The organism is Pseudomonas sp. NPDC089534 (assembly GCF_044749305.1).
GTDB classification, from domain to species: Bacteria; Pseudomonadota; Gammaproteobacteria; order Pseudomonadales; family Pseudomonadaceae; genus Aquipseudomonas; species Aquipseudomonas ekonensis.
On sequence record NZ_JBIVHR010000043.1, the window covers coordinates 1 to 49,162 of the forward strand.

Below are 49,162 nucleotides of genomic sequence, written 5' to 3' on the forward strand. Positions count from 1 at the left end.
GCCCACCCCTTCAAGTCTAAACATACAAGCTTGCCTGCAAGCGATGAGGCCGGCATTGCCGACATCGCTGGTGCCTGAACCACCGCCATCGCAAGCAGGCTGGTTCCCCACCGTTTCTTTGGCGCGAATCAAATGCTCCTACACTGAACCGATCTGTGAGATCTTCTGCCGATTGGCCTCTGTCGGAGTTGTTTGATGCTGTCACTGCTCACCGATCATCCCTTGATTTGCGCGCTGATCCTGATCCTGGTCGATCTGGGGCTGTGGCGCCTGATCAGCTCCCATGGCAGCGGGTGGAAGCTGCTGGTGCGGGTGGTGATCTTCACGTTGTTCAGCATCCTGCTGTTCAACGAAGGCCTCAACCCGATGGAGACGGCGCCGTGGGCCGACAACGTACCGCTGCACCTGGCGGCGACCGGCCTGCAGATCGGCTGGTGGCTGTTCGGCGCGCGCACCCTGACGGTGCTGATCGGCGCGGCGATGATGCAGCGGGTCGGACACACCGGGCGGCTGCTGCAGGATCTGCTCGGGGCCGTGATCTTCCTGATCGCGGTCATCGCGGCGCTGGCCTACGTGCTCGACCTGCCGGTCAAGGGCGTGCTGGCGACCTCCGGCGCACTGGCGATCATCGTCGGCCTGGCGTTGCAGAGCACCCTCAGCGACGTGTTCTCCGGCATCGTGCTCAACACCACCAAACCCTACCAACTGGATGACTGGATCTCCATCGACGGCACCGAAGGCCGGGTCACCGACATCGATTGGCGCGCCACCCGCCTGCAGACGTCCCAGGGCAGCATGGCGGTGATCCCCAACTCGCTGGCGGCCAAGGCCAAGATCATCAACTTCAGTCGGCCGAGCAACATGTTCGGGGTGTCCGTCAGCGTGCAGGTGAGCCCGCATTCGCGGCCCAACACGGTGCTCGAAGCGCTGGAGCGGGCCGTGCAGGGTTGCCGCTTCCTGCTGGACGACCCGGCGCCGAGCGTGGCGATGAAGAGCGCCACCAGCACCGGCGTGGAATACGAGATCGGCGGTTTCGTCGCCTCGATGAGCGAAAAGCGCTCGGTGCGCAATCAGCTGTTCGACCTGGCGTACCGGCACCTGCAGGCGTCCGGGGTCAACCTGCTGTCGAGCGTCGAACCCCTGGTGCCCGCCGACCTGTCGCGGCCCCGGGCCCTGCTGGAGAGTTCGCCGATCTTCTCCACCCTGCGCGAGGAAGAAAAGGACACGTTCAGCCAGAACATGACCCTGCAGACCTTCCGCGCCGGCGAGGTGATCCTGGAGGCGGGGCAGGTCAGCGACCATCTGCTGATCATCGAGTCCGGCGTGCTCTCGGTGACGCTGCTGCGCCACGGCACGCCGTTCGAGTCCGGGCGCATGGGGCCGGGCGAGGTGATCGGCGAGGCCGGCATCCTGAGCGACTCGGCCTTGCCGGCGACGTTCTCGGCCAAGACCTATTGCACGCTGTACCGCATCGAAAAGGCTTACCTCAAGCCCTGCCTGGACGCCCGCCACGACATCAGCGACGCCATGAAGGCGTTGCTGGATTTCCGCCTGCTCAAGGCCAAGAGCCTGACCCAGGAAGTGCCGGCGGTGGTGACGAAGAAGGGTTTCCTGCACTGGCTGCGGCATCACGTCTGATGCCGCTTCATCCTGTCCCGGCGCCTCAGAAGTCCACGGTCGCGGACACCTTCAGCGTGCGCGGCGTGCCCTGGGTCAGGTAGCCGCCGTAGGCCGACGCCCAGTAGGCCTCGTTGGCGACGTTCTCCAGATTGGCGCGCAGGGTGACCTGCCGTTCATCGAGCCGCAAGGCATAGCGCGCGCCGAGGTCGAAGCGGTTCCAGGCCGGGATGCTTTGGGTGTTGGCCGCGTTCAGGTACTGGCCTCCGGTGCGCAGCATGCGGGCGTTGAGCGCCGCGCCCTCGATGCCCGGAATGTCCCAGTCGGCGCCGAGGTTGAACTGGAAGCGCGGCACGCCGACCGCACGGTTGCCGTCGTTGACGCCGTTGGTGCTGCCTTCGAGTTCGGTCTTCATCACGGTGGCGCCGCTGAGCAGGCGCAGGCCGTCCAGCGGTTCGCCGTAGACGTTGAGCTCCACGCCTTTGTTGGTCTGCTGGCCGTCCACCCGGAAGACGCCGTCCTGGGTGTAGCTCGACGGCTGTTCGATGCGGTACACGCCGAGGTTGCCGCCGTAGCGGCCCATGTCCAGGCGCACGCCGGCCTCGATCTGCTTGCTGCGCACCGGGGCGAAGGTTTCGTCGCGGTTGATCGCGGTGGTCGGCGGCGTCGGGCCCTTGGCCAGGCCCTCGATGCGGTTGGCGTAGAACGCGACATGTTCCCAGGGCTTGATCACCAGGCCGTACACCGGGGTGGTGACCGACTCTTCGTAGCTGGAGGTGCGGGCGCCGGTGGTGGTGCTCCAGCCGTCGACCTTCAGGGTCTGGCGGCGCACGCCGAGGGTCAGCAGGACGCGGTCGTCGAGGAAGCCGAGGGTGTCGGAGAGCGCTTCGCTGCGCAGGGTGTTCTTGCCGACGATGCGCGGGTCGTGGATGTCGCTGCCGAACGAGGTGGCGGCCGGACGTGGCTTGTCGGTGACGTCGTAGAGGTTGGTGCTGTAGCGCGACGCCGCGCCGATGGTCTCGAAGGCCGAACGCTGCTCACCCCAGATCCCGGCCCAGCCGAGGTTCATCCGGTGGCTGACCGCACCGGTGTCGAAGCGCCCGTTGAGGCCGGCCATGGCGCTCTGGTTGTCTTCGTCGTGGGGCGGATACAGCATGCCGCCGCGGGCGCTGCCGTTGAGGTCGGTGACGGTCAGCGAGGAGTACACGCCGTTTTCCCGGGTGTGCTTGGCGCCGCCGGACACATAGGCGGTCCAGTCGTCGTTCAGGTCGTACTCGGCGCGAGCCATGCCGAAGGTGTCTTCCAGTTGCGAGTAGCTCCAGGGTTGCGCATAGCCGGCGTTGGCGTCCGGCACCTTGGGCGTCTTCTTCAGGGCCGAATCGACGTACACCACCGAACGGCCCTGGTTGATCACCTGCTTCTGGTAGCCGAAGTCGGTGGAGACCCGCAGGCGTTCGCCACGATAGTCCAGGCCGAGGCTGAACAACGAAGTGCGTTGATCCTCGTCGTCCACGGCGGTGTCGCCTTCGCGCTGCAACAGGTTGAGCCGTGCGCCGAAGCGGTTGTCCTCGCCGAAGCGCTGGCCCAGGTCCAGGTGGGTGCCGACCCGGCCGTCGGCGCTCCAGTCGAGGGTGACGCTGCGGGTCGGCGTGTCCAGCGCACGCTTGGGCTGCAGGTTGACCCCGCCGCCGATCCCGCTGCCGCTGGGGGTGACCCCGTTGACGAAGGCGTTCGGGCCCTTGAACAGCTCGACCCGCTCCAGCGCCTCGGTGGCGATGATCTGCCGCGGCAGCACGCCGTACAGGCCGTTATAGGAAATGTCATCGGAGGCCAGGGGCAGGCCGCGGATCATGAACACCTGGGAGAAATTGCCGAAGCCGGACGACTGGCGCACCGACGCGTCGTTGAGCAATACGTCGCCGACGGTCTGCGCCTGTTGGTCGGCGATGGCGGCGGCGGTGTAGCTGGTGACGCTGAAGGGCAGGTCGTTGACGGCCTGGTTGCCGAGCACGCCGATCTGCGCGCTGCGGGCGACCTGGCCGCCGCCGTAGGTGTCGTCGCGCAGGGCGCTGACGTTGGTGGCGCCCAGTTCCAGGGCGCCGTCCGCCGCGACTGTCGGTGCCACGGTATAGCCGCTGGCGCCGCTGCGGATCAGTTCGAAGCCGCTGCCTTCCAGCAGCCGGGCGAACCCGGCCTGCGCGGTGTAGGTGCCTTGCAGTCCGGGGCTCTGGCGGTCGCCCAGTTGCGCCGGGTCGAACGACAGCGGCACGCCGGCGCTCACCGCGAACTGCGCCAGCACGTGGCTGAGCGGGCCGGGGCCGATGTTCACGCTGAGGCTGGCGCTTTCGTTGAGGCTGTCGGCGGCTTGGCCATGCGCCGGCAGGAGGGCGCCGAAGGCCAGGACAAGGCTCAGATTCAGGGCCTTGAGCGGAAATAGGGCAGGGCGGGACGGTGGCGTTGCGGTCATTCGGGGTTCCTGTCGGGCGCGTGGAATCGGAAGGGTCTATCCACACACCGGACGAGCGACGAAAAGGTATCAGTGAACGGCGGTTTTTTTTCCTTCGGGCTCAGGCGCGGGGCTCCACCGTCAGCCAATAGCGGGTGCGGCTGTGGATGCTCAGCGGTAGGGTGTCGCTGAGCAGGCGCAGGCTGGCGTCGGTGTCGCGCAGGGAAAACGCCCCCGAGACGCGCAGCGCCGCGACATCCGGATGGCAGCGCAGCACCCCGTGGCGGTAGCGGCCGAGTTCGCCGAGCAGCTCGTCCAGACGCATGCCGCTGGCCAGCAGCATGCCCTTGTCCCAGGCCAGGGTGGCGGTGTCGAAGGTTTCGGCGGCGTCGAAACCGCTCAGCTTGAAGCGCTGACGCTCGCCGGCCTTGAGCGTGAGGCTTTGCTTGAGCAGTTGCGGGGTGATCTGCACCTGGCCTTCGAGCACCTGGACCTGGCTGCGCGAGCCGTCGGTGCGCACGCAGAACCTTGTGCCGAGCGAGCGGGCGATGCCTTGCGGGGTTTCCACGATGAACGGGCGGGCGCTGAAGTCGCTGGTGGTGCTGACCATGACCTCGCCGTTGAGCAGCGACACCCGGCGCTCGACCGGGCTGTACGCGATGTCGACGGCGGTGTCGGTGTTGAGCAGCAGTTGCGAGCCGTCCGGCAGCTGCAGGTTTTTCTGTTCGCCGACGGCGGTGCGCTGGTCGGCGGTCCACTGTTGCCAAGGCACGTGCTGCGAAGCGATGCCCAACGGCCCGGCCATCAGCAGCAGGCCGAGGCGGGTGAGGGTCTGCCGGCGGCTGAGGCCATCCTTGCGCGAAGCCCGTTGCAGGGTCTGGAGGGCTACGTTGGCCGGCACGCTGCGGAAGTCTCCGAGCAGCGCTTCGGCCCGTTGCCAGGCCATGGCGTGTTCGGCGCTGCGGCTGCGCCATTGGGCGACGGCCTGGTGATCGGACGGGGTGGCGGTGCCGGAATGCAGTTGCACCAGCCAGTCGGCCGCTTCACCGAGAATCTGCGGATTGATCATCGGTGCATTCATCAGGCGACACTCAGGCAGGCAATGAACGCGGCGCGCATGTGGCGCTTGACGGTGATCAGCGAAACGCCCAGGCGGGCGGCGATCTGCGCGTAGGTCAGGCCTTCGATCTGCGACATCAGGAACGTGTCGCGGGTCTGCGCCGGCAATTCGCGCAGCAGCGCTTCGATGCGCCACAGGGTTTCGAGGATCAGGTAGCGGGTCTCCGGCGACGGCACCTCGGCGGCCGGCAACTGCGCGATGGTGTCCAGGTAGGCGCGTTCGAGGTCCTGGCGCCGCCAGCGGTCGATCATCAGCCCCTTGGCGATGTGGGTCAGCAGTGCCCGGGGCTCGTTGCCCAAGGGCCTGGCCACCTGGCGGGTGAGCAGGCGCAGGAAGGTGTCGTGGGCCACGTCGGCGGCATCGCAGCGGTTGCCGAGCCTGCGCTGCAGCCAGCCTTGCAGCCAGCCGTGGTGGTCGCTGTAGAGACTGTGGACTTGCTGATTCAAGGGCGGGTCGATGGACGACATGACGGGCAGATACTCGCTGCGGGCATCCGTGGCCTGAGTGCAATTAAGAATTGATCGCATTCTAGTGGCGCGCCGCGAAGGTTTGCAATTGCCGTCCCGGTTTTCTTTTTCGTGCACCGGCGCAGTGGTCACCCGGACTTCTGCCGGATTGGCTATTTGTGCGCCGGGGCCGCGGGCTTAACGTAGCCCCACATTCACTTGACCCGGAAGACCCCCATGAAACCCCGCATTGATTTCTACACCGCTTCCCCTGACGCGCTCAAAGCGATGATGGCCCTGGAAACCGCCGTTTCGAAGCTGCCGCTGGAAAAGACCCTGATCGAACTGGTCAAGCTGCGCGCTTCGCAGATCAACGGCTGCGCATTCTGCATCGACATGCACACCAGCGACGCGATCAAGGGCGGCGAGACCCCGCGCCGGCTGTTCGCCGTGACCGCGTGGCGCGAAGCCCCGTTCTTCACCGACCGCGAACGCGCAGCCCTGCTGTGGACCGAATCGCTGACCCAGCTGAGCCTGACCCACGCACCGGACGAAGACTACGAAACCGTCAGCGCCCAGTTCACGCCCAAGGAAATGGTCGACCTGACCGTGGCCATCAGCACCATCAACAGCTGGAACCGGCTGGCCGTCGGTTTCCGCAAGACCCCGCAGGCCTGATTCAACGGCATCGGTCCTGCCTGGCGGTGGCTGCACGGACGCCATCGCCAGCAGGCTGGCTCCCACAGGGATCCCGGTTGAACGCCGCATCCGGGATCACTGCAAGCCCCTAGGCATCCCTTCAATGTGCGTCGGCACTCGGCGCGGGCGGCGGCAGCACCTTGCGCATCAAGGGCACCATCGCCGTGGCGAGGCCGAAGCACACCATGATCACCAGAAACGTATCGCCGTAGGTCTGCGTCTGCGCCTCGCGGTAGGTCAGCAGCCACAGCTGACGCAGGCTGGCGACCGTGCCCGCATCCCCGTGTTGCCCCAGCGCGGCGAATTGGCCGCCGACCTGGCCCAGCCACTGGTTCAGCGATTCGTTGCTGCTGTTCAGGTGCTCCGCCAGACGGGTGAAGTGCAGGTTGGTGCGGTCGTTGAGGATGGTCGCGCAGGCCGCGATGCCGATGGCGCCGCCCAGGTTGCGCATCAGGTTGAACAGGCCAGAGGCGTGCTTGAGACGCGCCGGGGCGAGCCCGCCCAGGGTCAGCGTCACCGCCGGCGGCACCGCCAGTTGCTGGGCGATGCCGCGCAGGGCCTGCGGCAGCAGCAGTTCACTGGCGCCCCAGTCGTGGGTGATCGGGCTGAATTCCCACATCGACAGCGCAAAGAGGGCCAGGCCGAGCATCATGATCCAACGCAGGTCGACGCGGTTGGCCAAAAAGGCGTACAGCGGAATCGCCATGATCTGGAACACGCCGGTGGAGAACACCGCCAGGCCGATGTCCAGCGCGCTGTAGCCGCGCACCCGGCCGAGGAACAGCGGCGTCAGGTAAATGGTGGCGAACAGGCCGATGCCGGTGACGAAGGAAAAGAAACAGCCGAGGGCGAAGTTGCGATCCTTGAGGGCCCGCAGGTCGACGATCGGGTTGGCCACGTGCAGGGTGCGGCCGATGAAGGCCAGGCCGGCCAGGCCGCTGATCCACGCGGTGGTCAGGATGGTGCGGTCGCTGAACCAGTTCCAGCGCGGGCCTTCTTCGAGGGTGTATTCAAGGCAGCCGAGAAACAGCGCCAGCAGGATCATGCTCGGGTAGTCCGCGCCCTTGAGCAGCGACAGTTCCGGCTGGTCGATCTTCACCAGCATCGGCACCGCCACGGCGACGAAAACGCCCGGCAGCAGGTTGATGTAGAACAGCCAGTGCCAGGACGACAGGTCCGTGATCCAGCCGCCGATCACCGGGCCCAGCGTCGGGGCCAGCGAGGCCACGGCACCGATGGTCGCGGCGGCGATCACCCGTTGCTTGCCGGTGAAGAAAAAGAACGCCGTGGTGAACACCAGCGGGATCATCGAACCGCCCAGAAAGCCCTGCAACGCCCGGAACGCGATCATGCTCTGGATGTTCCAGGCGATGCCGCACAGCAGGCTGGCGAGGGTGAAGCCGACCGCCGAGGCGCAGAACAGCCAGCGGGTGGAAAACACCCGTGACAGCCAGCCCGACAGTGGTATCACGATGATCTCGGCGATCAGGTAGCTGGTCTGCACCCACGCCGTCTCATCGGTGCCGGCGGACAGCCCGCCGCCGATGTCGCGCAGCGAGGCCGAGACGATCTGGATGTCCAGCAGCGCGATGAACATGCCGATGCACATCGTGGCGAAGGCGAACACCTTGGTCGCCGTCGCCATGTCGGCGGCATTGAACGGCTGCGCGGGGACGGCCTGGGCGCGGCTCATGGCGCGCTGGCCACGGCGGCGGTGTCAGGCCGGGCGCGGGTGTCGACCTCGGCGGTCACCGACAGCCCCGGCCGCAGGTGGCCGAGCACGCCGTCGGCGGGGTCGAGCAGGATCCGCACCGGCACCCGCTGGACGATCTTGGTGAAGTTGCCGGTGGCGTTCTCCGGCGGCAGCACGCTGAACTGCGAACCTGTGGCCGGCGCAAGGCTGTCGAGGCGGCCGTGGAATTCCTGCCCGGACAGCACATCGGCGCGGATGCTCACGCGCTGGCCGGGTTTCATCCGGGCCAATTGGTCTTCCTTGAAGTTGGCGTCCACCCACAGGCCGCTGGCCGGCACCACCGACAACTGCTGCGAGCCGGCCTGGGCATAGGCGCCGACGCGGGCGCGGCGGTTGCCGATCACGCCGTCCACCGGCGCGCGCAGTTCGGTGTAGCTGAGGTTCAGTCGCGCCAGGTCGCGTTCTGCCTGCGCTTGCATCAGTGCGGCGCGGGCCTGTTGCTTGCGGGTTTCGATGACCGAGAGCTGGCGCTGCGCGGCGAGCAGTTCGGCCTGGGCGCGGGCGCTCTGGGCCTGGGCGGTCTTGAACGTGGCGTCGGCCCGTTGCGCGCTTTCCACCGAGACGGCGTTGGTGCTCACCAGGCGTTTGTAGCGTGCGTTGTCGTCCCGCGAACGGGCGGTCTCGGCACCGGCGGCGTCGATGCCGGCGCGGGCCTGGCCGATCACGGCCTGCTGCAACTGTTCGGTGGCGTCGAGGTTGGCCAGCAGCGCCTCTTCGGCGGCGACCGCACCTTCGGCCTTGGCCAGGTTGGCGCGGTAGTCCCGCGAATCGAGGCGGATCAGCACATCGCCGGCCTTGACCGGCTGGTTGTCGCTGACCAGCACGTCTTCGATGTAACCGGCGACTTTCGGCCCGATCACCGTGACGTCGCCGCCGATGTAGGCATCGTCGGTCTCTTCGAGGAACCGTCCGGCGCTCCACCAGTGGGCGGCGTACAGCCCGGCGAACGCCAGGGCGGCGATGCCGGCGGCGGGCAGCAGCAGGCGCTTGAGCAGGGGAGGCCTGGCGGCGCTGACCGGGACAGCGAGGTCGGGCTCGACGGTGGGCATGCTGGTCATGGAAACGTACCTGTGGAAACGAAGTGTTATTACGGTCGTAATATGACGTAGGTAATATTTCGACGCAAATCATTTCTGGCGCCGGTCGTCAGGTCCTTCCGCGCTCCGTTCGATCCATCGGTCCGATCCGCCGCAGGCCTCAGGTTTTGGAGCATGCGTAGCTTGCAGGGCCACATTCACCCCTGGCCCATACCCGTTTAGCGCCGCTGGCACGTGCGCATCGGGCCATCAGGGAAACCCTGAGCACGTGCCGATTGCCCCCGTGATTGCGGACGATGACAGCAAATGACTGAATTGTTTAAGAAATGTAACCGCTGTAGGAAGCGTCTTGCATTTGTGTAGGAGGGCTCCGACTATCACGAACATTGATGAAGTGGCATTACGCCATTTGATGATTGCAAGGATGTTGAGTGCCGTATTCGTTCCGCGCTGTTTCCCGTTGCCGTTCCCTGCGTCGCCCGCTGTTGTCGGCTTTTGTGTTGGGCGTGTGCGCTTCCCCGGTGGGGGCCGCCGAGCCGTCAGCCGCCGGTCAGGAAGCGCTGCGCCAGCAGCAACAGCAGCAGCGCGACCTGCAGCAACTGCAACTCGAACAGCGGCGCCGGCAACTGGAGCGCGGCGCGTTCGGCCCGGCACCGGCCACGTCGGCCACGGCCCGGCCCGTCACTCCCGACGAACGCTGCTGGCCCTTGAGCGGCACGCGCATCGGCGGCGTCACCCTGATCGACAGCGACAAGCTCAACGCACGGATCAAACCGCTGCTGGCGCCGTGCATGGGCGCCAACCAGATCAATCACCTGCTGGCGAACATCACCGCGATCTACGTCGAGCAGGGCTACATCGCCAGCCGGCCGTACCTGAGCAGCGCTCCGGCGGCGGGGCAGTCGCTGGATATCCTGGTCGATGAGGGCTACGTCGAATCCATCGAACTGGCCGACCAGAGCCTGCCGGTCTCACTGGGCGGGGCGTTTCCCGGCATGCTCGGCAAACCGCTGAACCTGCGGGATCTGGAGCAGGGGCTGGACCAACTGAACCGCCTGCGCTCGGTGGACCTCACCGCCGACATCGCGCCCGGCGGCCAGCCCGGCGCTTCGCGGATCATTCTGCGCTCGCGCACTTCAGGCCAATCGCGCTGGGCCCTGGGGCTGGGCGCCGACAACCTCGGCAGCGCCAGCACCGGGCGCGACCGCGACACCGTCAGCCTGAGCCTCGACAGCCCGCTGGAGCTCAATGACCTGCTGAGCCTCAGCGCCAGCGACACCCTCAACCGGGGCGACCGCTACAGCCGCAACGCCAGCCTCTATTACGCGATTCCCTACGGTTACTGGACCTACAGCGCATTCGCCAGCCACGCCGAATACCGGGCGCCGTTCAAGCTCAGCGCGGCGACCCTGTACAGCACCGGCATCACCGACCAGCTCAGCCTGCGCGCCGACCGCGTGCTCTGGCGCGACCAGAGCCGCCAGCTCAGCGCCAACCTGCAACTGGCCCACAAAGACGTCGACAGCTACCTGGAAAACATCCGCCTGGGCATCCAGAGCCCGACCCTGACCGTGGCCGAGGCCGGGCTCAACCTGTTCTGGCTCGACCGGGCGGTGTGGAACCTCGACGTCAACTATGCCCAGGGCCTGCACTGGTTCGGCGCCGACGATGACGCCCAGCGCCAGGTCAACAACCTGCCCAAGGCGCAGTTTCGCAAGTACCGCGCCGGCCTCAGCCAGTGGCGCAATGGCCGGTTCGGCGATCAGGCGTGGCAATGGCAGAGCCAGCTCAACCTGCAATACAGCCCCGACCCGTTGCCGGCCATCGAGCAGATGCTGGGCACCGACGACTCCGCCGTGCGCGGCTACCGGGTCGCCAGCGCGTCCGGCGCCAGCGGCGCGGTCTGGCGCAACACCCTGCGCCTGCCGCTGCAGACCGGCGGCCCCGTCCAGGTCACCCCGCGCCTGGGGCTCGACCACGGCTGGATCAAGGCCGATCACGGTGCGCCGGGCCAACGCCTGAGCGGCGCCAGCATCGGCCTCAATCTGGGCTGGAAGAACCTGCAGGTGGACGTCGATTACCAGCGCAGCCTCAACACCCCCGGCGGCTTGCCCCATGAGCCCGACACCTGGCTGATGCGGGTGGGGGTGCAGATATGAACAACGCAGTGAACCCACAGCCGACGGATCTGAGCGCGACAGCCCCGGCCAAGACCAAAACGCGCGACGTGATGCCGTACTTACATGGAGACGTTTTTATGCCAGCACACACCTTTGCATTCAATCTTTCGCCCCGGGGGCAATTGCGCTGGGCCATCGCCAGCCTGTTCCTGGCCGCCCACCTGCCCAGCGCCCTGGCCGGCGGCGTGGTGGTCGCCCCCGGCCCCGGCGGCACCGCGCAACTGCAGACCCAGGGCGGTGTGCCCATCGTCAACATCGTCGCGCCCAACGGCTCGGGCCTGTCGCACAACCAGTTCCTCGACTACAACGTCGACCGTCAGGGCCTGGTGCTGAACAACGCCTTGCAGGCCGGGCAATCGCAGCTCGCCGGGCAACTGGCGGCCAACCCGCAATTGCAGGGCCAGGCGGCGAGCGTGATCCTCAACGAAGTGATCAGCCGCAACCCGTCGGCCATCAACGGCGCCCAGGAAATCTTCGGCCGCGCCGCCGATTACGTGCTGGCCAACCCCAACGGCATCTCGGTCAACGGCGGCAGTTTCATCAACACGCCGAACGCCAGCCTGGTGGTCGGCCGTCCGGAACTGAACGACGGCAAGCTGCAATCGCTGAACACCCGCGACGCCAGCGGCCAGTTGCAGATCCAGGCCGGCGGCCTGCGCAACGGCGAAGGTTCGGTCAACCTGATCGCCCCGCGCATCGACAGCCAGGGCAACCTCAGCGCCCGTGACCAATTGAATGTCACTGTCGGACGCAACCAGGTGGATTACGCCAGCGGCCAGGTGAAGTCCGTGGATCCGAGCGGCCACACCGCCGACCAGCGGATCGACGCCAGCCTGTTCGGCGCGATGCAGGCCGGGCGCATCAACATCGTCAGCACCGCCGAAGGCGCCGGCGTGAAAGTGGGAGCGGTGCAGGTGGCCGGGCGCGACGGCGTGCAGATCCGTTCGGCCGGCGACCTGAGCGTCAGCGGCCAAGCCGTCGCCGACAGCCTCGACGTGACCCGTGCCGGTATCCGCAGCAGCCAGGGCGATGTCGGCCTGCACAGCGGCAAGGACCTGACCCTGGCCGCCACGGACGTCTCCGGCCGCGACGTGAAGGTCGACGCCAAGCGCAACCTGACCCTCACCACCGTGGAAAGCCGCAAGCTCCAGGAACAGCGCGAGAACTGGAGCAACAACACCATCGGCATCACCTGGGAAACCTACGAGCGCACCCGCACCGACAGCGATTCGCGCCAGCACGGCAGCCAGATCGTCGCAAGCCGCGATGCGCAACTGTCGTCCGGCAAGGACACCGAACTGAACGCCGCCAAGGTCGAAGCGGCCGGCGACCTGAGCGTGCAGAGCGGCGGCGACCTGCGCCTGACCGCCGCCACCGAGCGCCACGTGCAGACCGACCAGGGCAAGCACCGCAAACACCTGTGGAAGGCCGACTGGGACAGCAGCAGCGAGACCCAGCGCAGCGTCACCAGCCAATTGAAGGGCGGCAACATCGCCCTGCAGACCGCCGCGCTGCTGCGCTCCGAAGGCGCCGAACTGACCAGCCGGGGCGACCTGCAACTGGCCGGCAAACAAGTGGACATCACCACCGCCAGCCGCACCGACCGCAGCAGCGATAACCGCTACGCGGGCGATCTGGTGGGCGGCGGCTTCTTCGGCAAGACCGGCGACGCCGATAAGGGCCAGACCCGCCATCAGGGCAGCAAGATCAACGCGGCCGGCAAACTGACCGTCAAGGCCGACGACGTGCGCATCAGCGGCAGCCAGGTGCGCGGCGGCACCGACGCCAGCGTGATCAGCGACACCGGTTCGCTGATTGTCGATGGCGTGCAGGACACGTCCCACAGCAACAGCCACGACAAGGACAGCAAGTTCTTCGGCATCACCAAGGACGAGTCCCGGCAGAACGCCAAGGACAGCACCACGGTGCGCAGCGAACTGGTGTCCGACAGCAACCTCAAGCTCAAGAGCGCCAAGGACATCGAAGTCGCCGGCGCCTCGGTCAAGGCCGGCGCCGCGCTGACCGCCGACGCGGCGGGCGATGTGAACGTGAAGGCCACGCAGAACACCCGCGAGCGCAGCGACAGCACCCAGACCCGTGGCTTCGACGCCTACGCCAAAGAGAACGCGCCGGACGCCGGGCAGTATCGCGCCGGCATCCACTACGAAGACAAGCAGAAGACCGTCACCGCCAACGATGTCAGCCAGCAGGGCGCGAGCCTCAGCGGCGGCACCGTGCAGGTGAAGGCCGGCGGCGACCTGACGGTCAAGGGCGGCGAGGTGAAATCCACCGCCGGCGACACGACCCTGAGCGGCAAGAACGTGTCGCTGCTGGCGGAGCAGGACAGCCACCAGACCTCCACCGACACCGCCAACACCGGCGGCGGCTTCTACTACACCGGCGGGCTTGACCGCGCCGGCAGCGGCATCGATTTCGCCCGTGACACGGCGCACGACGCCTCCAGCAAAACCACCGCGCAGACCACCGGCGTGCAGAGCAGCGGCGGCCTGACCATCAATGCCGGCACGCTCGTCACCGAAGGCGCGCAGCTCAAGTCCGGCAACGGTCTGAACGTGGTCGCCAACGAGGTGGACAACCGCGCGGCCGGCAACACGTCCAGCAGCACCCACGACGAAAGCCACTGGTCGGCGGACATCGGCGCCAACGTCGAGTACAAGGACATCGCCCGGCCGGTCGTCGCAGCGGTCAAGGACGTGCTCGCCGGCAAGGTGCCGGACAAGGACGCCCTGAGCAACCTCGGGCAGCCGAATGTCGGCATCGATGTCGCGGTGGGCCACGCCAGCGCCGGCAAGACCGAGCAGGGCAGCACCGCCGTGGTCAGCCGTTTCGACGGCGCCACCGTGGACGTGAACGTCGCCGGCACGCTGAAGGACCAAGGCACCCAGTACAACGCCAGCGCCGGCCAGGTGAACATCGGCGCCGACAAGTTGGTGGCCGACGCGGCGGCCGATACCCGCAGCAGCGGCGACAAGGCCGTGGACGCCAAGGTCGATGTGCGCGTCTACACCAAGACCGGCGAAGACGTGAACGTCGCCGGCAGCGGCGCCGGCGGCAGCAGCCAGACCCGCAAGGACAGCGCCACGGCGGTGGTCGGCGGCTATGCCGGCAGCCAGGGCGTGAACATCAACGTGCGCGGCGACGCGCAGTTCGAGGGCAGCCGGTTCGACGGCGGCCAGGGCGGCGTCAGCGTCAAGACCGGCGGCGACCTGGCCCTGAACCAGGCCAACGACCGCCAGGTCAGCGACAGTTCCAGCCTGCGCGGCAACGGCTCGCTGACCGTCGGCACCTTGCCGGGCACCGACGGCACCAACGTCGATCTCGGCGCCGGGTTCCAGCTCGACCACACCGGCAAGCAGGTCAACGACAGCCAGGCCCGTGTGGCGAGCGTCCAGGGCAACGGCCCGGTGCAGTTCACCAGCGGCGGCAACCAGGTCCAGCAAGGCGCGAAGATCGACAGCGCAGGCGCCATCGACCTGAAGGCCGGCGGCAAGCTCGACCTGCAAGCGGCCACCGACACCCACGTCGCCACCGGCGGCAACCTCGGCGGCGGCCTGAAGGCCGGCGGCAGCAAGACCAGCAACGAGAAGAGCCGCGATCAGGGCGGCAACCTCAGCGGCAACTTCAACATCGGCCGGGTGAACGAGAACACCCAGACCCTCAAGGGCGGCCAAATCGACAGCCGGACCGGCGTCGCCCTGAGCGGCGATTCGATCCGCCAGCAGGGCACCCAGGTCGGCGCGCCGAGCGTGAGCCTCGATGCCGGCAAGGGCGGCGTCGTGCTGGAGTCCGCGCAGTCCAGCGAAAGCCGCAACAACTGGAACGTCGCCCTGAATGCCGGCGGCAACCTCAGCCAAAGCACGCCGACCGCCGCTGACGAGAAGGCCAGCAGCGACCACGGCTTCAACGCCGGGGCCAAGGTGGGCGTGGACTATGTGCAGGGCACCACGCAGCAGAACAGCCAGGTCAAGGCCGATGCGGTGGCGTTGAACAGCGCGGGCGATGCCCGTCTGAGCGGTGCGCGGGTCGAGGGTAAGACCGTCGGCGGCAACGTCGCCGGGAACCTGACCGTCGACAGCCGGCAGGACACGCAGAACCACGCCAAGGTCGATGTGGACCTGGGCCTGACCGGCAAGAAGAACCCGCCGAGCGACAAGAAGGAACTGGCCGGCACCGACTACAAGCCGACCCTCACCGCCCAGGGCGAATACGCCCACAAGGACAGCGTCGGCCAGGCGTCCGGCATCAGCGGCCAGCAAGGCGTGAACCTGAACGTCGGCGGCGCCACGCAACTGACCGGCGCGCGTGTCTCGGCGGCGGACGGTCGGGTGGATCTGGGCGGCTCGCCGGTCGGCAAGACGGATCTGGCCAACCGTGATTACGGGGTCAAGGCCGGCCTGACCCTGCCGCACAAGGCTGAAGAGAACGCACCGAAGGTCTCGGTTGAGAACGGCACGCTGAAAGCCGGCCCGGTCACCGTCAGCGGTCACTTCGACAGCCAGACACTGCAGGCCGGCATCGACGAACGCGGCTGAAGCACCCACGGTGGATGAACCCCATCCACCGTCCAACCCTGTAGGAGCGAGCCTGCTCGCTCCTACATTCTTCAGGCCTCAACCCAAACGACAAGCGCGCCCCTGTGGGAGCGAGCCTGCTCGCGATGGCGCAGGTCCAGTCACTGCAAAGGTGTCTGTTCCATCGCCATCGCGAGCAGGCTCGCTTCTACAGGGGGGCATGGTCTGGCCAGCGTCGATTTCTTCGCCCCCGCTGGAAAACCCGCAGGACGGCAACTAGCGTGTGAGGACGGACGCTCACTGCAAGGGACTGACGGGGTGCACTGACATGGGCAAGAAGTTCGGCAACGGCTGGTGGATCGATGAAGGGGTGCTGATGTCCGACGAGCGCGCGCAGGATATTGCCGCGGCCGCCGGGCATTTTCCGGAAGACTATGCCCCGACGGTCTTCCTCTCCGGTGATGCCCACCGCAAGCCGCCGTTCCAGTGGGCGGCGCAGGGCGTCTGGGCGGATTTCTTCGGCCCGCTGATCGAAGACAACAAGATCGTCTGCCATGTCGAGCAGTACCCCAGGGCGGTCACCCGTGAATCGGTGCCGCCGCTGTTCGGCCCGGTGTTCGACCGGGGCAAGGTGTTCGGCTGGGAGCATGCCGTGTTCCCGTACATCGAAAACCTGATGCGGAACTACTACAAGAAAGTGCAGGACTTTCCCCACGCGGTCTCCGTCGGCTACATCCGCGCCGTGCTGGTCGACACCTCAAGCGTTGCGCAGATGGGCTTCCTGAGGGCCGAACACCAGGCCATCGTCGATTTCGCCAAGCCGTACGTGGAGAAAAAGACCGGTGTCCAGGCGCTTTTCAGTTCCTCACCGGCCCCGACGAAGCTGATCGCACCCAAGGACGGCCTCAAGTTCAAGGAGCTCTACTTTGCCTACGTGGAGGCCGGCATGGAACTGCGCACAGGCATCCATCCGCTCATCGCGCCTGCGATCCAGCGCCTGATCGATACCTACCGCGACCACATGCACCTGATCACCTGCGGCGGTGCGCATCTGCTGTTCAACCCGTTGTATCAATACCTGCAACCCCCGGTGGGCAGTTTCGGCATCGTCGATCCGGATCAGGGCAAAGGGTTGGGCAAAGGCAAGTAGGGCGCCTCCCGTCGAGGGAGCCAAGGAACGATTGCCGGGCTTAATACGAAGCATTACTATTCACGCCCCTTTCCTCAGCACGCCGCCATGATCCCCATGCTGCCCCGCAGACCCGGCTTTTTCGAGCATTACGAAGAGTTGATCGGCACCTGGACCCGTCGCCTGCGCAATCGTCAGCAGGCCGAGGACCTGGCGCACGACACCTTCGTGCGGGTGCTCGAGACCGATGCGGCGACGGTGCAGCAGCCGCGGGCGTACCTGCACCAGACCGCGCGCAACATTGCGGTGGACGGTTTTCGGCGTGAGGATCGACGGGGCGCCATGGAGTCGGAGGCGATCGATCTCAGTGAGTCGCCGACCGGCGACCCGGAGCATTACATGCATGCGATCCAGCTGGCCGATTCCATCGAACGGGCCCTCGCGGAACTGCCGGTCAACTGCCGGCGGATTTTCGTCTGGCAGAAGATCGAAGGCCTGACCCAGGCGGAAATCGCCGAGCGCATGGGGCTGTCCAGGAACATGGTGGAAAAGTATATGATCCGCACCCTGCGGCACCTGCGCGACCGCCTGGACGGGGTTCAGCCATGAGCGGGCGCCGTCATTCATCCCCGGCCAGACAGGACATTCCATGATGGAGACCCGTGATTGCGCGTGCGGGCAGGCAAGGGTACGCGATGACGCGGCACGCTGGTTCGTGCGCCTGCAGGAGCCGGCCGTCGGCGTGGACGAGCGGCAGCGCTTCGACGCCTGGCTGAACGAACATGCCCCGCACCGTGACGAGTTCCTGTTGCTGCAAGGCGTATGGACTGCCGCCGACCTGCTGCCGGCGCCGCGCCTGAAGGCCTTGTGCGACGAGCCGCCGGCCCGCCGCGGGCGCCGGCCGGTGCTGCGTTATGCGGTGGCCGCCGGCGTGCTGGCGGTGGCGGTCGGGCTGGGGTTGTTCAGCGGGCTGAACCACCCGGCGGGCTACAGCGCCGAATTCGCGACGAAGACTGGCGAACGGCGGCACGTGGCCCTGCCGGACGGTTCGGTCGTCGACCTCGACAGCCGCAGCGCCCTGAAGGTCCGGTTCGAGAAGGATCGCCGCGTCGTCGAACTCACCGAAGGCGAAGCGATGTTCAGCGTCGAGCACGACACCTCGCGTCCGTTCGTGGTCGAGGCCGGCAGCGGCAAGGTCACGGTCACCGGCACCCGCTTCGACGTGCGCCGCGACCCGGCGCAGACCCGGGTCGCGGTGGAGCAGGGCACGGTCAGGGTGCAGGGCCGCAATGCGCCGGACAACGCCTTCGTCAGCCTGACCGCCGGCCTGGGCACCCATGTCGACGCCCAGGGCACCGTCGCGCCGGCCTACGCGGTCAATCCGGCCGAACTGACCGCCTGGCGCAGCGGCAAGCTGGTGTTCAACAACGCCAACCTGAGCGACGTGGCGGCGCAGGTGTCCCGTTACCGCGACAAGCCCTTGAAGGTGTCCGGCCCCGCCGTGGCCAACCTGCGCCTGACCAGCGTGTTCCGCACCGACAACACCGACGCCTTGCTCAAGGCCTTGCCGAACATCCTGCCGGTGGCCGTTCGCACGCTGGCCGACGGCAGCCAGGAAATAATTTCAAAATAAAATTCAGGTTTTTTTCGAGTTCATCGTCTTCCTGTTCAACTGCAACTGGTTTGCATTAACAGACGCATACACTTGCGATCCACAGGACTACGTTCGACGTGAAAAACACCACCGCCAACAACAAGAAATCCCCTTGGCTGCCGCTGGCGCTCGCGCTGGCGGTCAACGCTGCCGTGCCGCTGGCGTTCGCCGCCGACGCCATTCACATCCGCGCGCAGCCGCTGGGCCAGGCCCTGAGCGAATTGGGCCAGCAAACCGCGCTGCAAGTGTTTTTCAGTCCTGACCTGGTCGCCGGCAAACAGGCCCCGGCCGTGGACGGCAACCTCTCGCCGGAGCAGGCCCTGCGCCAATTGCTGCAGGGCAGCGGCCTGGACTATCAGATCAACGAAGGCTCGGTGACCCTGTCCCCGGCGCCGACGTCCGCCGCCAACGGCCCGCTGGAGCTGGGCGTGACCGACATCAAGGTGGTCGGCGACTGGCTCGGCGACGCCGACGCCGCCGTGGTGCAGAACCACCCCGGCGCCCGTACCGTGATCCGCCGCGAAGCGATGGTGGAGCAGGGCGCCATGAACGTCGGCGACGTGCTGCGCCGGGTGCCGGGCGTGCAGGTGCAGGAGGCCAACGGCACCGGCGGCAGCGACATCTCGCTGAACGTCGGCGTGCGCGGCCTGACCTCGCGCCTGTCGCCGCGCTCCACCGTGCTGATCGACGGCGTGCCGGCGGCCTTCGCTCCCTACGGCCAGCCGCAGCTGTCGATGGCGCCGATCTCGTCCGGCAACCTCGACAGCATCGACGTGGTGCGCGGCGCCGGTTCCGTGCGCTACGGGCCGCAGAACGTCGGCGGCGTGATCAACTTCGTCACCCGCGCCATCCCCGAGAAAGCCACCGGCGAAATCGGCACGACGCTGGAAACCTCCCAGCACGGCGGCTGGAAACACATCGACACCGCCTTCCTGGGCGGCACCGCCGACAACGGCATCGGCATGGCGCTGCTGTACTCCGGCGTCAACGGCAACGGTTACCGCGAGCGCAACAACGGCAACGACATCGACGACGTCATTCTCAAGACCCATTGGGCGCCGACCGAGCAGGACGATTTCAGCCTCAACTTCCACTACTACGACGCCAGCGCCGACATGCCCGGCGGCCTGACCCAGAAGCAGTACGACGACAAGCCGTTCCAGTCCGACCGCGACTACGACGGCTTCAGCGGCCGGCGCAAGGACGTGTCGTTCAAGTGGATCCGCCAGATCGACGAGCGCACCCAGGCCGAAGTGCTGACCTACTATTCCGACAGCTTCCGCGGCAGCACCATCGCCGCCCGCGACCAGAAGACCCTCAGCTCGTTCCCGCGCTCCTACTACACGCTGGGCATCGAGCCGCGCGTGTCGCGGGTGTTCGACGTGGGCCCCACCACCCAGGAAGTCAGCGTCGGTTACCGTTACCTGAAAGAGGCCATGCACGAGCAGTCGAGCCGCCTGGCCCTGGTCAACAACGAGCCGGTGGTGACCAAGACCTCCGACGGCCACGTGTTCCAGGACCGCACCGGCGGCACCGAGGCCAATTCGGTGTACGTCGACAACAAGATCGACGTCGGCAACTGGACCGTGACGCCGGGCATCCGCTTCGAGCACATCAGCACCGACTGGCATGACCGCGCGGTGCTGGACACCGCCGGCAAGCGCGTGCCGGAGAAGAACCGCAGCATCGAAAGCAACGAACCGCTGCCGGCCCTGAGCGTGATGTACCACCTGTCCGATGCGTGGAAGCTGTTCGCCAACTACGAGACTTCGTTCGGCAGCCTGCAGTACTTCCAGCTTGGCCAGGGCGGCTCGGGCGACCAGACCGCCAACGGCCTGAACCCGGAAAAGGCCAAGACCTACGAGATCGGCACCCGCTACAACGATGACGTGTGGGGCGGCGAAGTGACGCTGTTCTACATCGACTTCGACGACGAGCTGCAATACATCAGCAACGACGTGGGCTGGACCAACCTCGGCGCGACCAAGCACCAGGGCGTCGAGGCGTCCGTGCATTACGACATGGCCGCGCTGGATCCGCGCCTCGACGGCCTGACCGCCAACGCCGGCTTCACCTACACCCGGGCGACCTACGAAGGGGAGATCCCGGGCTTCAAGGGCCGTGACCTGCCGTTCTACTCGCGCCAGGTGGCCACCGTCGGCCTGCGCTACGACATCAACCGCTGGACCTACAACCTGGACGGTTTCGCCCAGTCCAAGCAGCGCTCACCGGGCACCGGGGTCAACGCCGACGGCAGCTTCAGCGGCAACTACATCACCGAAGGCACGGCGGACGGGCAGTACGGCGACATTCCGGGCTACGTGACGTGGAACGTGCGCGGCGGCTACGACTTCGGCGCGCAACTGTCGAACCTCAAGCTGGGCGCCGGAGTGAAGAACATCTTCGACAAGCAGTACTTCACCCGCTCCAGCGACAACAACTCGGGGATCTACGTGGGCACGCCGCGTACGTTCTTCGTGCAGGCCAGCGTCGGCTTCTGACCTGACCTGACCTGTGGCGAGGGAGCTTGCTCCCGCTGGGTTGCGAAGCAGCCCCAACAATGGGACTGCCCTGCAGTCCAGCGGGAGCAAGCTCCCTCGCCACAATGTTTTCCAGCGCCCGGCTTGTGGCTTGAGGCTTCCGGCTGGCCGCTTCAGACCTTCAGCACTTTCCCGCCGATCGCCACCGCCACCAGCAGCACCGCCATCAGACCGAAGGCGAAGCTCAGGCTGCTGCCGTGGGCGACGAACCCGATCACCGCCGGCCCCGCCAGAATCCCCGCATAACCCAGGGTGGTGATGGCCGGGACTGCGATGCTTTCCGGCATCACCGTCTGTTTGCCCACCGCCGTGTACAGCACCGGCACGATGTTCGAACAACCGGCCCCGACCAGCGCGTAACCGATCAGGGCCGCCTGCCAGGACGGCGCGAACGTGGCCAGGAACAGGCCGGCCGCCGCCGTCAGCCCGCCGAACAGGATCACCCGGGTGGCACCCAGGCGCCGCACGATGCGGTCGCCGGTCAGGCGGCCCGCCGTCATGGTCAGGGCAAACGCGGCGTAGCCCAGGCCCGCGTAGGCCTTGTCGATGCCGCGTTCCTCGGCCAGGAACACCGCGCTCCAGTCCAGCGCCGCGCCTTCGGTGAGGAACACGATGAAGCACATACCGCCGATGAACAGGACGATGCCGTGGGGCACCGCAAACGCCGGCCCCGAGCTTTCGCTTCCGTAGGGCAGCATGTGCGGCACGGCCTTGAACAGGGACGCGACCAGCAGCGCGACCACCACCAGCATCGCCGCCAGCGGCGACAGGCCGAAGCCCAGCAGGGCACTGACGCCCGCCGCGCCGACGATGCCGCCAAGGCTGAACAGACCGTGGAACCCGGACATCATGTTTTTCCCGCTGGCCCGCTCGACGATCACCGCTTGCAGGTTCACCGTCGAGTCCACCGTGCCCAGCCCGGCGCCGAACATGAACAGCGTGGCGATCAGCGCCGGAACCGACGACACCGTCGCCAGCAGCGGCAACGCCGCGCAGATCAGCAAGGTGCCGCCGGTGGCCACCTTGCGGCAGCCGAACCGGGTGGCCAGGATGCCCGCCAGCGGCATCGCCAGGATCGACCCCACCCCCAGGCACAGCAGCAACAGGCCCAGCGTGCCTTCGTCGAGCCCGGCCCGGGCCTTGGCGTAAGGCACCAACGGCGCCCACGCCGCGATGCCGAGGCCGGCGATGAAAAAGGCGATGCGGGTGGACATCTGTTGCAGGCGTCCGGGAATGAAAGCGGCTTGGGCGTTGAGGTCGGTCATGGGAATCCTTGGCAGAATCGTTACAGCAGGCGGACATCCTTGCACAGTGAGCCCCTGGGAGCGAGCCTGCCGGTATCGGCGGCGAGCCGGACGCAGTGTTTTCGGCGGGCAGTTCGCTATCGCGAGCAGGCTCGCTCCCACAAGGGGTACAGTGGTGCCTTTGGGCAATCCAGGGATCGACCGATGACGCCGCTATACGATGCACGGGGCAACCTTTACGCCGTCGTTTCACCCAAGGCGCTGCGGGAGGCCGGCGTGCCGTTGCCCGCCACGGCGCAGGATTGCGCGGCGTCGCGGCCGTCGTGGAGCCGCGCTGCGGTGGCGGCCTGCTGCGAGTGGCCTGACGGCGAGCGCCCGGCAGGGGCCAAGGCACACCGCAGCGACGGCCTGCTGATCGGCCCGTTCCAGTCCGCGCCGCCGTTCGATGTACTGATCGTCAACACCGACGGTTCGTTGGCCGAACGCAGCGGCAACGGCCTGACGATCTTTTCCCAGGCGCTGCTCGAACAGGGCCTGATGCCGGAAGAGGGCGCGCTGCTGCGGGTGCACCACGACAAACAGGACGCCGCCTCACCCGTGGCCACCTCGGTGAAACCGGCGCAGGTCGACGGCGTGCAAGGCTTCTGGCTGGACCTCGGCCGGCCAGGCTTCGGCCCGGCGGCGGTGGGGGCGCATGGCGTCGAACCGGTGCTGTTCGAGGACCGCGAACTCAGCCGGATCGAACCGCTGGCGCGGCTCGATCCGGCCTGGGGCCGCAGTCAGTTCGTGCGCATCGGCAATCCCCATGGCGTCACGCTGGTGGCCGAAGGGGCGCACCTTCCGGAATACGAACAGCTGCGCGATGCGCCGCTGAGCGAGCCCTTGACCCGGATCGCCTACGCCATGCCCGAAGGCGCCGGCGAGCCTTGTCCGGCCGGGGTCAACCTGCAATGGGCGTTGCGTGGCGGCGAGCAGCGCGTCATCGCGCGGGTGTTCGAGCGCGGCGAAGGCCCCACGGCGTCCTCCGGCACCAGCGCCAGCGCGGTGGCGTGCGCGGCCTGGCGGGTCGGTTGGGTCAAGGCGGGGCAGGTGCAGGTGGTGATGCCCGGCGGCACGGCGCCGCTGCTGCTGGAGGAGGCCGAAGGGGAACTGGCGCGCGTCAGCCTGTTCGGCACCGCGCACCTGCTGGGCTGAACCCTCACACCCAACCCTGTAGGAGCGAGCCTGCTCGCGAAGGCGGCCCGCCATTCAGCATCGAAGTGACTGAACGGGCGCTATCGCGAGCAGGCCCGCTCCTGCACAGGCTCAGCGACCGGCTTCGCTGAATTCCACCACCGGCATCTGCCGCTTCATCAAGACCTTGCCCCCGCGGATCGAATACAGCGGCAGGCCTTGGCTGCGGATCACCTCATAGTCGCTGTCCGCCGACAGGATCAGCAGGTTCGCCGGCCGCCCCGGCTCCAGCCCGTAGCGCTCGCCCAGGTGCAAGGCTTTGGCGCTGTTGTCGGTCACCAGGTCCAGGGCGTTCTGCAGGTTGCGGTAGCCGAGCATGTGGCAGATGTGCAGCCCGGCCTCCAGCACCCGCAGGATATTGCCGTTGCCCAGCGGATACCACGGATCGACGACCGAGTCCTGGCCGAAGCAGACGTTCATGCCCGCATCCAGCAGTTCGTTGACCCGGGTCACGCCCCGGCGTTTGGGGAAGGTGTCGAAACGCCCCTGCAAATGGATGCTCTCGGTGGGGCAGGAGACGAAACTGATGCCCGAGTGCCCGAGCAGGCGGAACAGCTTGGCGCAGTAGGCGTTGTCGTAGGAACCCATGGCCGTGGTGTGGCTGGCCGTGACCCGCGCGCCCATGTCGCGGCTGCGGGCCTCTTCGGCCAGCACTTCGAGAAAGCGCGAATGCGGGTCGTCGGTTTCGTCGCAGTGCACGTCCACCAGGCAGCCGGTGCGTTCGGCCAGATCCATCAGGAATTTCACCGAACTCACGCCCTGGTCGCGGGTGTACTCGAAATGCGGAATGCCGCCGACCACGTCCGCGCCCAGGCGGATCGCTTCTTCCATCAGGTCGCGGCCGTTGCGGAACGACTCGATGCCTTCCTGGGGGAACGCGGCGATCTGCAGGTCGACCAGGTGGCGGCTTTCCTCGCGCAGCTCCAGCATCGCCTTGAGCGCGGTGAGCTGCGGATCGGTGACATCGACGTGGGTGCGCACGTGCTGGATGCCGTGGGCAGCCAGGGCCTGGAGGGTTTTCGCGGCGCGGGCCTTGGTGTCTTCGAAGGTGATGGTGGCCTTGCGTTCGCCCCAGCATTCGATGCCCTCGAACAGCGTGCCGCTCATGTTCCAGCGCGGCTCGCCGGCGGTCAGGGTGGCATCGAGGTGAATGTGCGGCTCGACGAACGGCGGCACCACCAGGTTGCCGCCGGCGTCGAGGTCGTCGGGCCCCAGGGTGGGGGCTTCGGTCTGGCGTGCGACGCTGCGGATCAGGCCGTCTTCCAGGTGCAGTTCGTGCAGGCCTTCCTGGTTGCGCAAGCGGGCGTTGATGATGTGCATCGGCTCATCCTTTTCATGGATCGGGTGCGGTCACTGAGTCGTACCTTAGCGCAATAGCCGCACCCGCTGGGACATCAGAGGAAACGCAGCAGGGCGGCGACGATGGCTTCCGGTGCGTCCTCCTGGACCAGGTGCCCGGCGTTCGGGATGGCGTGGAACCGCGATCCGGGAATCATCCCGTGCAACGCCCGGCCGCGCTCGATGGGGATCCACTGATCGTCCTCGCCCCAGAGAATCTGCACCGGGCAACGGATCGTCGGGTACAGGTCCTGCGCTTCGCGGGTGTAGCGCTCGTCCATCTGCGCGATCTGACGGTAGAACGCCGCCTGGCCCGGATCGCCGAGCCAGGGCTGCACGTAGGGGGCAAGTTCGCTCTCGGGCATGTCGCGGTGGACGGCGCCGCGGATGTAGGCCGGGACGACGGCCCGCTGGATGTAGTCGGGCAGGCCGCTGAACGCGGCCTCATGCTGGCGCACGTGCCGCACGAACGGCGAGCCCCAGGGCGACAGCGCGACCGGGTCGATCAGCGTCAGGCTGCGGTAGTCCTTGCCGTTGAGCAGGTGGGTGCGCAGGGCGGTGGCGCCGCCGAAGTCGTGGGCCACCACGTCCGGACGCTGCAGGTTCCAGTGATCCAGCAGCTGCGCCAGCAGTTCGTTCTGCACCCCGAGGGACACGTCGGCGTCAGGCTGCTCGGATTGCCCGTAGCCCAGCAGGTCGAAGCAATGCACCCGGTGAGTCTTGTGGAAGTGCGGGGCGATGCGGTGCCACACATAGGACGAAAACGGGGTGCCGTGCACGAACACCAGCGGCGGCCCGTCACCGCGGACCGCATGGCGAACGCTTCGCCCGTTGAAGTCGAAGACCTGATCCAGCAGCCAGTCCGTCATGGGCCTGTCCTCTTGGCGGGTTGAGCCAAAGAGCATAGGCACAAAAAAACCACCGTTCCCGGTGGTTTTTTGTAGGCCGCTGACGTCACTCGCCGCGGTAGATGCAGCCGCTGGTGCAGGTCTCGTGGATGCGGATCGCGCTGAGCTCCGGCAGCAGGGGCTTGAGCTCGTTCCAGATGAACTTGGCCAGCACTTCGCTGGTCGGGTTCTCAAGGCCGGGGATGTCGTTCAGGTAGTTGTGGTCCAGGCGCTCGTACAGCGGCTTGAAGATCGCCTTGATCTCGGAGAAGTCACGGATCCAGCCGGTGTGCGGATCGATGTCGCCGCTCAGGTGGATGGCCACCTTGAACGAATGGCCATGCAGGCGTCCGCACTTGTGGCCGTCCGGTACGTGGGGCAGGCGGTGGGCGGATTCGAACGTAAATTCCTTGAAGATTTCCACGGTGATGTCGGCTCTGTTCAGATGGCGTCGCGTCAGCGATTCGGGCAGTCGGCGAGTTTACCAGCTTGTCTGCGACCGTGCGGCAAAACACTGACTAAAGGGTCAGCAAGCGCTCGGCGAGACGACCGTTGGCGGCCAGTTCGAGAAACTCGTCGCCCAGCCGCCGGCTTTCGTCCATCGCCGCGCGCCAGTATTTCTGCCGGCCGGGCGCATCGCCCATGAAGCGCTTGAAGTCGTTGCGGTCCGGCAGCTTGCCGTAGGGCAGGCGCGCCAGGTATTCCTTCGACGGGGCGAGCAGCAGCACATCCTGCAGGCGCTGGGTCGACGCCCGGCGCCAAGGCAGGGTCTTGTCGAACCAGCCGGGGATGACTCGGTCGGTGAAGTGCGGATACAGCACGATGCCGTCGCCGCTGTAGGGCAGGTCGAGGTGGTAGTCCAGCAGGCCGCCGTCGCGGAACGTGCCGGCGCCGGCCCCCGGCAGGTCGCGCACGCCCTCCATCACCATCGGGATCGAGCCCGAGGCCAGCAAGGCCTGGCGCAGGTTGCCGGCGTCGAGGGCGATGAAACGCGACGGGAAGTCGTTCAGCGCCTCGACCGGCGGCGCCAGGCGCGGGTCGTGGATGATCAGCCGTTCGAAGTGCCGCGCCAGCCGCGCCCGGCCGCGCAGGTTGTCGGCGATCACCGAGCCCAGCGCCAGGCCCAGCCGGCCGCGGTGGTCGTCCGCCAGCCGGCCGTGGCTTTTGACCACCATGATGTTGAGGCGGTAGTGGGGGTTGTCGAGCAGGCGCGCGTCACGGCCGTCGAGCAGGTCGTCGAGCATGCGCCGGGAGCTGCGGCTGACCTCGGTGACGGTCACGCCCTTGTTGAAGTTTTGCTCGGTGTACAGGTGGCCGAGGCGGCGGATGCCTTCGGCGGCGTCCGGCAGGCAGGCGCTGGCGAAGCGCCAGGAACCCACCGACGCACCGATCAGCGAACGCTCCCGCGGCGCCGCCGGCAGCCATTCGCCGAACAGCGCCAGATCCAGCCCCTGAATCCCCAGCGCCTTCGGCCCGCCGGCGGCGCCGGGCAGGGTGCCGACATCGGCGGCGCTCAGGCCCCGGGCGCGGATGCGCGCCATGGCCCGGGGGCCGGCCTTGAGGGTGAGGGCGGGGAACTTGATGTGGATGGCGGTCATGTCGGCCTCGGTCGATGGCGAGCGGGGGATTATAGCCATCACGGTTCAATGTGGGAGCCACTGTCTGGCGGTGCCTGGGCTGATGTCATCGCCAGCAGGCTGGCTCCCACAAGGTTTTGCGGTGTGCAGGTATTTGTGGCCACCCGGGATTTTCTGTGGGAGCCAGCCTGCTGGCGATGGCGGTGGTTGAACCATCACAGGAGAGGGTGTCGGGCAGGGCAATGATGGCCATTCAGTTTCAATTAAGTTCACCCCGCTAAGGTGACGCCCCGCAGCACATAAAAATACGGAGACACCCCATGAAAACCCTGACTGCCCTGTCCATCGCCTCGATCATCGGCCTGACCGCGAGCCTCGCCCACGCCCGCGACCTGGGCCCCGATGAGGCCCTGCGCCTGCGCGACGCTGGTACTATCCAGTCTTTCGAGAAGCTCAATGCCGCAGCGCTGGCCAAACACCCAGGTTCGACGGTCACCGACACCGAGCTGGAAGAGAAGTACGGCAAGTACCTCTACCAGATCGAACTGCGCGATCCGCAGGGCCAGGCGTGGGACATGGAACTGGACGCGGTCAGCGGGCAAGTGCTCAAGGACCATCAGGACACGTAATGAAGCCGTATTTTCTGTATCCGCGCGTCGGGAGCCGTCTGGCCCTGGCGCTGTTGGCGTTCTGCTCGCTGGCGGCGGCCCGCGACCTGGGTCCCGACGAGGCCCTGCGCCTGCGCCAGCAGGGCGTGATCCTGCCGCTGGAGCAGGTGCTGCAACAGGCGCTGGACCGGTATCCCGGCGCCAAACTGCTGGAAGTCGAGCTGGAAGAGAAGCACGACGTCTATGTTTATGAAGTCGAGCTGCTGACGGTCGAAGGGGTGGCCCGCGAGCTGCACCTCAAGGCCGATACCGGGCAGCTGATCAAAGACAAGGAAGATTGACCGATGCGTCTGCTATTGGTGGAAGACCACGTTCCGTTGGCCGATGAACTGCTCGCCGGCCTGCAGCGCCAGGGCTATGCGGTCGATTGGCTGGCGGACGGGCGCGATGCGGTCTATCAGGGCGGCAGCGAGCCCTACGACCTGATCGTCCTCGACCTCGGCCTGCCCGGCGTGCCGGGGCTGGAGGTGCTGGCGCAGTGGCGGGCCGGCGGGCTGGCCGTGCCGGTGCTGATCCTCACCGCCCGGGATTCCTGGGCCGAGCGCATCGAGGGCCTGAAGGCCGGGGCCGACGATTACCTGACCAAACCGTTCCACCCGGAAGAACTGTTCCTGCGCATCCAGTCGCTGCTGCGCCGTTCCAAGGGCCAGGCCAACCAGCCGACCCTCAAGGCCGCCGGCCTTCACCTGGACGAAGGTCGACAATGCGTCACCCGCGACGGCGCCGACATCCAGCTGACCGCCGCCGAATTCCGCCTGCTGCGCTATTTCATGCTCCATCCGCAGCAGATCCTGTCCAAGAGCCACCTTGCCGAACACCTCTACGACGGCGAGACCGAGCGCGACTCCAACGTGCTGGAAGTCCACGTCAACCACTTGCGGCGCAAGCTCGGCAAGAGCGTGATCGAAACCCGCCGCGGCCAGGGTTACCTGTTCGGCGGGCAGGCTTCGTGAGGTCGATCCAGCGGCGCCTGAGCCTGGGCCTGATCAGCGTGATGGTGATCGTCGGCCTGGTGCTGGCGCAGGTCAGCCTGTGGCTGTTCGAAGTGGGCCTGCAGCGTTACCTCGAAGCCGGCCTGCGCAACGACAGCGAAAGCCTGCTGGTGGCGCTGGTGCGCGGCCCGCAGGGCTTGCAGCTGGATGAGCGGCACCTGTCGCCGGCCTATCAGCGGCCGTTTTCCGGGCATTACTTCCGCATCGACTTCGCCGACAGCCACTGGCGCTCGCGCTCGCTGTGGGACCAGGACCTGCCGCTGCTGGATCACCCCGGCCTGCACAGCAACCTGCAATTGGGCCCAGGCGGCCAGCAGTTGCTGGTGCTGCGCTCGGATTACCGGCGTCTGGGCCAGTCGATTTCCATCAGCGTCGCCCAGGACTACACCCCGGTGCGCGAGAGCTTCCGGCGCATGCGTCAGGTCGGACTCGGGCTCGGGCTGGCCGGGCTGCTGCTGATCCTGTTGCTGCAACGGCTCACCGTGCGCCGGGCCCTGCGCCCGCTGGAAACGGCACGGGAACAGATCGCCCAGTTGCAGCAGGGCCAGCGCTCGCAGCTCGACGAGCAGGTGCCGACCGAGCTGGAACCGCTGGTGGCGCAGATCAACCATTTGCTGGCCCACACCGAAGACAGCCTCAAGCGTTCGCGCAACGCCCTGGGCAACCTTGGCCATGCGCTGAAGACGCCGCTGGCGGTGCTGCTGAGCCTGGCGTCGAGCGAACGGCTCGACGGGGATCCGCAGTTGCGCAAGATGCTCACCGAGCAACTGGAACAGGTGCAGCAGCGGCTCAACCGCGAGCTGAACCGCGCGCGGCTTTCCGGCGATGCGCTGCCGGGGGCGCTGTTCGATTGCAATGCGGAACTGCCGGGCCTGCTGGCGACGCTGAACATGATCCACGGCGAACACCTGGCGTTGAGCTTCACGGCGCCTGCGGGCCTGCAACTGCCGTGGGACCGGGAAGATTTGCTGGAACTGCTCGGCAACCTGCTGGACAACGCCTGCAAATGGGCCGACGCCGAGGTGCGCCTGAGTGTGGTCGAGGCGGCGGGTGGTTTTGTGCTGAACGTCGAGGACGACGGCCCGGGGATCCCCGAGGCCCAGCGCGATCAGGTGTTCAGCCGCGGCACCCGGCTGGATGAACAGACCGATGGCCATGGCCTGGGGCTGGGGATCGTGCGGGACATCGTCGAGGCCTGGGGCGGGACGCTGGCGCTGCGCGAGAGCGAGTGGGGCGGGTTGAGCGTGGTGATCGAACTGCCCAGGCGCTGAAGGCTGGCGGTTGCCCTACCGGCGCCATCGCCAGCAGGCTGGCTCCCACAGTGTTTTGCGGTGTGCACAGGTTTTTGCGAACACCCGGGATCCCTGTGGGAGCCAGCCTGCTGGCGATGGCGGCGTCACATTCAGCCTTGAGGTGACTGACCGGACGCCATCGCGAGCAGGCTCGCTCCTACAGGTTTTCCAATGGTAGGTCAGACGCGGAACTGATCCATCAGGCCCTGCTGCTGGTTCGCCAGGCTGTTGAGCGACTGGCTCACCCGTGCCGATTCGTTGGCCTGGCCGGACAGCGATTCGGTCACGTCGCGGATGGTCGCCACGTTGTTGTTGATCTCCTCGGCCACGGCGCTTTGCTCTTCCGCCGCGCTGGCGATCTGCAGGTTCATGTCGCTGATCACCGTCACCGCGTCGCCGATCTGGCGCAGCGCCGTCACGGCCTGGCCGACCTGTTCCACGCTGCCCTGGGCCTGGCGGTGGCTGTTGCCCATCGAGCCGACCACGTCCTGGGTGCCGCTCTGCAACTGCTCGATCACCTGACGGGTCTCTTCCACCGATTCCTGGGTGCGGCGGGCGAGGTTGCGCACTTCATCGGCGACCACCGCGAAGCCACGTCCGGCCTCACCGGCGCGGGCCGCTTCGATGGCGGCGTTGAGCGCCAGCAGGTTGGTCTGCTCGGCGATGGCGCGGATGGTCTCCAGCACGGTGCCGATCTTCTCGCTGTTGGCGGCCAGGCCTTCGACCTGCGCCATCGCCGCGCTCATGTCGGCGGCCAGGGTGTCGATGCTGGCGGTGGTGCGGTCGATCACGGTCAGGCCCTGGCGGGTGGCGCGGTCGGCGTCCTTGGCCGCTTCGGCGGCTTGCGCTGCGCTGCGGGCGACGTCCTGGGCGGTGGCGCTCATCTCGTGGGATGCGGTGGCGACCTGATCCACCTGGCGGTACTGCTGCTCCATGCCGGCGCTGGTCTGGGTGGCGATGGCCGAGGACTGGTCGGCGGTGTTGCGCGCATCCTGCACCGAACGCTTCACCTGGGCGATGATCGGCTGCAGCTTGTCGAGGAAGCGGTTGAACCAGCCGGCCAACTGGCCCAGCTCATCGTTCTTGTCGTAGGCCAGGCGCCGGGTCAGGTCGCCTTCGCCGCTGGCGATGTCTTCGAGCATGCGCGCCACGCCGAGGATCGGCTTGGTCACGCTGCGCGCCATCAGCCACACCAGCAGCAGGCCGAGCAGGGCGGCGAGGGCGCCGAGGCTCAGTTCGATCAGCGTGCCGGAGGTATTGCTGGCGTCGAGTTGCTGTTTGAGGGCCTCGGCCCGGCTGACCAGTACCTTTTCCGGCACATCGAGCAGCACGCCCCACGACGGCCCGCCGGGGATCGGCTGGAACGGCGACAGCACCTTCAGTTGCTGATTGCTGTGCAGGCTGCTCACGGTCTTGCTGGAGGCGAGCAGGCCCAGCAGTTCGGCGCCGCTGGCCTTGTCCACGGCGTCGAGGCGCTGGCTGAGCTTGCCGGCGTCCGGGCTGTGGCCGGCGAGCAGGCCGGCGGGGCTGATGATGCTCACGGCGGTCTGGCCGTCGTACAGCTTCTTGCTGGCGTTCTGGCTGATGGCCTGCAGGCTGTTGAGGTTGATGTCCACCGACAGCGAGGCGATGACTTTGCCGTTGACCGTCAGCGGGAACACGATGCTGGTCATCAGCACCTTCTGGCCGTCGATCACATAGAAGTAGGGTTCGATCACGCAGGGCTTGAGCGTGGTGCGCGGGCAGGTGAACCAGGCGTTGGCGGCCTGGCCGCTGGGGCCGGTGCTGGTGTCGGCCATGTCGCTCTCAGGCAGCGCCATGGAGGTGACCTTGCCCGGCGTCGGCTGCGACCAGTACAGGGCGAAGCGGCCCTTGTCGTTGCTGCCCAGCTCCGCCTGGCCGGCGAACAGTTCGTCCTTGCCGTCCAGGGCGTTGGCCTCGAACACCAGCGACAGGCCGAGCAGCTCAGGGTTGGCCTGCAAGGCCGACTTGACCTGACGGGTCATGTCTTCGCGCAGGTCGAAGGCATCCAGGAAGCGCTTTTCGGCCTGTTCGCGCAGGAACAGCACCTGACGCGAAAAGCCGTGGCCGTACTGATAGGCGTCCATGAACTGCTGGCGAATGAACGCGGCCTGCACTTCGCCCTGGGATTCGATGCGGGCCTGGGCCGATTCGGTGAGCATTTCCATGCTCGACGCCTTCACCAGCTCGGAACTGTGCTCCATGCGGTACAGCGAAAGACCTACCAACAGGGTCACGATACCGGCCAGGCAGAGCCCGGCGAGCAGGGTGATTTTCCATTGGATGGAAAGTTGTCTGAGCGACATGGAGACGTCCTTATTCGATATTTATCTGAGACTTTGCACTGTAACGGCAGCGCGGCGGATTTCTTTATGGCACCAATGCAATAGGGCCGATTGCCGCATCCGGCGGCAGTGCCAAGTGTGTCCTGTGGCGAGGGAGCTTGCTCCCGCTCGACTGCGCAGCAGGCGCAATCCGGGCCGTCTTCACGGCGGGAGCAAGTTCCCTCGCCGCAGGGATTCATTGGTTGTTACAGGACAATGCAGCCCCTCGCTTTGACACTGCGGCCACTCTGCGGCACAGTGCGCGCCCTTCTAACAAGACCCTCGATCCAAATCCGCTGGCGGCCTCCGGGCGTTGCCGGGCGGACTCATCCTGTCTGGCGGTGAAACGCTTCCATCGCCGTGTTTTTGAGGTAGTGAAATGAATGCAGTGATTGCTGCGGTCGGCGTCATGCTGATCCTCAGCCTGTCCCGTGTGCACGTGGTGATCGCGTTGATCGTCGGTGCGCTGGTCGGTGGCCTGACCGGCGGCCTGGGCATCGACGCCACGCTCAAGGCGTTCAACAGCGGCCTGGGCGGCGGGGCGACGGTGGCGTTGTCCTACGCGCTGCTCGGCGCGTTCGCGGTGGCCATCGCCAAGTCCGGCCTGGCCCATGCGCTGGCCGACAAGGCCCTGGCCATGGTCGACCGCCAGCACGCCACCGGCGGCGGCAGCGTCAAGTGGCTGCTGATCGGCCTGCTGTGGGTGGTGGCGATCGCGTCGCAGAACATCCTGCCGATCCACATCGCGTTCATTCCGCTGCTGGTGCCGCCGCTGCTATATGTGCTGACCAAGCTGCAACTGGACCGGCGCCTGATCGCCTGCGTGATGACCTTCGGCCTGATCACCCCGTACATGGTGTTCCCGGTCGGGTTCGGCAACATCTTCCTCAATCAGATCCTGCTGGCCAACGTCAGCAAGGCCGGGGTGGACATCAGCCAGGTCAACGTCATGCACGCGATGGCCATTCCGGCGGCGGGCATGGTGTTCGGCCTGCTGCTGGCGGTGTTCTTCAGCTACCGCAAGAAGCGGGTCTACGACCTGGAGAAGATCGAGCAGGTGGAGCAGGTCAGCGTCGCCTATAACCCGATGACCCTCGGGATCGCCTTTTTGGCCATCGCGGCGGCGTTCATGATTCAGTTGCTGCTGGACTCGATGATTATCGGGGCGCTGGCCGGTTTCCTGATCTTCTCCGCTTCGGGCATCGTGAAGTGGCGCGAGACCGACGGCCTGTTCACCGAAGGCATGAAGATGATGGCGATGATCGGCTTCATCATGATCTCGGCCTCGGGCTTCGCCGAGGTGCTGAAGGCCACGGGCGAGGTGCGCACCCTGGTGGAAAGCGCCGCCGCGTGGATCGACCACAGCCAGGCCATCGGCGCGCTGCTGATGCTGCTGGTGGGGCTGATGGTGACCATCGGCATCGGCTCGTCGTTCTCCACGGTGCCGATCCTGGCGGCGATCTTCGTGCCGCTGTGCGTGCAGCTGGGCTTCAGCCCGATGGCGATCGTCTGCATCGTCGGCACCGCCGGCGCCCTGGGCGACACCGGCTCGCCGGCCTCGGACTCGACCCTGGGCCCGACCTCCGGCCTGAACATCGACGGCCAGCACCACCACATCTGGGACACCGTGGTGCCGACCTTCCTGCACTACAACCTGCCGCTGCTGGCGGCCGGGTGGCTGGCCGCGATGGTGCTCTGACCTTCTGCGCTCGCCAGCAGGCTGGCTCCCACAACAGCACGGGTGGGAGCCGTTGGCTCAACTTTTGGTCCGGCAGGCCGTTAACGCCTTTATCCACGCCAATAAAACCAAAAGAGTGAGCCCCCCATGCGCCTGAGTCTCAAGGCTAAAGTCCTGTCCCTTGCCGTCCTTCCGGTCTTGCTCTTTGCGCTGGTGATCAGCCTGACCGTGCTGTTCGTCCTTCAGGAGCAGGCGCACAAGGAAGTCGAACAGACCCGCGAGCGCCTGCTCGGCGAGGCCAAGGCCACCCTGCAAAGCTACGTCGCCGTGGCCATGACCGCGATCAAGCCGCTGTACGACGCCGCCGCGCCCGGCGACACCGCTGCGCGGGCTGAGGTGATCAAGCTGCTTTCTAGCATCAAGTACGGCAAGGACGGCTACTTCTTCGGCTACGACTCCGAGACCGTCCGCCTGTTCAAGGCCAACGACCCCGACGGCGTCGGCAAGAGCTTCAAGGACAACCGTGACCCGAACGGCGTCTACGTCAACCGCGACCTGGTGAAGGTGGCGAAGGACGGCACCCATTACCTGCAATACAGTTCGCCGCTGCCGGGCAACGCCCAGGTGCTGGTGCCCAAGCTCGGCTACACCGAATACCTGCCCAAGTGGGACATGGCGGTCGGCACCTCGGTGAACCTGGACGGCATCGAAGCGCAGGTGGCCGCGGTCGAGGCCAAGGTGCAGGAACGCATGCAGGGCGTGGTGCTGAGCATCGTCGGTGTGGCTGTGGTGGTGCTGCTGGTGATCGCGGCGGCGGGCATGCTGCTGGCCAACACCATCCTGCGTCCGCTGAACCTGATGAAAGCCAACCTGGACGACATCGCGGCGGGCGAGGGCGACCTGACCCGGCGCCTGGCCATCACCAGCCAGGACGAACTCGGCGAGCTGGCCGGCTCGTTCAACCGCTTCGTCGACAAGATCCACGGCCTGGTGCGGCAGATCACCGAGATGACCACCCAGCTCACCGGCCTGGTGACCCAGGTGTCGGACCAGGCGCACCGGTCCGATCAGGCCATGGAGCGCCAGCGCCACGAGACCGATCAGGTCGCCACGGCGATCAACGAAATGTCCGCCGCCGCCCAGGAAGTGGCCAAGAGCGCCCAGAACGCCGCCGTCGCCGCCCGTCAGACCGATGAAGAAGGTCAGGCCGCCAAGCGGGTCGTGGCCGGCAGCATCCAGCAGATTCATGCGTTGGTGGACGACATCCGCCACAGCGGCGTCTCCCTCGACAGCCTGCAGCAGGACGTGTCGTCGATCGTCGGCGTGCTGGGGGTGATCCGTTCCATCGCCGAGCAGACCAACCTGCTGGCGCTCAACGCCGCCATCGAGGCGGCGCGGGCCGGGGAGGCCGGGCGCGGTTTTGCGGTGGTGGCGGACGAAGTGCGGGCGCTGGCCAGCCGCACGCAGATCAGCACCCAGGAAATCCAGGGCATGATCGACCGCCTGCAGGCCGGCACCCAATCGGCGGTCGAGGCCATGCGCCGCTCCAGCGAGGCCGGCGACGGCACGTCGGCCCAGGCCAACCAGGCCGGCGCATCGTTGGATGCGATGGCGGAGCTGATCGCGACCATCAACTCGATGAACGCCCAGATCGCCAGCGCCGCCGAAGAGCAGACCGCCGTGGCCGAAGAGATCAACCGCAGCGTGCACCAGATCGCGGTGGCCGTGGACAGTGTGGCGGACGAGACGCAGCTCGGCGCCCAGACCTCGCGCAGCCTGGCCGACCTCGGTCAGCGCCTGGGCCGGCTGGTGGGGCAGTTCCGCATCTGAGGCCCTGCCATTTGGCGCCCTGACGGGCGCCATCGCCAGCCGGTTGGCTCCCGCCGGGTTCGGCGCGCGCGCACGTGCTGCGAAAGGCCGGACATCCGCGGCAGCTTCTACACTGGTGGTACGGCTTGACCTCCAAGCCCCAGACAACCACCGCGAAAGGAGTCTGATCCATGGCCGACAAAATCTGCGATTGCCCCAAATGCAACTGCAAGCTCGGTGAGCACCCCGTCGTGCGTCACGGCAAGCACTATTGCTGCGAAGCCTGCGCCAAGCACCATGAGCACGGTGAGGAATGTTCAAGCCAGGGCTGCAAGTGCGCCCACTGACCTGCCGCTGGAGGCGTGGGGCCTAATCGGGCTCCACTTCCAGTTTCAGGCACGCGCCGTCCAGTTGTTCGATGTGCAGGACGGCGCCTTGCAGCCGCCGCCCCTCGACCCGCACGTCCACCGTTCTGGCCCGTTCGAGGCCTTCCGGCAACGGGGCGCGCACGCACAGGGCGAAGCGGTAGGGGTCGCCCGGGACAGGCTCCAGCCCTACCTGGCACTCGACGCTTTGGGTGATGCGGCCGGACGGGGTGTCCAGGCCATAGTCGAGCCGTGCCGGGCTGCTGATCGAAGACATGGCGCCAATCCCTCCCAAAACCTGTCGGTGACCGGACAAGCTTAGCCCGCCGGTCGCCAGGTGACATTCTCCACGCCGAACTTCTCCGCCGCCGGCCGGCTGGTCTTTTGCACCTTTTCCCGGCCGAAACGCGGGATCCGCCCGACGCCGGCGTCGCAGCTCGCCCAGTGCCACGCTTCGACGGTGTCCATCTTTTCCGAGCGGATGATGAACGACTTCGGTGCGCCGTGAAGGGTGTATTCGATGACAAACAGTTTTGCGTTGTTCATAGAGCCCCGGTTCCTCCCTGTTGTTATAGAGGGATCGCGGCGGGCCGGGAAAATTCATTCGGATTGTCCGGCGGCGCGTTGGCGGGCGGATCGGCGACTGGTTACCATGGCGCTTCCCTCAAACCGATGAACCCCTGCCATGGCCCTTGCCGCGCCTCCCGACCTGAGCGATACCGACGTGCCGGTGCAGCCGCTGGCGCGCACCTACCCGCGCGGCCTGTTCATCGAGCCCCATGAGCATGTCTGGGGCCAGTTGCTGTATGCGATGAGCGGGGTGATGTGGGTCGAGACGCCCCACGAGGCGCTGGTCGTCCCGCCGCAGCGGGCGGTCTGGCTGCCGCCGGGCGTGCCCCACGGGATCCGCGTGGTGTCGGACCTGCAGATGCGCAACATCTACCTGCGCCCGGCGCTGGCCGCGACGCTCGACGCCACGGTGCAGGTGATCGAGGTCGGCGGCCTGCTGCGCGAGCTGATCGTCGGGCTGGTGGAGGAGGGCGACAGCGGCGATCCGGCCTATTACGACGCGCTGGTCGGCCTGGCCCTGCTGGAGCTCAAGCGTGCCCGGCGCTCGCAGCTGAAAATCCCGCTGCCGGACGATTCCGACCGGCGCCTGATGAACCTGTGCCAGGCGGTCATGGCCGCGCCGTCGCTGGACATTCCGTTCGAGCGGCACGCGGAGAACGCCGGGGCCAGCGTGCGCACCCTGGCGCGGCTGTTCAAGGACGGCCTGGGCATGGGCTTCGCCGAGTGGCGCCGGCAGGTGCAACTGGCGACCGCGGCGGCGGAACTGATCCAGGGCGTGCCGGTCAGCGCCATCGCCCGGGAGCTGGGCTATTCGCCGAGCAGCTTCAGCGACATGTTCCGCCGCGAGCTGGGCGTGGCGCCTTCGCAGTATGGCGCAGGCACGGGCTCCGGTTGATCGCGATCCCTTGTGGGAGCGAGCCTGCTCGCGATGGCGGTGTGTCAGTCGAAGCCTGTGTCGGATGTTCCGACGCGATCGCGAGCAGGCTCGCTCCCACAGTGGTCGTGCCGGATCCGCAACCTTTGAGCGAAAGCGAATAGGCGGCTGGCGATGGCGCCATTCGGGGCGTCGAAGGATTGGCCGAAATTCGGAAGTCCTTGGCCGATACCTCGGCGCGCCGTTCCCTAGACTCTGCCCATTCCCTTTCTCAGGCGGAGCTGTCCCATGAATTACCTGATTTCCCTGGCCGTCGGCCTGGGCGTCGGCGTGCTCTACGGCGCGCTGGACGTTCGCTCTCCCGCGCCGCCGGCCATCGCGCTGGTCGGCCTGCTCGGCATGCTGGCCGGAGAACAGCTGTGGCCGATGGGCCGGCAACTGGTGGCCGGCTGGCTGTCCTGAATCCCTTCCTTTTCCATTCGGTGGATGTACCCATGAAAGCATTGCAGTTCGATCAAACGGGCGATTTGTCTTCCCTGCGCTTCGTCGAGGTGCCGACCCCGGCGCCCGGCGCCGATGAGGTGCTGGTGCAGATCAAGGCGGCGGGCCTGAACCCCAGCGACGTGAAAAACGTGCTCGGGCGTTTTCCCTACACCACGCTGCCGCGCATTCCCGGCCGGGATTTCGCCGGGGTCGTGGTCGAAGGGCCGTCGGCGCTGATCGGCCGGGAAGTCTGGGGCACGGGCCGCGAACTGGGCTTCTTCGCCGACGGCTCCCATGCGCAATTCGTCAAGCTGCCGGCCAACGGCGTGGCGCATAAGCCTTCGCACCTGAGCTTCACCCAGGCCGCCAGCCTTGGCGTGCCGTACACCACGGCATGGGACGCATTGGAGCGCAGCCTGGTGAGCGCCGAAACGCGCCTGCTGGTGATCGGCGGCGGGGCAGTGGCCACGGCGGCGCTGGCCCTGGCCAAGGTGCGCGGTGCCCAGGTGCTGGCGGCGGCGCGCCGGCCCGAGCAGGTCGAGGCCTTGCAGGCCCAGGGCTACCGCACGATCCGGCTGGACACGCCGGAAGAACTGGGGGCGCAGGTCGACGCGGTGTACCGCGGCGGCGCCGATGTGATCTTCGACACCACCGGCTTCTGGCTGCCGGCCTCCGTGGCTGCGTTGGCGACGTTCGGGCGGATCGCGATCATCGCCGCGCCGGTGGACGGGCATGTGCAGCTGCCGGCGCTGGCCTTGTACCGCAAGGGCGGTTCGGTGGTCGGGATCAACTCGCTGCTGTACGGCGTGCAGGCGTGCGCGGCGATGCTGGAGCAGTTCGGCCGGTACTTCGACGAAGGCCTGCTGCCGTTGCCGCAGGGGCTGGTTGAGGTGCCGCTGGCGCAAGGCCTGGCGAGTTATGCCGATGTGAATCAGGGCAGCGGTGACAAGGTCATCCTCATCCCCTGAGCGGTAGCCTCCGGGCCGGCGGGGCGCCCTTGGGCGGCGGGAGCAGGCATTGCAGATCCTCGGCAGAAATTGCCTGCGTGCCGGCCACCCGGTAAAGTGCCGCTCCCCCCGTTCTGCCTGAGGTCGCACCATGAGCCAGCCCATTGATATTGCCGTGATCGGCGCCACCGGCACCGTCGGCGAAACCCTTGTGCAGATTCTCGAGGAGCGCGACTTCCCGGTCGGCAACCTGCACCTGCTGGCCAGCAGCGAATCGGCCGGCAGTTCGGTGCCTTTTCGCGGCAAGAACGTGCGGGTGCGGGAAGTCGACGCGTTCGACTTCGGCAAGGTCAAGCTGGCGTTCTTCGCCGCAGGACCCGCCGTCACCCTGAGCTTCGCCGACCGCGCCCATGCCGCCGGCTGCTCGCTGATCGACCTGTCCGGTGCCTTGCCCGCCGACCGCGCGCCGCAAGTGGTGCCGGAAGCCAACGCCAGCGTGCTGGACGGCCTGAAGGCGCCGTTCCAGGTCGGCAGCCCGAGCCCGTCGGCCACGACGCTGGCGGTGGCGCTGGCGCCGTTGCGGGGGCTGCTCGAACTGCAGTCCGTGCACGTCACCGCCAGCCTGGCGGTATCCGCCCTGGGGCGCGAAGCCGTCACCGAACTGGCGCGCCAGACCGCCGAGCTCCTGAACATGCGTCCTCTGGAGCCGTCCTTCTTTGACCGTCAGATCGCCTTCAACCTGCTGGCCCAGGTCGGCACGCCTGACGCCGACGGTCACACTTCGCTGGAAAAACGCCTGGTGCGCGAGCTGCGTCAGGTGCTGGCCAGCCCTTCCTTGAAGATTTCCGCGACTTGCATTCAAGCCCCGGTGTTTTTTGGCGATAGCTTTAGCGTGACCTTGCGGTCAGCGGGCGCGGTCGACCTGGAAAAGGTCAACGCCGCGCTCGAGGATGCGCCGGGCATCGAGCGGGTCGAAGCCGGCGATTATCCGACGGCGGTCGGTGACGCGGTGGGGCAGGACGTGGTCTATGTCGGGCGGGTGCGCGGCGGTGTCGACGAGCCGGCGGAACTAAATCTGTGGCTGACGTCAGATAACGTGCGCAAAGGCGCGGCCCTCAACGCGGTGCAGGTCGCCGAATTGTTGATAAAAGGCCTGCTGTAAAAGATACTTGGCAACAATTTGTCGACTGATTCTAGCCGGGCGCTATGCTTGGCCGGAGCGCTTGGCATCGAGTCACTCTCCGGGACTTTCCGGGGCATCAAAGAAATGATCGCGCGCGGCCTGCTGTCGTCGTCGCGCGCAATGCCTTGCGGCAGCGGTATTCAAGACTTCTCGCTGGCCGAGGAATGTTCATACAAAGGAAGAGGCTATGGTTCAAGTTCGCAAACTGGTGTTAGCAATAGCGGCCGCCTCGGCGCTGTCATCCGGTATGGCGCATGCCCTCGGGCTCGGGGAGCTGACCCTGAAGTCGACCCTGAACCAGCCGCTGGTGGCGGAGATCGAGCTGCTCGACGTCAAGGATCTCACCGCTGCCGAAGTGGTGCCGAGCCTGGCCTCGCCCGAAGACTTCGCCAAGGCCGGCGTCGACCGCCAGGCCTTCCTCAATGACCTGACGTTCACCCCGGTGCTCAACGCCAGCGGCAAAAGCGTGCTGCGCGTGACCTCGAGCAAGCCGCTGTCCGAACCGATGGTGAAATTCCTGGTGCAGGTGATGTGGCCCAACGGCCGTCTGCTGCGCGACTACAGCGTGCTGCTGGATCCGTCGAAGTTCTCGCCGCAGACCGCCGACGCCGCCCAACAGGCCCCGGCGCAGACCATCACGGCACCGACCACCGGCGCCACCCATCCGGCGCAGTACACCACCACGCCGCGCGACACCCTGTGGGAAATCGCGGCCAAGGCGCGCAACGGCGGGTCGGTGCAGCAGACCATGCTGGCGATCCAGGCGCTCAACCCGGATGCCTTCATCGACGGCAACATCAACCGGCTGAAGACCGGCCAGGTGCTGCGCCTGCCGGACTCGGTGCAAAGCACGGCGTTGCCGCAATCCAAAGCGATCGCTGAAGTCGCGGCGCAGAACACCGCCTGGCGCCAGGGCCGCCGTTACATGGCCAAGCCGGGCACCGGCCAGCAGCAGTTGGACGCGACCAAGCGTGGCCGCAGCAATGCCGGCGCCGCGCAGAACACCAAGGACAACCTGAGCCTGGTCTCCGCCGAAAGCGGCAAGGCCCGCGGCAAAGGGCCGGCCGGCGACGCCAAGGCCCTGAGCAACAAGCTGGCGGTCACCCAGGAAAGCCTCGATACGACCCGTCGCGACAATGCCGAGCTGAAAAGCCGCATGGCCGACCTGCAGAGCCAGCTGGACAAGCTGCAGCGCCTGATCGAGCTGAAGAACAATCAACTGGCCAAGATGCAGGCCGAAGGGGCTGCGCCGGCCGCTGCACCAGAGGCGGCACCAGTGCCGGCTCCGGTGCCGGCCATCACCGCCGAGCTGGCGGCCACGCCGCCGGTCGCGCCGGCGCAAACGGCCCCGGCCGCTCCGGCGCCTGAGGCGGCTGCGCCTGCGCCGGCGGAGCCTGTGGTCGAGCCTAAACCGGCCGTCGACGACGACAAGACCTTCAACGAACTGCTGACCAACCCGGTCCTGCTGGGTCTGGCCGGCGGTGGTGCGATCGTCCTGTTGCTTCTGCTGTTGCTGCTGGCCCGCCGTCGCAAGGCCCAGCAGGAGGCCGAGAAGCACCTGCGCATGGCCCGTGCGCTGGAGGAGCAATCCTTCTCGCCTGAGCTCGATCTGCCGGAAAGCAGCTTCGAAGGCCTGGAAACGCCGGCGGCGAGCGTCAAGCTGAACCCGGCTCCAGCTCCTGCGCCTGCGCCAGTATCTGAGCCCGTGGTCGTGGCGCAGCCAATCGCCGCGCCGCTGGTCGCTCCGGCGGCAGAGCGTTCCGACGATGTGCTGGACAAGGCCCAGTCGCACATCGACGGCGGCCGCCTGAACCAGGCCGCCGCATTGCTGGAGGAGGGCGTCAGCCTGGAGCCGCAGCGCAGCGATCTGCGCCTGAAACTGATGGAGGTCTATGGCCGCCAGGGCGACCGCGACATGTTCGTCGGCCAGGAACGCCAACTGGTCGCCAACGGCGAGAACTTCGCCAAGGTCGAAGAACTGAAGAAACGCTTCCCGGCCATGGCGGTCGTTGCCGCCACCGGGCTGGCCGCTGCGGCCATGGCCGCCGAGCTGGATGCCGAATACGTCAAGGAGCTGCTGCTCGACGAGCCGCAGGCCCCGGCCGAAACCGACAACGAGCTGGACAGCGCCTTCGACCTGAGCCTCGACGATCTGGACAACATCACGCCGGTGGAACCTGCGGCGGCAGTCGAACCAGCCCCGGTCGTCGAGCCCGAGGCGCCGGTCGAGCTGGAAGAGTTCCCTGCCGATGACGACCTGAGCTTCGCGTCCGTGCTGCAGCAGCAGGCCGAGATCAAGGAGAACCTCGACGACCTGCCGGAGTTCGACCTGGATCTGGACCTGGGCGCCGAACCGTCGCCGGCCACGCTGGCCGAGGACGATTTCCTGCTGGATCTGGATGACGGCATGAAAGGTCTGGATGACGACATGAAGGATCTGCCGCCGGTCGAAGCGCCGGCCGTGGCCCAGGCGCCGATCGACGAGCTGGATCTGCCGGCGGATTTCGATCTGTCCCTGGCGGACGAAATGGACGCGAGCCCGGCCGAACCGGATGCGTTCTCCGCCGAGCTGGACGACGTCAACGCGGAGCTGGATCGCCTGTCCCAGAGCCTCGGCGAGCCGAGCTTCACCGAGGCTGACGCGGCCATGGGCGGCGACCTCGGGGATCTTGGCGAGGATGACTTCGACTTCCTCTCCGGCACCGACGAGGCCGCCACCAAGCTCGACCTGGCCCAGGCCTACATCGACATGGGCGACAACGACGGCGCGCGCGACATCCTCAACGAAGTGCTCAGCGAGGGTGACGACAAGCAGAAGAACGAGGCCCGGGAGATGCTTTCGCATCTGGCCTGATCCGGCGTTCGGCGGTAATGAGAACGGCAGCCCATCGGGCTGCCGTTTTTTTTCGCTTTGGATCGGTAAGCCCTCTTTTGTGCTCAGGCATGAGGGGAGCGTGCAGATAAAACTGTGGGAGCCAGCCTGCTGGCGATGACGGCGGCACATCCGGCATCGATGTGCCTGGCAGGCCGCCATCGCCAGCGGGCTGGCTCCCACAGGTAATCGGTGCTGCCGGTGAAGCTGTGGGCCGGCCGCACCCGCTGGAGAACTTTCTGGCATCCCCCATCCGTGGCCTTATAATGCCCGCCTTTGTGGATCTGCAGGCTGTCCCGCTTTGGCAAACATAGATAACCCCGCCGCCGAAATGGCCCCCGAAGGCTTTTTCCGCATCGCCCTGGGCGTTGAGTACAAAGGTTCGCGCTACCGTGGCTGGCAGCGTCAGGCCACCGGCGTGCCTTCCGTGCAGGAAGAGCTGGAGAAGGCCCTGTCGCGGGTCGCCGACTCCCCGGTGGCGATCCAGTGCGCCGGCCGCACCGACGCCGGGGTGCATGCCTGCGGGCAGGTGGTGCACTTCGACACGCAGGCCGTGCGTTCGCTGAAGGCCTGGGTCATGGGCGCCAACATCAATCTGCCCCACGACATCAGCGTCAGTTGGGCCCAGGTGATGCCGGCGCACTTCCATGCGCGTTTCAAGGCCATCGCCCGGCGTTACCGGTACGTGATCTACAACGACCAGATCCGTCCGGCGCACCTCAATGAGGAAATCACCTGGAACCACCGTCCGCTGGATGTCGAGCGCATGGCGCAGGCCGCGCAGTACCTGGTCGGCACCCACGATTTCAGCGCGTTCCGCGCCGGCCAGTGCCAGGCCAAGTCGCCGATCAAGAAGCTCCACCACCTGCGCGTGACCCGCCACGGCAAGATGATCGTGATCGACATCCGCGCCAGCGCGTTCCTGCACCACATGGTGCGCAACATCGCCGGGGTGCTGATGACCATCGGTGCCGGCGAGCGTCCCGTGGAGTGGATGAAAGAAGTGCTGCAAAGCCGTGAGCGGCGCTCCGGCGGGGTGACGGCGCATCCGTTCGGGCTCTACCTGGTGCAGGTCGAGTACCACGACGAGTTCCCGCTGCCCGAGCGTTTCATCGGGCCGCATTTCCTCACCGGATTCACTGAACTGGACGGCTGACGCCCTCGAATGCATTTGCTACCATCCGGGACTTTCTCGGATTTGCCTTGGGGTTTTATCGACATGTCAGCCGTTCGCAGCAAGATTTGCGGGATTACCCGCTTAGAGGATGCGCTGGCGGCCGTCGAGGCCGGGGCCGACGCCATCGGTTTCGTGTTTTACGCCAAGAGCCCGCGGGCGGTGACCGTGCAGCAGGCGCGGGCGATCATCCGGGCGTTGCCGCCGTTCGTGACCACGGTGGGCCTGTTCGTCAACGCCAGCCGTTGCGAGCTGGGGGAGATCCTCGACGCCGTGCCGCTGGACCTGCTGCAGTTCCATGGCGATGAGACCGCCGCCGACTGCGAAGGCTGGCACCGGCCGTACATCAAGGCGCTGCGGGTCAAGGCCGGCGACGACATCGCCGCCGCCTGCGATGCCTACCCGAGCGCCAGCGGCGTGCTGCTCGACACCTACGTCGAAGGCGTGCCGGGCGGAACCGGCGAGGCGTTCGACTGGTCTTTGATTCCGCAGGGTTTGAGCAAGCCGTTGATCCTCGCCGGCGGCCTGACGCCGGACAACGTCGCCGACGCCGTCGCCCGGGTGCGGCCGTATGCGGTCGACGTCAGCGGCGGGGTGGAGGCGAGCAAGGGCATCAAGGATCACGCGAAGATCCGGGCGTTCATCAACGCCGCACGCGGCAACGCAGCACCGATGTGACGGCTGGCAGACTGCCGCCGTCCATAACTGCACTTGCAACAAGCAGGCGCGGCTGAGGATGTTTGGATTGCGCGCAAGGTCGCTTCCCGCCGACCCGGCAGTCCACCGGTCATCGCCGCACACAATGAATTTAGCTGAAGGGCATACGCGGGGCCGCGAACCAGAGCGTTCGGGCCGCCGGTACTGGAGATAGAAAGCATGAGCAACTGGTTGGTAGACAAACTGATCCCTTCGATCATGCGTTCGGAGGTCAAGAAGAGCTCGGTGCCTGAAGGCCTGTGGCACAAGTGCCCGTCCTGCGAGGCGGTGCTGTACCGTCCTGAGCTGGAAAAGACCCTGGACGTTTGCCCCAAGTGCAACCACCACATGCGCATCGGCGCACGTGCGCGCATCGACATCTTCCTGGATGCCGAAGGCCGCAGCGAGCTGGGCGCCGACCTGGAACCGGTCGATCGCCTGAAGTTCCGCGACGGCAAGAAGTACAAGGATCGCCTGACCGCTGCGCAGAAGCAGACCGGTGAAAAGGACGCGCTGATCTCCATGAGCGGCACCCTGCTGGGCATGCCGGTGGTGGTGTCGGCGTTCGAATTCAGCTTCATGGGCGGCTCCATGGGCGCCATCGTCGGCGAACGCTTCGTGCGCGCCGCCAACTACGCCCTGGAAAACCGTTGCCCGATGATCTGCTTCGCCGCCTCCGGCGGTGCGCGGATGCAGGAAGCCCTGATCTCGCTGATGCAGATGGCCAAGACCTCGGCGGTGCTGGCGCGCCTGCGCGAAGAAGGCATTCCGTTCATCTCCGTGTTGACCGACCCTGTCTACGGCGGCGTTTCCGCCAGCCTGGCGATGCTCGGCGACGTGATAGTCGGCGAGCCGAAGGCCCTGATCGGCTTCGCAGGCCCGCGCGTGATCGAGCAGACCGTGCGTGAAAAACTGCCGGAAGGCTTCCAGCGCAGCGAGTTCCTGCTGGAGCACGGCGCCATCGACATGATCGTCGACCGCCGCGAACTGCGTCCGCGCCTGGGCAACCTGCTGGCGCAACTGACCGGCCAGCCGACGCCGACCTACGTGGCCGCTCCGGTCGAGCCGATCGTCGTTCCGCCGGTGCCTGCCAACGTATGACCGAGCGCACCCTTGGCGAGTGGCTCGCCTACCTTGAGCAGTTGCATCCCTCGGCCATCGATATGGGCCTTGAGCGTTCGCGACAGGTAGCGTCCCGCATGGGGCTGGGCCAGCCGGCGCCTCGGGTGATCACGGTCACCGGCACCAACGGCAAGGGATCGACCTGCGCATTCGTGGCTTCGTTGCTGCGGGCGCAGGGCCTGAGCGTCGGTGTCTACAATTCTCCGCACCTGCTGCGCTACAACGAGCGGGTGCAGCTCAACGGCGTCGAGGCCACCGATGCGCAGCTGTGCGAAGCCTTTGCGGCGGTCGAGGCAGGGCGCGGTGACATTTCCCTGACCTACTTCGAAATGGGCACCCTGGCGGCGTTCTGGCTGTTCCAGCGCGCAGGGCTCGATGCGGTGGTGCTGGAAGTCGGCCTGGGCGGGCGTCTGGACACGGTCAACGTGGTGGACGCCGATCTCGCGCTGGTCACCAGCATCGGCGTCGATCATGCCGACTACCTGGGCAATACCCGCGAATCCGTGGCCTTCGAAAAGGCCGGCATCTTCCGTGCCGGCAAGCCGGCGCTGTGCGGCGACCTGAATCCTCCGCAACCGTTGCTCGACAAGGCGCGTGAACTGGCGTGTCCGTTTTTCCTGCGCGGGCGCGATTTCGACCTCGGCGTGACCGAGCGGAATTGGCAATGGCGCGGCACGGATGCCCAAGGGCAGGCTGTCGAACTGCGCGACCTGCCGCTGCTCGACCTGCCGATGGAAAACGCCGCGCTGGCGCTGCAGGCCTATCTGGTGCTGGGGCTGCCGTGGGAGCGTGAGCGGATCGTCGGCGCGCTGCAGGCGACCCGCGTGGTCGGCCGTCTCGACCGGCGCTCGTTCGACTGGAACGGCAAGCGCCTGAATCTGTTGCTGGATGTGGGCCACAACCCGCATGCGGCGGAGTACCTGGCCCGGCGTCTGGCGGCGCGGCCCCCGACCGGCAGGCGCCTGGCGGTGTTCGGCCTGCTGGCGGACAAGGATCTGGATGGCGTCGTCGGCGAGTTGAATGCTAGTGTCCAGCACTGGGCCGTGGCGCCGCTGGATTCGGCGCGGGCCCGTCCGGTCGCCGAGCTACATGCGGCGTTGCAGGGCATCGGCGCGTCGGTCACGTCATACGACAGTGTGGCGGCCGCCCTGGAAGGGCAGTGCGCTGCGGCGACGGACGAAGACGAGATTCTGTTGTTCGGATCATTTTATTGTGTTGCCGAGGCCCTGGAATGGCTGGCCCGGCGCTCCACGGAGGAAGCGGCAGATGGCATTGCTGGATAAGGCGTACAAACAGCGCATGGTCGGCGCCCTGGTGCTGGTGGCGCTGGCGGTGATCTTTCTGCCGATGCTGTTTTCCCGTCAGGACGAGCAGCGTCAGGTGATCGTCGACGCCCCAGCCGCGCCGCAGGCGCCTGCCGTGGCGCAGGTGCAGATGGAGCCGGTGGCGGTGCCTGAGCCGCAAGCCTTGCCGCAGGAGCCGGTGCCGAGCGATGAAGACGTCGCCGAGCAAGCGGCGCCTGCAATGCCGATTGCGCCGGTTGCGCCTGCTCCTGCGCCGGCCGCGCCTGTCGCGGCGGCGAAGCCGGTGGCCCCTGCGCCTGCGCCGGTGGTGAAGCCTGCACCGGCCCCGGCCCAACCGATTGCCGCAGCGCCGGCCAAGCCGGACACCAGCGCAAGCCGCGTCGATGCGAACGGCTTGTCGGTGAGCTGGTCGGTGCAGCTGGCCAGCCTGTCGAGCCGCGCCAGTGCCGAAAGCCTGCAGAAAACCCTGCGCAGCCAGGGCTACAACGCCTACATCCGTTCCGCCGACGGCAAGAACCGCGTGTTTGTGGGGCCGCTGATCGAGCGTGCCGAGGCCGACCGCCTGCGGGATCTGCTCAGCCGCCAGCAGAACCTCAAGGGCTTCGTCGTGCGTTTCCAGCCTGAGCGCGGCTGAAAACTATCGTCCCGATTGAAACGCACTGACAATCGCAGCTTACCGACAGCCCTGGGCTCTGCTAAAATGCGCCGCCTTATCCGTCTGTAGGCTGCACTGTGCCATTTACCTGGGTTGACTGGGCGATCGTTGCAATCATCGCCATCTCCGCTTTGATCAGTCTGAGCCGCGGCTTCGTCAAGGAAGCGCTATCGCTGGTGACCTGGATCATCGCAGGAGCGGTTGCCTGGATGTTCGGTGGCTCACTGTCCGAGTACCTCGCCGGATACATCCAGACTCCGTCGGCCCGTGTGATCACGGGCTGTGCCATCATGTTTGTCGCCACGCTGATCGTGGGCGCAATGATCAATTACCTCATCGGCGAACTGGTTCGCGTCACCGGGCTGTCCGGCACCGACCGGTTCCTGGGCATGGCCTTCGGCGCGGCGCGTGGCGTGCTGCTGGTGGTCGTGGCCGTCGGGCTGTTGAGCCTGGGGCCGGTGCAGCAGGACGGGTGGTGGAAAGAATCACAGCTCGTGCCAAAGTTTCTATTGGTCGCCGACTGGTCCAAGAACCTGATTCTCGGGTGGAGCAGTCAGTGGCTTGCCAGCGGTATCAGCGTACCCGCTGAAATACCGTTCAAGGAGCAGCTCTTGCCGTCGGCCAAAACGCCGCAGTGAGTGTTGTTCAGTTCAGATCCATTAAGTAGGGGTTGCGTCGCATGTGTGGCATCGTCGGTATCG

Annotated in this window: 39 protein-coding genes and 3 pseudogenes; 28 read left to right on the plus strand and 14 right to left on the minus strand. The window is 66.8% G+C overall.

Annotated features, from left to right (window positions below; all coding sequences use genetic code 11):
• Positions 1-195: 195 nt before the first annotated feature.
• Entirely contained in the window at positions 196-1,638 is a 1,443-nt protein-coding gene (locus ACIP0B_RS15085) for a mechanosensitive ion channel domain-containing protein (RefSeq protein WP_400833163.1), read from the plus strand.
• 25 nt (positions 1,639-1,663) lie between these two features.
• Here the strand turns inward: ACIP0B_RS15085 and ACIP0B_RS15090 are convergent, their stop codons facing one another.
• The 3 genes from ACIP0B_RS15090 to ACIP0B_RS15100 form a co-directional block, all read right to left on the minus strand.
• A complete protein-coding gene (locus ACIP0B_RS15090; protein ID WP_400833166.1) occupies positions 1,664-4,084 on the minus strand; it encodes a TonB-dependent siderophore receptor in 2,421 nt (806 codons plus the stop codon).
• 100 nt (positions 4,085-4,184) lie between these two features.
• On the minus strand, positions 4,185-5,144 hold the full coding sequence (locus tag ACIP0B_RS15095; protein ID WP_400833169.1) for a FecR domain-containing protein: 960 nt from the start codon (positions 5,142-5,144) through the stop codon (positions 4,185-4,187).
• Positions 5,144-5,650 carry a sigma-70 family RNA polymerase sigma factor gene (locus tag ACIP0B_RS15100; protein WP_400833171.1) on the minus strand — a complete coding sequence of 169 codons (507 nt, stop codon included), beginning with the start codon at positions 5,648-5,650 and terminating at the stop codon, positions 5,144-5,146. The genes ACIP0B_RS15095 and ACIP0B_RS15100 overlap by 1 nt, the downstream gene beginning before the upstream one ends.
• Positions 5,651-5,866: 216 nt before the next feature.
• Between ACIP0B_RS15100 and ACIP0B_RS15105 the strand changes: the two genes are divergently transcribed.
• Positions 5,867-6,307 (plus strand): carboxymuconolactone decarboxylase family protein, encoded by a 441-nt coding sequence (locus tag ACIP0B_RS15105; protein WP_400833174.1) that lies wholly within the window; start codon positions 5,867-5,869, stop codon positions 6,305-6,307.
• Positions 6,308-6,428: 121 nt separating this feature from the next.
• On the opposite strand, the gene ACIP0B_RS15110 is transcribed toward ACIP0B_RS15105, so the two are convergent.
• Both ACIP0B_RS15110 and ACIP0B_RS15115 read right to left on the minus strand, forming a co-directional pair.
• On the minus strand, positions 6,429-8,021 hold the full coding sequence (locus ACIP0B_RS15110) for a DHA2 family efflux MFS transporter permease subunit (RefSeq protein ID WP_400833175.1): 1,593 nt from the start codon (positions 8,019-8,021) through the stop codon (positions 6,429-6,431).
• A complete protein-coding gene (locus ACIP0B_RS15115; protein WP_400833177.1) occupies positions 8,018-9,139 on the minus strand; it encodes an HlyD family secretion protein in 1,122 nt (373 codons plus the stop codon). The genes ACIP0B_RS15110 and ACIP0B_RS15115 overlap by 4 nt, the downstream gene beginning before the upstream one ends.
• Before the next feature lie 410 nt (positions 9,140-9,549).
• On the opposite strand from ACIP0B_RS15115, the gene ACIP0B_RS15120 reads away from it, so the two are divergent.
• From ACIP0B_RS15120 to ACIP0B_RS15145, 6 genes are all read left to right on the plus strand, one after another.
• Positions 9,550-11,277, plus strand: coding sequence for a ShlB/FhaC/HecB family hemolysin secretion/activation protein (locus ACIP0B_RS15120; RefSeq protein WP_400833179.1), 1,728 nt, complete (start codon positions 9,550-9,552; stop codon positions 11,275-11,277).
• 98 nt (positions 11,278-11,375) lie between these two features.
• Positions 11,376-15,851, plus strand: a complete 4,476-nt coding sequence (locus ACIP0B_RS15125) for a hemagglutinin repeat-containing protein (RefSeq protein ID WP_400833182.1) — start codon at positions 11,376-11,378, stop codon at positions 15,849-15,851.
• Positions 15,852-16,158: 307 nt separating this feature from the next.
• The gene (locus ACIP0B_RS15130; RefSeq protein WP_400833184.1) at positions 16,159-16,980 is read left to right on the plus strand and encodes a hypothetical protein; all 822 of its coding nucleotides are present in this window, start codon (positions 16,159-16,161) and stop codon (positions 16,978-16,980) included.
• A gap of 87 nt (positions 16,981-17,067) precedes the next feature.
• Positions 17,068-17,568, plus strand: coding sequence for a sigma-70 family RNA polymerase sigma factor (locus tag ACIP0B_RS15135; RefSeq protein WP_400833186.1), 501 nt, complete (start codon positions 17,068-17,070; stop codon positions 17,566-17,568).
• 40 nt (positions 17,569-17,608) lie between these two features.
• The gene (locus ACIP0B_RS15140) at positions 17,609-18,592 is read left to right on the plus strand and encodes a FecR family protein (protein WP_400833189.1); all 984 of its coding nucleotides are present in this window, start codon (positions 17,609-17,611) and stop codon (positions 18,590-18,592) included.
• Positions 18,593-18,690: 98 nt separating this feature from the next.
• Positions 18,691-21,114, plus strand: a complete 2,424-nt coding sequence (locus tag ACIP0B_RS15145; protein ID WP_400833191.1) for a TonB-dependent siderophore receptor — start codon at positions 18,691-18,693, stop codon at positions 21,112-21,114.
• Positions 21,115-21,266: 152 nt separating this feature from the next.
• Here the strand turns inward: ACIP0B_RS15145 and ACIP0B_RS15150 are convergent, their stop codons facing one another.
• Positions 21,267-22,418, minus strand: a complete 1,152-nt coding sequence (locus tag ACIP0B_RS15150; RefSeq protein ID WP_400833194.1) for an MFS transporter — start codon at positions 22,416-22,418, stop codon at positions 21,267-21,269.
• 183 nt (positions 22,419-22,601) lie between these two features.
• Between ACIP0B_RS15150 and ACIP0B_RS15155 the strand changes: the two genes are divergently transcribed.
• Positions 22,602-23,591: a diaminopimelate epimerase gene (locus ACIP0B_RS15155; RefSeq protein ID WP_400833196.1), complete on the plus strand. Its 990-nt coding sequence runs from the start codon at positions 22,602-22,604 to the stop codon at positions 23,589-23,591.
• Positions 23,592-23,702: 111 nt separating this feature from the next.
• On the opposite strand, the gene codA is transcribed toward ACIP0B_RS15155, so the two are convergent.
• The 4 genes from codA to ACIP0B_RS15175 form a co-directional block, all read right to left on the minus strand.
• Complete coding sequence (gene codA, locus ACIP0B_RS15160; RefSeq protein WP_400833199.1) at positions 23,703-24,950, minus strand: cytosine deaminase; 1,248 nt, start codon at positions 24,948-24,950, stop codon at positions 23,703-23,705.
• Between the two features lie 74 nt (positions 24,951-25,024).
• Positions 25,025-25,837 (minus strand): alpha/beta fold hydrolase, encoded by an 813-nt coding sequence (locus ACIP0B_RS15165; protein ID WP_400833201.1) that lies wholly within the window; start codon positions 25,835-25,837, stop codon positions 25,025-25,027.
• Between the two features lie 85 nt (positions 25,838-25,922).
• The gene (queD, locus tag ACIP0B_RS15170; RefSeq protein ID WP_085577504.1) at positions 25,923-26,279 is read right to left on the minus strand and encodes a 6-carboxytetrahydropterin synthase QueD; all 357 of its coding nucleotides are present in this window, start codon (positions 26,277-26,279) and stop codon (positions 25,923-25,925) included.
• A gap of 94 nt (positions 26,280-26,373) precedes the next feature.
• A complete protein-coding gene (locus ACIP0B_RS15175; RefSeq protein WP_400833204.1) occupies positions 26,374-27,453 on the minus strand; it encodes a patatin-like phospholipase family protein in 1,080 nt (359 codons plus the stop codon).
• A 299-nt stretch (positions 27,454-27,752) separates the two neighbouring features.
• On the opposite strand from ACIP0B_RS15175, the gene ACIP0B_RS15180 reads away from it, so the two are divergent.
• The 4 genes from ACIP0B_RS15180 to ACIP0B_RS15195 are packed head-to-tail and all read left to right on the plus strand — an operon-like array spanning position 27,753 to position 30,363.
• Positions 27,753-28,061: a PepSY domain-containing protein gene (locus ACIP0B_RS15180; protein WP_085577502.1), complete on the plus strand. Its 309-nt coding sequence runs from the start codon at positions 27,753-27,755 to the stop codon at positions 28,059-28,061.
• The gene (locus ACIP0B_RS15185) at positions 28,061-28,381 is read left to right on the plus strand and encodes a PepSY domain-containing protein (protein WP_400833207.1); all 321 of its coding nucleotides are present in this window, start codon (positions 28,061-28,063) and stop codon (positions 28,379-28,381) included. Before ACIP0B_RS15180 ends, ACIP0B_RS15185 begins: the two co-directional genes overlap by 1 nt.
• A 3-nt stretch (positions 28,382-28,384) precedes the next feature.
• The gene (locus tag ACIP0B_RS15190) at positions 28,385-29,053 is read left to right on the plus strand and encodes a response regulator transcription factor (protein ID WP_085577500.1); all 669 of its coding nucleotides are present in this window, start codon (positions 28,385-28,387) and stop codon (positions 29,051-29,053) included.
• Complete coding sequence (locus tag ACIP0B_RS15195) at positions 29,050-30,363, plus strand: sensor histidine kinase (protein ID WP_400833210.1); 1,314 nt, start codon at positions 29,050-29,052, stop codon at positions 30,361-30,363. Before ACIP0B_RS15190 ends, ACIP0B_RS15195 begins: the two co-directional genes overlap by 4 nt.
• Before the next feature lie 200 nt (positions 30,364-30,563).
• Here ACIP0B_RS15195 and ACIP0B_RS15200 read toward each other — a convergent pair whose 3' ends face one another.
• Both ACIP0B_RS15200 and ACIP0B_RS15205 read right to left on the minus strand, forming a co-directional pair.
• Positions 30,564-31,319, minus strand: coding sequence for a methyl-accepting chemotaxis protein (locus ACIP0B_RS15200; protein WP_400833238.1), 756 nt, complete (start codon positions 31,317-31,319; stop codon positions 30,564-30,566).
• A gap of 102 nt (positions 31,320-31,421) precedes the next feature.
• A pseudogene (locus tag ACIP0B_RS15205) lies at positions 31,422-32,711 on the minus strand (HAMP domain-containing protein); the annotation flags it as partial.
• Positions 32,712-33,108: 397 nt separating this feature from the next.
• Between ACIP0B_RS15205 and ACIP0B_RS15210 the strand changes: the two are divergent.
• The 4 genes and pseudogenes from ACIP0B_RS15210 to ACIP0B_RS15225 all read left to right on the plus strand — a co-directional run bounded on the left by ACIP0B_RS15210 (position 33,109) and on the right by ACIP0B_RS15225 (position 36,563).
• Positions 33,109-34,428, plus strand: a complete 1,320-nt coding sequence (locus ACIP0B_RS15210) for a Na+/H+ antiporter family protein (protein ID WP_085577497.1) — start codon at positions 33,109-33,111, stop codon at positions 34,426-34,428.
• A gap of 126 nt (positions 34,429-34,554) precedes the next feature.
• Positions 34,555-35,331, plus strand: a pseudogene (locus ACIP0B_RS15215) (cache domain-containing protein); the annotation flags it as partial.
• 315 nt (positions 35,332-35,646) lie between these two features.
• A pseudogene (locus ACIP0B_RS15220) lies at positions 35,647-36,237 on the plus strand (methyl-accepting chemotaxis protein); the annotation flags it as partial.
• A 170-nt stretch (positions 36,238-36,407) separates the two neighbouring features.
• Complete coding sequence (locus ACIP0B_RS15225; protein ID WP_217892842.1) at positions 36,408-36,563, plus strand: metallothionein; 156 nt, start codon at positions 36,408-36,410, stop codon at positions 36,561-36,563.
• 22 nt (positions 36,564-36,585) lie between these two features.
• On the opposite strand, the gene ACIP0B_RS15230 is transcribed toward ACIP0B_RS15225, so the two are convergent.
• The gene (locus ACIP0B_RS15230; RefSeq protein WP_400833213.1) at positions 36,586-36,858 is read right to left on the minus strand and encodes a hypothetical protein; all 273 of its coding nucleotides are present in this window, start codon (positions 36,856-36,858) and stop codon (positions 36,586-36,588) included.
• A gap of 41 nt (positions 36,859-36,899) precedes the next feature.
• On the minus strand, positions 36,900-37,127 hold the full coding sequence (locus ACIP0B_RS15235; RefSeq protein ID WP_400833216.1) for a DUF6555 family protein: 228 nt from the start codon (positions 37,125-37,127) through the stop codon (positions 36,900-36,902).
• Between the two features lie 139 nt (positions 37,128-37,266).
• Between ACIP0B_RS15235 and ACIP0B_RS15240 the strand changes: the two genes are divergently transcribed.
• The 11 genes from ACIP0B_RS15240 (at position 37,267) to ACIP0B_RS15290 (ending at position 49,099) form a co-directional block, all read left to right on the plus strand.
• A complete protein-coding gene (locus ACIP0B_RS15240; RefSeq protein ID WP_217892839.1) occupies positions 37,267-38,046 on the plus strand; it encodes a helix-turn-helix domain-containing protein in 780 nt (259 codons plus the stop codon).
• A 267-nt stretch (positions 38,047-38,313) separates the two neighbouring features.
• Positions 38,314-38,487 (plus strand): DUF1427 family protein, encoded by a 174-nt coding sequence (locus tag ACIP0B_RS15245; protein WP_400833219.1) that lies wholly within the window; start codon positions 38,314-38,316, stop codon positions 38,485-38,487.
• Positions 38,488-38,519: 32 nt separating this feature from the next.
• Positions 38,520-39,476 carry a zinc-binding alcohol dehydrogenase family protein gene (locus ACIP0B_RS15250; RefSeq protein WP_400833221.1) on the plus strand — a complete coding sequence of 319 codons (957 nt, stop codon included), beginning with the start codon at positions 38,520-38,522 and terminating at the stop codon, positions 39,474-39,476.
• Between the two features lie 130 nt (positions 39,477-39,606).
• Positions 39,607-40,617 carry an aspartate-semialdehyde dehydrogenase gene (locus ACIP0B_RS15255; RefSeq protein WP_400833224.1) on the plus strand — a complete coding sequence of 337 codons (1,011 nt, stop codon included), beginning with the start codon at positions 39,607-39,609 and terminating at the stop codon, positions 40,615-40,617.
• Between the two features lie 208 nt (positions 40,618-40,825).
• Positions 40,826-43,492: a FimV/HubP family polar landmark protein gene (locus ACIP0B_RS15260; RefSeq protein WP_400833227.1), complete on the plus strand. Its 2,667-nt coding sequence runs from the start codon at positions 40,826-40,828 to the stop codon at positions 43,490-43,492.
• A gap of 349 nt (positions 43,493-43,841) precedes the next feature.
• On the plus strand, positions 43,842-44,666 hold the full coding sequence (gene truA, locus ACIP0B_RS15265; RefSeq protein ID WP_400833241.1) for a tRNA pseudouridine(38-40) synthase TruA: 825 nt from the start codon (positions 43,842-43,844) through the stop codon (positions 44,664-44,666).
• A gap of 63 nt (positions 44,667-44,729) precedes the next feature.
• Entirely contained in the window at positions 44,730-45,362 is a 633-nt protein-coding gene (locus tag ACIP0B_RS15270) for a phosphoribosylanthranilate isomerase (protein WP_400833230.1), read from the plus strand.
• Between the two features lie 198 nt (positions 45,363-45,560).
• Positions 45,561-46,481 carry an acetyl-CoA carboxylase, carboxyltransferase subunit beta gene (accD, locus tag ACIP0B_RS15275; protein WP_400833231.1) on the plus strand — a complete coding sequence of 307 codons (921 nt, stop codon included), beginning with the start codon at positions 45,561-45,563 and terminating at the stop codon, positions 46,479-46,481.
• Positions 46,478-47,785 (plus strand): bifunctional tetrahydrofolate synthase/dihydrofolate synthase, encoded by a 1,308-nt coding sequence (gene folC / locus ACIP0B_RS15280; protein WP_400833233.1) that lies wholly within the window; start codon positions 46,478-46,480, stop codon positions 47,783-47,785. Before accD ends, folC begins: the two co-directional genes overlap by 4 nt.
• A complete protein-coding gene (locus ACIP0B_RS15285; RefSeq protein WP_400833235.1) occupies positions 47,769-48,440 on the plus strand; it encodes an SPOR domain-containing protein in 672 nt (223 codons plus the stop codon). The genes folC and ACIP0B_RS15285 overlap by 17 nt, the downstream gene beginning before the upstream one ends.
• Positions 48,441-48,538: 98 nt before the next feature.
• Positions 48,539-49,099 (plus strand): CvpA family protein, encoded by a 561-nt coding sequence (locus tag ACIP0B_RS15290; protein WP_065261445.1) that lies wholly within the window; start codon positions 48,539-48,541, stop codon positions 49,097-49,099.
• Positions 49,100-49,162: the final 63 nt, after the last annotated feature.

Excerpts from the sequence above, each read along its gene's own strand:
- ACIP0B_RS15085 (WP_400833163.1), top strand. The coding sequence starts at position 196 with ATGCTGTCACTGCTCACCGATCATCCCTTGATTTGCGCGCTGATCCTG.
- ACIP0B_RS15090 (WP_400833166.1), bottom strand. The coding sequence starts at position 4,084 with ATGACCGCAACGCCACCGTCCCGCCCTGCCCTATTTCCGCTCAAGGCC.
- ACIP0B_RS15095 (WP_400833169.1), bottom strand. The coding sequence starts at position 5,144 with ATGAATGCACCGATGATCAATCCGCAGATTCTCGGTGAAGCGGCCGAC.
- ACIP0B_RS15100 (WP_400833171.1), bottom strand. The coding sequence starts at position 5,650 with ATGTCGTCCATCGACCCGCCCTTGAATCAGCAAGTCCACAGTCTCTAC.
- ACIP0B_RS15105 (WP_400833174.1), top strand. The coding sequence starts at position 5,867 with ATGAAACCCCGCATTGATTTCTACACCGCTTCCCCTGACGCGCTCAAA.
- ACIP0B_RS15110 (WP_400833175.1), bottom strand. The coding sequence starts at position 8,021 with ATGAGCCGCGCCCAGGCCGTCCCCGCGCAGCCGTTCAATGCCGCCGAC.
- ACIP0B_RS15115 (WP_400833177.1), bottom strand. The coding sequence starts at position 9,139 with ATGACCAGCATGCCCACCGTCGAGCCCGACCTCGCTGTCCCGGTCAGC.
- ACIP0B_RS15125 (WP_400833182.1), top strand. The coding sequence starts at position 11,376 with ATGCCAGCACACACCTTTGCATTCAATCTTTCGCCCCGGGGGCAATTG.
- ACIP0B_RS15130 (WP_400833184.1), top strand. The coding sequence starts at position 16,159 with ATGGGCAAGAAGTTCGGCAACGGCTGGTGGATCGATGAAGGGGTGCTG.
- ACIP0B_RS15135 (WP_400833186.1), top strand. The coding sequence starts at position 17,068 with ATGATCCCCATGCTGCCCCGCAGACCCGGCTTTTTCGAGCATTACGAA.
- ACIP0B_RS15140 (WP_400833189.1), top strand. The coding sequence starts at position 17,609 with ATGATGGAGACCCGTGATTGCGCGTGCGGGCAGGCAAGGGTACGCGAT.
- ACIP0B_RS15150 (WP_400833194.1), bottom strand. The coding sequence starts at position 22,418 with ATGACCGACCTCAACGCCCAAGCCGCTTTCATTCCCGGACGCCTGCAA.
- ACIP0B_RS15155 (WP_400833196.1), top strand. The coding sequence starts at position 22,602 with ATGACGCCGCTATACGATGCACGGGGCAACCTTTACGCCGTCGTTTCA.
- codA (WP_400833199.1), bottom strand. The coding sequence starts at position 24,950 with ATGCACATCATCAACGCCCGCTTGCGCAACCAGGAAGGCCTGCACGAA.
- ACIP0B_RS15165 (WP_400833201.1), bottom strand. The coding sequence starts at position 25,837 with ATGACGGACTGGCTGCTGGATCAGGTCTTCGACTTCAACGGGCGAAGC.
- ACIP0B_RS15175 (WP_400833204.1), bottom strand. The coding sequence starts at position 27,453 with ATGACCGCCATCCACATCAAGTTCCCCGCCCTCACCCTCAAGGCCGGC.
- ACIP0B_RS15180 (WP_085577502.1), top strand. The coding sequence starts at position 27,753 with ATGAAAACCCTGACTGCCCTGTCCATCGCCTCGATCATCGGCCTGACC.
- ACIP0B_RS15185 (WP_400833207.1), top strand. The coding sequence starts at position 28,061 with ATGAAGCCGTATTTTCTGTATCCGCGCGTCGGGAGCCGTCTGGCCCTG.
- ACIP0B_RS15190 (WP_085577500.1), top strand. The coding sequence starts at position 28,385 with ATGCGTCTGCTATTGGTGGAAGACCACGTTCCGTTGGCCGATGAACTG.
- ACIP0B_RS15200 (WP_400833238.1), bottom strand. The coding sequence starts at position 31,319 with ATGGAGCAGCAGTACCGCCAGGTGGATCAGGTCGCCACCGCATCCCAC.
- ACIP0B_RS15210 (WP_085577497.1), top strand. The coding sequence starts at position 33,109 with ATGAATGCAGTGATTGCTGCGGTCGGCGTCATGCTGATCCTCAGCCTG.
- ACIP0B_RS15225 (WP_217892842.1), top strand. The coding sequence starts at position 36,408 with ATGGCCGACAAAATCTGCGATTGCCCCAAATGCAACTGCAAGCTCGGT.
- ACIP0B_RS15230 (WP_400833213.1), bottom strand. The coding sequence starts at position 36,858 with ATGTCTTCGATCAGCAGCCCGGCACGGCTCGACTATGGCCTGGACACC.
- ACIP0B_RS15235 (WP_400833216.1), bottom strand. The coding sequence starts at position 37,127 with ATGAACAACGCAAAACTGTTTGTCATCGAATACACCCTTCACGGCGCA.
- ACIP0B_RS15240 (WP_217892839.1), top strand. The coding sequence starts at position 37,267 with ATGGCCCTTGCCGCGCCTCCCGACCTGAGCGATACCGACGTGCCGGTG.
- ACIP0B_RS15245 (WP_400833219.1), top strand. The coding sequence starts at position 38,314 with ATGAATTACCTGATTTCCCTGGCCGTCGGCCTGGGCGTCGGCGTGCTC.
- ACIP0B_RS15250 (WP_400833221.1), top strand. The coding sequence starts at position 38,520 with ATGAAAGCATTGCAGTTCGATCAAACGGGCGATTTGTCTTCCCTGCGC.
- ACIP0B_RS15255 (WP_400833224.1), top strand. The coding sequence starts at position 39,607 with ATGAGCCAGCCCATTGATATTGCCGTGATCGGCGCCACCGGCACCGTC.
- ACIP0B_RS15260 (WP_400833227.1), top strand. The coding sequence starts at position 40,826 with ATGGTTCAAGTTCGCAAACTGGTGTTAGCAATAGCGGCCGCCTCGGCG.
- truA (WP_400833241.1), top strand. The coding sequence starts at position 43,842 with ATGGCCCCCGAAGGCTTTTTCCGCATCGCCCTGGGCGTTGAGTACAAA.
- ACIP0B_RS15270 (WP_400833230.1), top strand. The coding sequence starts at position 44,730 with ATGTCAGCCGTTCGCAGCAAGATTTGCGGGATTACCCGCTTAGAGGAT.
- accD (WP_400833231.1), top strand. The coding sequence starts at position 45,561 with ATGAGCAACTGGTTGGTAGACAAACTGATCCCTTCGATCATGCGTTCG.
- folC (WP_400833233.1), top strand. The coding sequence starts at position 46,478 with ATGACCGAGCGCACCCTTGGCGAGTGGCTCGCCTACCTTGAGCAGTTG.
- ACIP0B_RS15285 (WP_400833235.1), top strand. The coding sequence starts at position 47,769 with ATGGCATTGCTGGATAAGGCGTACAAACAGCGCATGGTCGGCGCCCTG.